Genomic DNA, 44816 nt, shown 5'->3' with positions numbered 1-44816 from the left:
GTGTGGGCTTGCAGGACCGTTGGCGCCATGGATGGCGCCATCGAGCCCCCATGGACGGGTTTACGGCGTGTCCTGCAAGCCCACACCGCCCCGCCCAATAAGCAGACAGCCCAGAGCCGGCTGTTGCCTTTGACGTTGCATTGGCTTGCAGCAGGTGCAGGGCACAGCCCTGCCGAACACCCCCCAACCCTTACTGCAGCAGGGAGCGCAGCATCCACGCATACTTCTCGTGGGTCTGCAGGCGCTGGGTCATCAGATCCTCGGTCGGGGCATCATCGCCCTTGGCCGCCACCTCCAGCACTTCACGTGCCGTACGGCAGACCGCTTCGTTGGCGACCACCAACTGGCGTACCATTTCCCGCCAGTCCGCACTGTCGGTCAGGCCCGGCTCCTCGGCGATCGAGGTCAGCGCAGCGAACTCCCGGTAGGAGCCCGGGGCATTGAAGCCCAGCGCGCGGATGCGCTCGGCCACATCGTCCAGGGCCGCCCATTGCTCGGTGTACTGTGTTTCAAACATGGTGTGCAGCGAGTTGAACATCGACCCGGTCACGTTCCAGTGGAAGTTGTGCGTCTTCAGGTAGAGCGTGAACGCGTCAGCCTGGAAGCGCGACAGACCGTCGGCGATCTTCTTGCGGTCGCCCTGGGTGATCCCGATATCGATATTGGGGGCCGACGGCGCCGCAGCGGCAAGCTTCTGCTTGCCGGTCTTGGCCTTGGTCGGGCTCTTGGTCTTCGCCATGGGGTTCCTCCTTTGTGGAATCGTTGGTCTTCACAATAAATCAGTCTTGACGACTGTTTGCTTTCAAAGTTTTAAACGAACCGATTGATGAACGCTATCGACAAAATGCCGCAGTCCCGCCTGCGCCAACAGCGCGCCGCCATCGACGGCGCAATGAGCCGCGACCGGGGCCGTTTGCTGGGGATGCTCTCGCGTTGCCAGGCCAAGCCACAGGATGCGGCACTGGCTGCTACCTTCGAGCAGGCCTTGCAGGCGTCGGTGCAGCGCCGGCAGAAACGGGCGCAGCAGCAACCAGCCATTACTCTGGACCCCCAGCTGCCGATTGCGCGTGAAGCCGATGCCATCATCGCGCTGATCCGGGATCACCAGGTGGTGGTGATCGCGGGCGAAACGGGCTCGGGCAAGACCACCCAGCTGCCCAAGCTCTGCCTGGCCGCCGGCCGTGGCCAGGCCGGCATGATCGGTTGCACCCAGCCGCGCCGGATCGCCGCACGCGCGGTGGCCAGCCGCGTGGCACAGGAGCTGCAGAGCGAGCTGGGCCAGCTGGTCGGCTACCAGGTGCGCTTCAACGACAAGGTCAGCGAGGACAGCCGCATCAAGTTCATGACCGACGGCATCCTGCTGGCGGAGATCGCCAGCGACCGCTGGCTGTCGAACTACGACACGATCATCGTCGATGAAGCGCATGAACGCAGCCTCAACATCGACTTCCTGCTCGGCTATCTGAAGCAGCTGCTGCGCAAGCGGCCGGACCTGAAACTGATCGTCACCTCGGCTACCATCGACACCGACCGTTTCGCCCAGCATTTCGACGACGCGCCGGTGATCAGCGTGGAGGGCCGTACCTATCCGGTCGAGGTGCGCTACCGCGCGCTGGAAGGCGAGGGCGAGCAGGAGGGCGAACGCACCGTCAACGATGCGATCGTGTCGGCGATCGACGAGATCACGCGCCTGGACGCGCGGGGCGATGTGCTGATCTTCCTGCCGGGTGAACGCGAGATCCGCGACGCCCACCAGTCGCTGGAGCGGCGCCGGTACCGCAATACCGAGGTGCTGCCGTTGTATGCGCGGCTGTCCAACCAGGACCAGGACCGGGTGTTCAACCCCGGGCCGAACCGGCGCATCGTGCTGGCCACCAATGTGGCCGAGACCTCGCTGACGGTGCCGCGTATCCGTTATGTGGTCGATCCGGGCTTCGCCCGCGTCAAGCGTTACAGCCCGCGCAACAAGCTTGACCGCTTGCACATCGAGCCGATCTCGCAGGCCAGCGCCAACCAGCGCAAGGGCCGCTGCGGCCGTATCGCCGAGGGCATCTGCTACCGCCTGTATGCGGAGGCCGATTTCCAGGCCCGGCCGGAGTTCACCGATCCGGAGATCCGCCGCTCCAGCCTGGCCGGGGTGATCCTGCGCATGCTGCAGTTGGGTCTGGGCCGCATCGAGGATTTTCCTTTCCTGGAAGCACCGGACGAACGTGCGGTGGCCGACGGTTGGCAGCAGCTGACCGAGCTGGGCGCGATCGACAGCGAGCGGCGCATGACCGCGATCGGCAAGCAGATGGCGCGCCTGCCGGTGGATGTGAAGCTGGCACGCATGCTGGTGGCGGCACAGGCGGCCGGCTGCCTGCGGCCGATGCTGGTGATCGCCTCGTTCCTGGGCATCCAGGACCCGCGCGAGCGACCGGCCGAGGCACGGGGGGCCGCCGACACCGCGCATGCCCAGTTCGCCGACGGCCGCTCCGAGTTCGTCGGCGTGCTGCGCCTGTGGGATGCCTACCGGCAGGCCCATGAAGACCTGACCCAGTCCAAGCTGCGCGACTGGTGCGGGCGGCATTTCCTTGGATTCCTGCGCATGCGCGAGTGGCGCGAGCTGCATCGCCAGCTGCGCCTGCTGTGCGAGGAACTGGGCTGGAAGGAAGAGCCCGTGGAAGCCTCGATGGCACCGTTGCTGGCGGGCAGCAGTGCGCCGGCGGCCGCACGTGATGACGCGGCAGCGGTGAAAGCCACGCGGGGCCAGCTGCACCGCGCTGCCCGCCTGGCCCGCGAGGGCAAGGCAGAGGCCGTGCCGGCGCCGGTGGCGGCGCGGGTGCAGAAAGAGCAGGCGCCTGCCGGCGGCGGCTTCAGTGAACGCGTGCGGGCTTCGGCCTATCAGACGCTGCATCGTGCACTGGTGGCGGGCCTGCCTACGCAGATCGGCCATCGCACCGAGAAGGGGGATTTCCTCGCGCCGCGCCAGCGCCGCTTCCTGCCGTTCCCCGGTTCCGTGCTGTCCAAGCGGCCACCCCCCTGGTTGCTGGTGGCCAACCTGCTCGACACGCAGAAGGTGTGGGGCATGACCCTGGCGGCGATCGAGCCGGACTGGGTGATTGCCGAGCTGCCGCACCTGCTCCTGCGCAAGCACTTCGACCCGCATTGGTCGCGTGCGCAGGGCCAGGTGCTGGCATCGGAACAGATCAGCCTGTTCGGTCTGGTGCTGGCGCCGAAGAAGCCGGTGCATTACGGACGCATCGCACCCGGCGAGGCGCACGACATCTTCGTGCGGCAGGCGTTGGTGACCGGCGAGATCAACACCCGCGCCAGTTTCGTGGCAGACAACCAGAAGGTGCTGGAGGTGGCGCGCGAGGAAGAAGCGAAGCTGCGCCGGGCCGGCATCGTTGCCGATGAAAACTGGCAGGCGCGCTGGTATCTGGACCGGGTTCCCCCCCACATCCATTCGGCATCCGGCCTGGACGCGTGGTGGAAGGAACTGCCGCCCGCACAGCGCAAGGGGCTGCACTGGACGCTGGCGGACCTGCTGCCGGGCGAAGGCAGCGAACAGGAGCGTTATCCGAAGTATCTGCCGCTGGGCCAGGCAAGGCTGCCGCTGCACTACCGTTTCGAGCCAGGTGCCGACGATGATGGTGTCACCCTGGAGGTGCCGCTGCACCTGCTCAACGCGCTCGATCCAGTGCAGCTGGGCTGGCTGGCGCCCGGCTTCGTCGCCGACAAGGCGGCAGCGCTGATCCGCAGCCTGCCCAAGGCGATGCGCCGCAATTATGTGCCGGCCCCGGATTTCGGCCGTGCGTTCTATGAGGCGTTCCCCAATGCCAGTGCCGATGCGATCACCGGCGAACTGGCACGCTTCCTGTCGCGCGCGACCGGCGCCCCGGTCGCGGCGACTGATTTCGAGCCGGATTCCATCGAGCCGCATCTGCACATGAATCTGCGACTGCGCGACGAGCAGGGCAAGGTGTTGGCCACCTCACGCGACCTCGACGCGTTGCGGGCGCGATTCGGCGGCCGAGCCGGTGATGCCTTTGCCGCGCGTGCCGGTCGCGAGATGGCGGCCGATGGGCTGCGCACCTTCCCGGCTGCGCCGATTCCACTGCAGGTACCCGGTGAGGCGGGCGTGCCCGCCTATCCAGCGCTGCTGGACGAGGGTGACAGTGTGGCCCTGCGCATCTTCGCCGACCGCCAGCAGGCCGAGGAGGCCCACCCACTGGGCGTGCGCCGCCTGCTGGAGATCGCGCTGGCCGACAAGGTCAAGCAGGCCCGCAAGCAGCTGCCGGTTGGTGCCAAGACGGGCCTGTTGTATGCGGCGATCGAATCGCAGGAGCGCCTGCGAGGCGATCTGGTGGATGCGGCGATGAACGCCGTGCTGGCCGAAGGACTGGAAGGCATTCGCGATGCGGCGGCCTTCGAACAGCGCCGCGAGCATGCAGCCAAGGCCCTGTTCGGCGAGGCGATGTCGCGGCTGAAGCTGGCCGAGACCATCCTGGCGCTGGTGGCGGAACTGAAGCCGATGCTGGAAGCGCCGTTGATGGGCTGGGCACGGGGCAACCTGGACGACATGGAAGCGCAGCTGGCGGGACTGATCCACCCCGGCTTCCTGCGCGACACACCGGCTGATGCGCTGGCCCAGTATCCCCGTTACCTGAAGGCGATGATCCTTCGCACCGAACGTGCCAAGCGTGACCCGCCACGTGACCAGGCGCGCATGCTGGAACTGCATCCGTTCCTGGAGGCGCTGGCTGCCGGTGAACAGCAGGGCCTGCGCGAGCGGCCACAGTGGCAGGCGCTGCGCTGGGATCTGGAGGAGCTGCGGGTTTCGCTGTTCGCCCAGGAACTGGGGGCGCGCACCGGCATCTCGGCCAAGAAGCTGGCGCAGCGGGTGGCGGCACTGCGCCAGGCATGAAGCGTGCAGCCGGGCAGTGCCCGGCTGCATTCGGACAGGTCGCGCGTTACTTGGTGCGACGGACCTTGGGCTGGGTATTGACGCCCTCGACCTTCAGGTACCACACACCCATCACGCCCGGGGTGATGCTGACCTTGGGCGATTGCCTGCGGACACCGGAAATTGACGTCGTGTCGGTCTGTTCCCATTGCTGGCCGTTGTCCAGCGAATAGACGCGGCCCTTGCCGAAGCCGCGGAACTCGCCCTGCAGCACACCGGTGATCGGCTCATTGCTGCCGAAGTCGAAGAAGCCACGGTTCTTGCGGATCACTTCCTGTCGCCCCTCCTCGCGCGCTTCCTCTCGCACGGCGGCGACCGCCTCGGTGGCAGCGGCTTCGACCTTGCCCTGCAGCCAGCGGTTGAGCGAGGCCAGTTCGGCGGCGCTGAGCTTGTCCAGGCCGGCGGCCTTGAACTCGGCCGGTGACATCTGCTGCTGCAGATCGCCCTCCACCACGCGCTGCGCCAGGGCGGGCGCGGACAGGGATAGCAGCACGGCGGCACAGGCCAGCAGCCGTGGACGGGCGCGCAGGACAATGGAAGGCATGACAGGTCTCTCCGGGGTTTGCCCGCGAGTGTAGCGGCATGTGCTCATGCCCGGCGATGCAGCGATGGCGATTGTCCCTGAACGGTGCCGGCGCTAGTGTAGGGGCCTCTGTCTTGCCTGCTCGATGCTGTGAACCGCGCTTCCGTCCCCGGCCTGGATGCCTTGTTGAACCGTCCCTCGGCAGCGGTGCTGCCCGCTCCGCTGCGCCAGGCCCTGCGCGAGTACTGGGAAGCTGCCGGGACTGACACGCAGATGCGCGCCAGCTGGTCGGTGCTGGGCGACACCCTCGATGCCCTGTCAATGCTCTCGGCGGACGAAGGCGCGGTGGTCGCGGCCCTGCTGTTCGACCTGCCCGGCCTGCGCGCCCACCTGGAGCAGTTGCCGCTTGGCAGCCACCGGGCGGCGGTGATCGGCCTGCTCGACGGCCAGGACGCGGCCGACCCGGTATGGGCGCTGCACGCCGGTCGCGAGGCCGGACGCAACAGTGAGGGCCTGCGCCGGCTGCTGCTGGCGATCATCCGCGACCTGCGGGTGGTGCCGATCCTGCTGGCGCGGCAACTGGCGCGCATGCGCGCGGCCGACAGGCTGGAGGAGGAGCAGCGCCGCGCGCTGGCCCAGCTGACCCGCGACATCCATGCCCCGCTGGCCAACCGCCTGGGCATCTGGCAGCTGAAGTGGGAGCTGGAAGACCTGGCGTTCCGCCATCTGGAGCCGGACACCTACCGGCGCATCGCCCGCGAGGTGGATGAAACGCGCATCGCCCGCGAGCGTTACGTCGAGAACGTCAAGAAGGTGCTCTCGCGCGAACTGTCGGCCCAGGGCATCAAGGCCGAGGTCAGCGGGCGGCCGAAGCACATCTACAGCATCTGGCGGAAGATGCAGAAGAAGCGGCTGGCGTTCGACCAGCTGTATGACATCCGTGCGGTGCGGGTGATGGTCGACGACGTCGCGGCCTGCTACGCCGTGCTGGGCGTGGTGCACGCGCTGTGGGCACCGGTGCCGAGCGAGTTCGATGATTACATCGCCCGACCCAAGGCCAACGACTACCGTTCGCTGCACACCGCCGTCGTCGGCCCGGAAGGGCGCACCATCGAAGTGCAGATCCGTACCCACGAGATGCATGCGCAGGCCGAACTGGGCGTGGCCGCGCACTGGAAGTACAAGGAGGGTGGCAAGGGCGCCGAAAAGTCCTTCGACCGCAAGATCACCTGGATGCGCCAGCTGCTGGAGCAGGCGCAGGACGGGCAGGGCAATGAACTGGCCGGGGCACTGGATGCGGAGCTCACCGAGGACCGCGTCTATGCGCTGAGCCCGAAGGACGAAGTGCTGGATCTGCCGCAGGGGGCCACACCGCTGGACTTCGCCTACCAGGTGCACACCATGGTGGGACACCGCTGCCGCGGCGCCAAGGTGAACGGCCGCATCGTGCCATTGACCTACCGCCTGCGCAGCGGCGACCGGGTGGAGATCCTTACCGGCAAGGAGGCCGATCCGCGCCGCGACTGGCTGATACCGGCCAACGGCTTCCTGGCCAGCAACCGCTCGCGCGAGAAGGTACGCAGCTGGTTCCACAAGCTCGACCGCGCGCGCAACGTGCAGGCCGGCCGCGAACTGCTGGAACGCGAGCTCAAGCGGCTCGGGCTGCAGCATTCGGATCTGGCGGCCGCGGCGAAGAAGTTCCATGCCGACAGCGTCGACGACCTGTACATCCAGGTCGCGCTGGGCGATACCGGCCCCAACCAGATCAGCCGCGCGCTGCTGGAGGCCGAACGTGCGGCCAGCCAGCCAGCGCCGCCGCCGACCCTGCCACGCCCGACCGCACGGCGCGAGAACCTGGGCAAGTCCAAGTTCACCGTACAGGGCGTGGGCAACCTGCTGGTGCAGCTGGCACGCTGCTGCCAGCCGGTGGCGGGCGAACCCATCGTCGGCTACCTGACCCGTAGCCGCGGTGTCACGGTGCATCGCGCAGACTGTGCAGCGCTGGCCCGCCTTGCCGCGGCCAGCCCGCAACGCATCCTGCCGGTGGAATGGGGGCAGGCGGGCGGCGGTTACGAAGTGGACGTGGTGGTCGATGCGGTCGATCGCCGCTGGCTGCTGAAGGACATCACCAACCTGATCGCCCAGGAAGACGCCTACGTGCTCGACATCCACAGCGACAACGTGCGCAACAGCGGTCGCGCCCACCTGCGTCTGCGGCTGAAGGTCAGCGATTACGGCCAGCTGTCGACGCTGCTGGGCAAGCTCGATGCCTTGCCCGGTGTCAGCGAGGCACGTCGCCTCGGCTGAGCTTCACGCCCCCCCGGCTAACCTGCACGCATGGAACGCGAGCCTCCGCATCGCCCTCACGGCGCCGAACATCCTGCGCTGGACCGTGTCCGTCGTGAAGGCCGTTGGTGGTGGCTGCAGGCGCGGCATGCGCGCCGGGTCTGGCGCTGGGCGCTGGTGGCGGCGATGGCGGTGTTCGTGCTGCTGGTGCTGCTGCGCAAGCCGCTGGCGGACTGGTTCTGGGACGAACCGCAGATCGAACAGCTGCTGGCCGAAGGTGATCGTGCGCTGGCGGCGGGACGGCTGACCGCCACCGATGGCAGTGGTGCGCGCGAGCGCTACCAGGCCGCGCTTGCGCTCGACGGCGATCGCCCTCAGGCCCGCGAGGGCCTGGCACGGACCGGTGCCGCTGCGTTGCAGCAGGCGCGGGACCGGCTGCAGGCCGGGGATCTGGACGCCAGTGCGCAGGCCTTGGCGCTGGCACGCGAGCTGCAGGTGCCGCAGAGCCAGACCGATGCGCTGGCGCGCCAGCTGCTGGCACGTCGGACGGCCGGGGCAGGGATTGGCGCGATGCTCGCGCAGGCGCGCAACGCACTCGCCGCCGGGCGCCTGGATGACGGCGACAGCAGTGCCCTGCCGATGTTCCAGCGCATCCTGGCCCTGCAGCCGGACAATCTATCGGCGCTGGAAGGTCGCGAGGATGCACTGAGTGACCTGCTGCAGCAGGCGCGTGCCCTGGCCGCGCGCGGCGATCTGGCCGATGCGGCGGCGGTGGTGCAGCGGGCGCGTCAGTTCGATGCCGGGCACGCCGACCTGCCGGCCAGCCAGGAAGCATTGGCGCAGGCGATGGATCAGCGATTGCGGCAGGCGCAGCGTGCGTTGAAACGACAGCAGCTGGAAGCGGCGGCGGCGGGCTTCCAGGCGGTCCTGGCGGTGGCGGCCGACGATCCCAGTGCCCAGCGCGGCCGGGAGCAGACACTGCAGGCGGTCCTCGCACGCAGCCAGAAGCGGGCCGATGACTTCCAGTTCGAGGCGGCACAGCGCGATGCCGCATTGGCAGCGTCGCTGGGTGCCTCGGCAGCGGCCAGGCAGCAGCTCGAGCAGCGCCTGCAGCGTGCACGGCAGGCGCAGCAGGCCCTGCAGCAGCCGTCGATCAGCAACAGCCAGCGCGAGCGACAGCTGCGTGATCACCTGCGTCGGGTCGAACGCGCCGAGCGTGCAGGGCAATGGATCAGCCCCCCCGGGCACAGCGCCTTCGATGCGCTGCGCGAAGCGCAGTCGCTGGCCCCACGGGACACCCGCGTGAAAGCGGCCGCCACGCGGCTGCTGCCGGCCAGCCGCCAGTGCTTCGACGACAATCTGCGGCAGAACCGGGTGCAGGCTGCCGGGGCCTGTCTGCAGGCGTGGCAGACGCTGGCGCCGACCGACGCCGGGTTGCCGCCCGCACGGCTGCGTCTGGCCCAGCGCTGGCTGGCGATCGGCAGCGAACGACTGGGCAGTGGCGATCTGGCATTTGCCGCGCACGCCGCCGAGCAGGCGCGGCAGCTGCAACCGGATCTGGCCGAACTGCCGCCGTTCGAGGAGCGGCTGCGGCGCGCCGGTGGCGAGCCGCAGCCGCGCTGATGCGACGACCATTCGTGCCGGTGGTGCCAGTCGGGTATAGTCCAGCCGCTCCGGCCGCTCCCCAGAACATGTCCAGCGTCGCACCCACCGTCTCCGTTGCCTTGTGTACCTGGCAGGGTGAGCGCCATGTCGCCGCCCAACTGCGCAGCATCGCCGCGCAGAGCGTACTGCCGACACAGGTGGTGGTGGTCGACGATGCTTCTGCCGATGGTACCTGGGCCGTGCTCCTGCACGAGGCTGAAGCGCTGCGTGCGGCCGGCATCGAGGTGGTACTGCGGCAGCAGGAGCAGAACGTCGGTTACGTGCGCAATTTCGAAACCGCGTTGTCGGCCTGCCGCGGCGACATCGTCTTCCTGTGCGACCAGGACGATGTGTGGCATGCGGACAAGGTCGCCATCTTCCTGCAGGCGTTCGCCGCGCGGCCCACGGTACAACTGCTGCACAGCGATGCACGGCTGGTCGATGCGCAGGGCCGGCCGCTGCCGGCGACCCTGTTCCAGGCGCTGTCGATCAGCCGCCGCGACCTGGACCGGGAACACCGCGGTGAAGGCTTCGAGCTGCTGATGGGCCGCAATCTGGTGACCGGCGCCGTGACCGCGCTGCGGCGTGGCCTGATCACGCAGGCGCTGCCGGTGGCCAAGGGCTGGATCCACGACGAATGGCTGGCGCTGGTGGCGGCGGCAAGTGGTGGCCTGGACAGCATCGAAGCGATCACCACCGACTACCGGCAGCATGGCGACAACCAGGTGGGCGCGCGCCAGCGCGGGCTGCTGGAGCGGGCCGTGGGCAGTGGTTCCGCGCGCCGCACCTATCTCGCAGCGGCGTTGGCCCGCCTGCGTTCGTTGCAGGAGCAGGCGCGGCTGGGCCGGCCGGCACTGGATGCCGCACAGTTGGCGACACTGGACCAGCGCCTGCGCCATGCCGAGGCACGGGCCTGCGCGCCGAGCCGGCTGCCGTCCCGCATGCTGCACATCGCCCGTGAGCTGGGCAGTGGCCGCTATCATCGTTTTTCCAACGGCCTGCGTTCGGCGGCCAGCGACCTCGTGCAGGGAATCCAATGACTTCGCAGATGCCGGCAGCGCGTGCTGCCTTCGACGCGCACCGCGTCTGCGCCGTGATCGTTACTTATGGCCCCGATCCGGAGTTGCTGCGGCGGGTGGTCGACAGCGTGCTGCAGCAGGTCGGGCATCTGGTGGTGTTCGACAACGGCAGCCGTGGCGTGGATGTGGAAGCGCTGCTGGGCGCGGCGCCCGGCATCAGCCTGCTGGCCTCGCCGCACAACGTCGGGCTCGGCAGTGCGCTGAACCGGTCGTATGAGCAGGCCCAGTCGTTGGGGTTCGATTACGTGCTGCTGATGGACCAGGACAGCGTGCTGGAGCCAGGCATGGTCGACGTGCTGGGCACCGCGCTGGTCGAGCTGGCGGTCAATGAGCGGATCGCTGCGGTGGGACCGCAGTTCCGCGACGCACGCAGCGGCATGCTGGCCCCGTTCGTCCGCTTCGGCTTCCCCTTCAACCACAAGCTGCGTGGCGGCCCGGGCCAGCGCATCTCCTGCGACTTCCTCATCACGTCCGGATCGCTGGTGCCGATGTCCGCGCTGCGTAACATCGGTGCGATGGACGAAAGCCTGTTCATCGACAACCTGGACATGGACTGGTGCTTCCGCGCCAAACGCAGTGGCCACGCGCTGTACGGAATCTGCGATGCGCAGATGAGCCACAGCATCGGCGAGGAACTGCTGCCGTCGCGGGCGAAGCCGGACGGCGTGATCGTGCACAAGCCGTTCCGCCTGTATTTCATCATGCGCAACCGCGTGCTGCTGTACGGGCGCGCCTATACGCCGCGGGTCTGGATCGCGCAGGACGTGCCACGCCTGCTGCTGAAGCTGGTAGGCAACGGGCTGTTCCTCGCGCCGCGCTGGATTCGGTTGCGGTTCATGTTGAAGGGGCTGTGGGACGGCATCCGCGGGCGGACCGGCCCGCTGCCGCCGGGCCATCGCTGAACGGACGACCGATCGAACCTGTCTTGGGGAAAGGGCTGGGGTAGACTCCGCTGACGCCCCTGCCATGCTTTTCCCGTGCCCCGACGCTACGATTCCGACGACCACGACGATTTCGACGACGACGACCAGGAGGGCGGCAGCTCGCCCTGGCGGCGCAGGCTGATCACCTGGAGCATGGCAGCGGTCGCACTGGGACTGGGTTTCCTGATCCCGTACACCCTGTACCTCAACCAGCAGGTGACCCAGCGTTTCGGAGAGCTGCGCTGGCAGATCCCGACCCGTGTCTACGCCCGCCCGCTGGTGCTGACGCCCGGCAAGGCGATGGATGCGGCGACCCTGAAGACCGAACTGGCCGCGTCCGCCTACCGCGATGACGGCGAAGGCAGGGAGCCGGCTACCTACGCCGTGAAGGGGGGCCGCTTCGTCATTGCCAGCCGTGGCTACGCCGACGTCGATGGCCGGGTGGCCGCACGTCGCGTCGAGCTGTCGCTCGCTGGCGGCACCGTCGCGTCGCTGCACGATGCCGACAGCCGCAAGGCGCTCAAGGCCGCCCGCCTGGATCCGGCACGCATCGCCACGCTGTACGGCCAGAAGCAGGAAGAGCGTCGCCTGATCCGCATGGACGAGGCGCCGGACCTGCTGGTGACCGGCCTGCAGGCGGTGGAGGACAAGGACTTCAACCGCCATCACGGCATCGACCTGTCGGGCATCGCCCGTGCGGTCTGGGTGACCGTCCGTTCCGGCGGGCAGAGCCGGCAGGGTGCGTCCACGCTCACCCAGCAGCTGGCCCGCAGCGGCCTGCTCGGCATCGGCAAGGAGCAGACCCTCACCCGCAAGTTCAATGAAGTGCTGTACGCGTTGATCATGGAAGCGCGTTACGACAAGCGCACCATTTTCGAGGCGTATCTGAACCAGGTGTACCTGGGCCAGCGCGGCAGCCAGGCGATCCACGGCATGTCCTCCGGCGCCGAGTTCTGGTTCGGCCGCGACCTGTCGTCGCTGGAAACCGAGCACATCGCGCTGTTGATCGGCCTGGTCAAGGGCCCGTCCTACTACGACCCGCGACGCAACCCGGAACGTGCGCTGGATCGTCGCAACTTCGTGCTGGGCAAGCTGCGCGAAGCGGCGCTGATCGACGATGCCGAATACCAGCGGGCGCTGAAGGCTCCGCTGGGGGTGCCGAAGACACCGGGCCTGGTCGCCGCCAACCGCTTCCCGGCCTATGTCGATCTGGTCCGTCGCCAGCTCGGCCACGATTATCCCGAGTCCGCACTGCAGGGCGCGGGCCTGAGCGTCATGACCGGCATGTCGCCGTCGGCGCAGGCCTACGCCGAAGGCGCTGTGACCCGTACCATCAAGTCGCTGGAGAGCAAGCGCCGTCCCGAGCTGCAGGCCGGCATGGTGCTGACCGACGTGCATAACGGCGACGTGCTGGCAGTGATCGGCAGCCGCGAGGTCTCCGAGGTCGGCTTCAACCGCGCCATCGAGGCGCAGCGCCCGGTCGGCTCGCTGCTCAAGCCGTTCGTGTACCTGCTGGCGCTGGCCCAGCCGGACCGCTACTCGCTGGCGAGCTGGGTTGACGATTCGCCGGTGACCGTCCAGTTGAGCCGTGGCCGCAACTGGAGCCCGGGCAATGCGGACAACCGCAGCCATGGCACCGTGCGGCTGATCGATGCGCTGGCCAATTCCTACAACCAGGCCACGGTGCGGGTCGGCATGCAGGTCGGTCCAGAGCGTGTGACCCAGCTGATCCACGTGCTGGCCGGCATCAAGGCCGAACCGAATCCGGCCGTGATTCTCGGCTCGACCGACCAGAGCCCGTATGCGATGGCGCAGCTGTACCAGTTCCTGGCCTCGGGCGGCGAGATCCAGCCGTTGCACGCGGTGCGTGGCGTGCTTGATCCGCAGGGCAAACTGCTCAAGCGCTATGACAAGTCGCCTGCGCCGGCACAGGAAGGCGATTCGATCGCGGCCAACCTGATCAGCATCGGCCTGCAGCAGGTGGTTGCCAGCGGCACCGCGCAGCGCCTCAACGCAGACGGCCTGGGACGCCTGCAGCCGGCCGGCAAGACCGGTACCACCAATGATGGCCGCGACAGCTGGTATGCCGGCTACACCGGCGACCACCTGGCGGTGATCTGGATGGGCAACGACCAGAACGAGCAGGCCGGGCTGTATGGCGCCACCGGTGCGATGCGCGTGTGGTCGGGCATCTTCCAGCGCCTGCCGAGCGCGCCGCTGCGGGTCAGCAACAAGGGGCTGGACTGGCAGCCGATCGCCGCCAGCGGCACCAACAGTACCGATGAGGGTTGTCCGGGCGCGCGGCGCTTCCCGTTCGTGGTCGGCTATGCGCCGGCATATGCGCCCTGCGCGCCGGCGGTTTCGCCCGAAGCCCAGGACGGTGCCGGCAGCGAAGGCGGTGGCTGGCGCAGCTGGTTCGGCCTGGATCGCAAGCCGGAACCGGCGGAAGAACCCGCAGCCACGCCGGCGGCGACCACTCCTCCTCCGAGTCGATGAATCCGATGACGCTTCGAACCTTCCTGCATCCGCTCACCCTGGCCGGCCTCACTGTGGTGCTGGCCGCCTGTGTCAGCAGCGCGCCGCCGGTGGTCAAGCCGGTCGCCGCTACCACCACGCCGGTGCAGCGCCTGGCTGCGGTCGAAGCGGCGGCGGGACCCGATGACAAGGAACTGTCGGTGCAGCCGCTGCGCGATCCACAGGTTGAGGATCTGCGCCAGACCGCGCTGACGCAGCGCCAGGCCAACGATCTGCCGGCCGCCGCCGCCAGCCTGGACCAGGCGCTGCAGATCGTCGCCGCAGACCCCGCAGTGCTGCAGGAGCGGGCCGAAATCGCCCTGCTGCAGGGCAAGTGGTCGGAGGCGGAGACGTTCGCGCGCAGGGCCATCGATCTGGGGTCGAAGACCGGGCCGCTGTGCCGGCGCCACTGGGCGACGATCGAGCAGTCACGGCTGGCGCGCGGGGAGAAGGAGAACGCTGTGTCGGCGCATGCACAGCTGGAAGGGTGCACGGTACCGGGGATCAAGCGGTACTGAGGTATTCCCCTCCATCGGGCGCGTCACACGCCGCGCGGGCCGCGGGCGAGAACAGAAAGATCAGAAGCCGGTCGCGCGCTCGCGATGGGGTCAGAGCCGTTTTCCGAAAGGAAACGGCTCTGACCCCTTCCAGTTCAGTCGAGCAAGCTCGACGCTACAAACGGGTGCCGGGCAGCGCCCGGCCCGGTATCCTTTCCGTCTGATGTCCGACCTTGTCCACGCCAGCCGCGAAGCACTCAGCGCAGGCGGCGCGCTTGCCTCGCACCTGGATGCCTTCGTCCCGCGTCCGGCACAGCTGCGCCTGACCGAGGCCATCGCCGATGCGCTGCAGCAGCGCGACCTGCTGCTGGCCGAGGCCGGCACCGGCACCGGCAAGACCTTCGCCTACCTGGTGCCGGTGCTGCTGTCCGGCCTGCGTACGATCATTTCCACCGGTACCCGTGCACTGCAGGACCAGCTCTACCATCGCGACCTGCCACGCGTGCGCCAGGCACTGGGGGTCGGCCTGCGCAGCGCGCTGCTGAAGGGGCGCAGCAATTACCTGTGCCGTTACCGCCTGCAGCAGGCGCGTGGCGAGCCACGCTTCTCCAGCCCGGAGCAGGCGGCGCAGTTCCAGCGCATCCTGGCCTGGTCCGGTCGTTCCGAACATGGCGACATCGCGGAACTGGAAGGCCTGGCCGATGACTCACCCTTGCTGCCGATGGTCACCTCCACCGTCGACAACTGCCTGGGCACCGAGTGTCCGTTCTGGGATGACTGCTTCGTGGTGCGCGCGCGGCAACGCGCACAGGCCGCGGACGTGGTGGTGGTCAACCATCATCTGCTGCTGGCCGATCTTGCGTTGAAGCAGGAGGGCTTCGGAGAGCTGCTGCCGGGCGCACAGGCCTTCGTCATCGACGAGGCGCACCAGCTGCCTGAACTGGCAGCGCAGTTCTTCGGTGAGGGCTTCGGCATGCGACCCTGGCAGGAGCTGGGCCGGGACTGCCTGGCCGAGGCGCGCGGTGTCGGTGGCGCACAGTCAGCGCTGCAGGCGCCGGTCGATCAGCTGCAGGAGGCACTGCGTGCGCTGCGCTCGGCCATGGATGGCCTGCCATCCCGTGGCACGCAGTGGCGCGCACTGGCGATGCCGCAGGTGCGCGATGGCTTTGATGCGGTGATGACCGGTCTGGTGAATCTGGAGCAGGCGCTGCAGCCGCTGCGCGAAGCCGCCGCAGGCCTCGACGCTTGCCACGCACGGGCGCGCGAGGCGGTATCGCGTCTGGGGCGCTGGCTGGGCGATGACGAACCGGCGCTTGATTTCGATGCCGACCCTGCGCAGGCGGCGAGCGCCGATGTGCTCTGGTACGAACTTACCCCGCGCGGATTCCGCTGCCAGCGTACGCCGATGGATGTGTCCGGTCCGCTGCGCGAGCATCGCGAGCGCAGTCGTGCCGCATGGATCTTCACGTCGGCGACGCTGACCGTCGGCGGTGGCTTCGATCACATCGCCCGCCGGCTCGGCCTGGATGATCCGCAGACACTGGTCCAGTCCAGTCCATTCAACTGGCCCGAGCAGGCACTGTGCTACCTGCCCGAAGGCCTGCCCGATCCCGCCGCGCGGGGGTTCGGCACCTCGCTCATCCAGGTCCTGCGGCCGGTGCTGCAGGCCTCGCAGGGCCGGGCATTCCTGCTGTTCGCCTCGCACCGGGCCCTGCGCGAAGCGGCCGAGGCGCTGCGCGATGGGCCGTGGCCGCTGTTCGTGCAGGGCGAGGCGCCACGCGCCACGCTGCTGCAGCAGTTCCGCGACTCCGGCAACGGCGTGCTGCTGGGCTCGGCCAGTTTCCGCGAAGGGGTGGACGTGGTCGGCGAAGCATTGAGCGTCGTGGTGATCGACAAGCTGCCCTTTGCCGCGCCGGACGATCCGGTCTACGAGGCGCGGCTGGAGGCGATCCGCAGCCAGGGGGGCAATCCGTTCCGCGACGAGCAGCTGCCGCAGGCCGTGATTGCGCTGAAGCAGGGCGTCGGCCGGCTGATCCGCAGTGAGAGCGATCGCGGCGTGCTGGTGCTGTGCGACCCGCGGCTGCTCAACCGTGGTTATGGCCGGGTCTTCCTCGACTCGCTGCCACCTTTCCGCCGTACCCGCAGTCTGGCCGATGTGCAGTCCTTCTTTGCGCCACAATGGCACCCCGCCACCGATGCTGGAGCGCCGGACGTCCCTGTGGCGGCCACGCACCCCGCCCCGGGTGGCACGTTTCCCCTGTTCTGATCCGACCCGATGAAACTGCTCGCCTTTGAAACCGCCACCGAAGCCTGTTCCGTTGCCCTGCACGTGGACGGGCGGGTCCTGGAACGCTTCGAGATCGCCCCGCGCCGGCATGCCGAGCTGAGCCTGCCGTGGGCCGACGCGCTGCTGGCCGAGGCCGGTATCAGCCGCCGCCAGCTCGATGGCATCGCACTCAGTCGTGGTCCGGGTGCCTTCACCGGGGTGCGCCTGGCGATCGCCCTTGCCCAGGGCATCGCACTGGCGTTGGACCGTCCGCTGCTGCCGGTATCGACCCTGCAGGTGCTGGCGCTGCGTGCGCCGGCAGAAGAAACGCAGATCCTGTCGGCGATCGACGCACGGATGGGCGAACTCTACGTCGCGCGTTTCGAGCGCGTGGACGGCCTGCCGATGCCGTGCGATGCAGAACGGGTGTGCGCACCGGCCGCAGTGGCGGTGCCGGATGATCTGTCGGTGTTCGGCGTCGGCACTGGATTCGGTGCGGCCGAGGGCGCGCTGGTCACGCAGCTGGGGGCGCGCCTTCACGGGTTCGACGCCACGGCGCTGCCGCGGGCATCGGACGTACTGGCGTTGGCGGTGCCGGCCTTGGCACGTGGCGAGGGCATCGCGCCGGAGAGGGTGGAACCGGCCTACCTGCGTGACAACGTGGCCTTGACCCTGGTCGAGCAGCAGGCCGCGCGCGAGGCCAAGGCGAAGGCCAACGGCTGAGCCTGCACAGACGAACCTGCGGCGTCCCCGCCGCCCGGCACCGCCCCGCCAGGCGTCACTACACTGACGCCGCTTTTGCTGTTGACGTTGCCGTTGCCGTTGCCTTCAGCGGGTCCCGGGCCGCAGGCCCGGGCAACACCCCCCTACCGGTCGTCGCGCAGTTCGCCGCCGGGCAGGAACACCCACGTGCGGGTGACCTGCAGGATGTCGATCCCGTCCTCGGTACGCGGCAGCGGCGGGAACGGCTGTGCCAGCGTCACCACCCGCAGCGCGGCCTCATCCAGCAGCGGTGTTCCGCTTGAACGCAGGATGCGGCTGCTTTCCACACTGCCATCGCGACGCACGCCAACACTGATGACCACCTGGCCGCCGAGACGGCGTTGCCGCGCCTCGTCCGGATAGTTCAGGTTGCCCACCTGCTCGGCGCGGTCGACCCAGGCGCGCAGGTAATTGGCATAGGCATACTCGCGCGTGCTGGCCGAGACGAATTTGCGGTTCGGTCGCTTGGCGTACTGCGCCGAGCGCAGGTGGACCTCGGCCGCCAGCCGCGCCATCTCCGCATCGCGCTGCTCGCGTGCGGTCATCGGTGCGTCCGGCACCGGTTCCAGTGGCGTTGGCTGGGCCTGCGCACGTGCCACCGTGTCCTGGCCATTGCGGCTGCTGACCACACGTGCCTGCGGCGGTGGCACGGGCGCTGCGGATTGCTGCTGCTGTGGCACCGGGCTGACCCCGGCCTGCGCCTGCGGCACGATCCCGGCCTGGTTGTCGCGCGGACGCTGCGCGCGGTCGTGGTCACCGCCGCCCTCCTGGCTGGCGGCGGCCAGGAAGTCCGCCTGCTTCGGCGTCAGCGCGGTGCGGGTCTGGCTGAAGATCACTTCCAGCGTGGGCACCAGGGGGGCCTCGCCCTTCACGGCGAAACCCACCCCCAGAATCAGCAGGACGTGGACCAGCACCGACAGGGTGAGGGTGGCACCCAGCCGCTGCGCTTCGCGCGGCGGCGGTGGCAGGACGGCGGGTGCGGCGGGCATCAGCGCAGGCCGGCCTCGAGCGCGTCGAACAGCGTGCCGGCGATGTTCAGGCCGTACTGCGCGTCCAGTTCGCGCACGCAGGTGGGGCTGGTGACGTTGACTTCGGTCAGGTAGTCGCCGATCACATCCAGGCCGACGAAGCGCATGCCGCGGCGCTTCATTTCCGGTCCCACCTGCGCGGCGATCCAGCGGTCGCGCTCGCTCAGCGGACGGCCTTCGCCGCGTCCGCCAGCGGCCAGGTTGCCGCGGAACTCGTCGCCCTGCGGAATGCGCGCCAGGCAGTAGTCGACCGGCTCGCCGTCAATCAGCAGGATGCGCTTGTCGCCGGCACTGATGTCCGGGATGAACTTCTGTGCCAGCGCCAGCCTGCGTCCGCCGTCGGTCAACGTTTCCAGGATCACATTCAGGTTCGGGTCGCCCTGGCCGCTGCGGAAGATCGAGCGGCCTCCCATGCCATCCAGGGGCTTCAGCACGGCTTGGCCATGTTCCAGCGCGAAGGCCTTCAATGCCTTGGCGTCGCGGCTGACCAGGGTCGGCGGACAGCACTGCGGGAACAGCAGCGCGGCCAGTTTCTCGTTGTAGTCGCGCAGGCCCTGCGGATTGTTGACCACGCAGGCGCCGGCCGCCGCGGCCACGTCCAGCACCTGGGTGTCGTAGACGTACTCGGCATCGACCGGCGGATCCTTGCGCATCAGCACGATCTGGCCGGGACCGAACTCGGTCCGGCTGAACCCGCCCAGCTCGTACCAGCCGGCGGGGTCGTCGCGGACCCGCAGCGGGGCGGTCTGGGCCACCGCCACGCCACCTTCCAGGGCCAGTCCGCCCGGCCGCACGTAGTGCAGGGCATGGCCGCGGCGCTGGGCTTCCAGCAGCATGGCGAAGGTGGTGTCCTTGGCGATCTTGATGTGGGCGATGGGGTCCATCACCACGATGACGTTCAACGGCATGGGCGCACCTGTCAGGCAAGGCGTTGATGGTAGCGGCAACGCCCGCCGTGCGCCTCCCTGCGGCGATGCAACGCTGCGTCCGTCCGCCGGGCCGCGCACCGTATGCGAACCCCGTCACGTTCAGCCCGGTAGCACGGCCCGCGTGATGGGCCGGCCTTGAAGCGGGCGCGGAAAGTGCGATATAGATACGCTTTCGTAGCGGCCCCCGCCTGAGACCGGGCCGTGCGCTTGGGGATAGGCAATGACTGAAAACACGACTGCGGGCGGGGAACTCGCAGGACTCCGGGTGATGGTCATCGATGATTCGAAGACCATCCGCAGGACTGCGGAAACGCTGCTCAAGCGCGAAGGCTGCGAGGTGGTCACCGCCACCGACGGCTTTGAAGCGCTGGCGAAGATCGCCGACCAGCAGCCGCAGATCATCTTCGTCGACATCATGATGCCGCGTCTGGATGGCTATCAGACCTGCGCGCTGATCAAGGGGAACCAGCTGTTCAAGGCGACCCCGGTGATCATGCTGTCGTCCAAGGATGGCCTGTTCGACAAGGCGCGGGGGCGCATCGTCGGGTCGGAGCAGTACCTGACCAAGCCTTTTACGCGCGAAGAACTGCTGGGTGCCATCCGCACATACGTCAACGCCTGACCAGGGGGGAAAGGCACAATGGCTCGTATCGTCCTGATCGAGGATTCACCGACCGACCGCGCGGTGTTCACCCAGTGGCTGCGCCGTGCCGGCCACGAGGTGCTGGAAGCGGACAACGCCGAGGATGGCCTGCAGCTTGTCCGCGACCAGGTGCCGCAGCTGGTGCTGATGGACGTGGTCCTGCCGGGCATGAGCGGTTTCCAGGCTACCCGGGCGATGGCCCGCGACGCCGCGACCCGGCACATCCCGGTGATCATCGTCAGTACCAAGGCGATGGAGACCGACAAGGCGTGGGGGCTGCGCCAGGGTGCGGCCGACTACATCGTCAAGCCGCCGCGCGAGGATGAACTGATCGCGCGTATCAACGAACTGGTGGCCTGATGCGCTCGCCTTTCGACATTCTCGAAGCCTACGAACGGCGCAGCCTGGCCCATGCGGTGCAGCTGCCGGGCCGGCAATTCGTCCAGGACCTGTGGCGAGGCGTCGGCTACCGCGTCGGCCAGCGCCGGCTGGTGTCCGATTTCCGTGAAGTGGTGGAGATCGTGCCGATGCCGCCGGTCACGCCCGTGCCCTGCGCGCAGCCCTGGCTGCTGGGCGTGGGCAACCTGCGCGGCAACCTGTTCCCGGTGGTCGACCTGAAGTACTTCCTGGAAGGCACACGCACCGTGCAGCAGGAAGGGCAGCGCGTGCTGATCATGCGCCAGGCCGGCGGTGACGTCGCACTGACCATCGACGAACTGTTCGGCCAGCGCAGCTTCGAAGCGGACCAGCAGATCGAGGCCGGCAGCCTGGCCGAGGGTCGTTACGGGCACTTCGTCGAGCGCGGTTTCCATGCTGACGGCCAGGACTGGGGCGTGTTCTCGCTCTCGCTGCTGTCGCGCACTCCTGAATTCCGGCAAGCCGCGGCCTGAGGCCGGGCATCGCCCCCTGCACTGAAGATCGAGGTTGAACGATGAGTACTGCTTCGGACGCCACCAAGACCGGCAAGCTTCGGCTGGGCGGCAGCAACCTCTGGCTGGCCCTGCTGCTGGCATCGATGATCCTGTTCGGCGTCAATACCGGCGTGGCGACCTGGCAGGGCAGCCGCCTGGCCGATGCCGGTTCCAAGGCCGCGGACCTGCAGGTGCTGTCGCAGCAGCTGGCCAACCAGGGCCGTGACGCGGTGGGCGGCAATGCCCAGGCGTTCACTGCCTTCAAGGCCACCCGCAACGCGATCGAACAGAATGTTTCGACGCTGCAGGGGCGCTACGGCAAGGAACCGGGCGTGTCGCGGGCGATCTCGACGCTGGGTGAAACCTGGGCGCCGCTGGGCAAGCAGGCCGGGCAGCTGGTCGCCAGCGAGCCGGCGGTGCTGGCCCTGGCCGGCAATGCCAACAACTTCACTGGCGCGGTGCCGGGGCTGCAGGCGCAGCTGAACGAGGTGGTGCGCGCGATGTCGGCTTCGGGTGCACCGGCCGCGCAGGTATACAGCGCGTTGCAGCAGGTCGTGGTGGCCGGCTCGATGGCCCGTCGGGTCACCGAAATGCGTGCGGGCGGCTCTTCGGCGGCCGCCGCGGGCGACGCACTGGCGCGTGACATCACCGTGTTCTCGCAGGTGCTCGACGGCCTGCGCAACGGCAACGAGGAACTGGGCATCACCGCCGTGCGTGGCCCGGCCGCCGTGGCCGCGCTGGAGCAGTCGCACACCCAGTGGCAGGCGATGAAGGCCGATGCCGATGCGATCCTGGCCAGCTCGCGCCAGCTGTTCGCCGCGCAGTCGGCGGCCACCGCGCTGGGCCAGGGCTCGGCGCACATGCTGGATGACAGCCGCAAGCTGTTCGAAGCCTTCTCTTCGTTCGGCTCGGTGTCCGATACCCGCCTGTTCCCGAATTTCTGGATCGGCGTAGCGTCCGGTGCGCTGTCGCTGATCGCGATCATCGGTTTCGTCTCCACCAACGTGCGCAGCCGCTCGCGTGAGCAGGAGCTGCGCTACCAGACCCAGGTGGAGTTCAACAGCCGCAACCAGCAGGCGATCATGCGCCTGCTGGACGAAATCTCCTCGCTGGGTGAGGGCGACCTGACCGTCAAGGCGTCGGTGACCGAGGACATGACCGGCGCCATCGCCGACGCGATCAACTACGCCGTCGACGAGCTGCGCCACCTGGTGACGACCATCAACGACACCTCGGCCAAGGTCGCGCTGTCCACCCAGGAAACCCAGGCGACGGCCATGCAGCTGGCAGAAGCAGCCGGCCACCAGGCCAACCAGATCACCTCGGCCTCGGACCGCATCGGCGAAATCGCAGCGAGCATCGAGCAGGTTTCGCGCAACTCGGCCGAATCGGCCGACGTGGCTCAGCGCTCGGTGGTGATTGCCGCCGAGGGTGCCGGCGTGGTCCGCGAGACCATCCAGGGCATGGACCAGATCCGCGACCAGATCCAGGAAACGTCCAAGCGCATCAAACGCCTGGGTGAGTCGTCGCAGGAGATCGGCTCGATCGTGGAACTGATCAACGACATTTCCGAACAGACCAACATCCTGGCATTGAACGCAGCGGTGCAGGCCGCGTCGGCAGGCGAAGCGGGCCGCGGTTTCGCGGTCGTGGCCGACGAAGTGCAGCGCCTGGCAGAGCGCACATCGGGCGCCACGCGCCGTATCGAGAACCTGGTGCAGGCCATCCAGGCCGATACCAACGAGGCCGTCACCTCGATGGAGCAGACCACCGCCGAAGTGGTGTCCGGTGCACGTCTGGCCGAAGACGCCGGTACGGCCCTGACCGAGATCGAGCGCGTGTCCAATGCACTGAACACCCTCATCAAGAACATCTCCATCGCGGCCCAGCAGCAGTCCGCAGCCGCGTCGGATATCACCCGCACGATGGGCGTGATCCGCCAGATCACCGGCCAGACCTCACAGGGTGCCGGACAGACCGCGGAGTCGATCGGCCACCTCGCGCAGCTGGCTGCCGACCTGCGTCGTTCGGTCGCCGACTTCAAGCTGCCGGCGTGACGCGGGCAGGGCGAAGAGCAAGGAACCCGTCGATGAAGCATTTCCATTCCCCACGCCAGATCCAGCGCGGCCTTCGCGCGGCGGCGACCGGAGCCTGTCAATGAGCACTCTGCGCGATGCGATGAGCCACGCAGCGCTGGGTTGGGTCAAGCCCGAGCTGGACGAGACCCTGCGCCAGGTGCGCAACGAGGTCGAGTACTACGCCGAGGATCCGTCCGATGCCAGCCGCATGCGTATCTGTGCCGGCCACCTGCACCAGGTGCAGGGCACCCTGCGCATGGTCGAACTGTACGCCCCGGCAATGGTGGCCGAGGAACTGGAGCAGCTGGCCAATGCGATCGGCAGCGGCCAGGCGTCTGATCGCGACGAGGCCTGCGCCACGCTGATGCGCGGCAGCGTGCTGCTGCCCGACTATCTGGAGCGCCTGCAGAACGGCCACCGCGACATTCCGATCGTGCTGCTGCCGCTGCTCAATGACATCCGCGCCGCGCGCGGTGCGGCCGGCATCAACGAGAGTGTCCTGTTCGCGTTCGCTCCCGACAGCGTCACCGCCACCGAAGCCGAGCTCGACCATGCGCGCGGCAGCCTGAGCGGGCGCAACCGCGAACTGCTCGATACGGTCGGCAGCGCGGTGAAGGAAGAGCTGCTGCGCATCAAGGATGCGCTGGACCTGCATCTGCGCACCGGCGGTGCAGCGGAACAGCTGCAGACGCAGGCCGACGAACTGGGGGCCGTGGCCGATACGCTGGGCATGATGGGCCTGGGCGTGGCCCGCGGCGTGGTCGTGCAGCAGCGCGACGCGCTGCGCGGCGTGGTCGAGGGCCGCCAGCAGATCGACGAGAACCTGTTGCTGGACATCGCCGGCGCGCTGCTCTACGTCGATGCGTCGCTGGATGACCAGGTTGCCCATCTGGGTGCGGATGGCAGCGGCGAGGATGACCCTGCCGCCGTGGAGAACCGTCGTACCGTCGAGGTGCTGGCACACGAGGCCATCGCCAATTTCGCTGCGGCCCGCGAGCACTTTGTCGCGTTCATCGAAACCAGCTGGAACCACGCGGAACTGCAGGACGTACCGCGCCTGCTCGGCGACGTCGCCGGTGCACTGCGGATGCTCGACCTGGGGACCGCCGCCGACTACCTGCGCGGCGTCCAGCAGTACATCGACGCCGAGCTGATCGGTCGCCAGCGTGTGCCCAGCGGGCGCCAGCTGGATACGCTCGCCGACGCCATGGCCAGCCTGGAGTACTACCTCGAAGCCCTGCGTGATCGTCGTCCGGGCCGTGAGGACATTCTGGAGATCACCCGCAGCAGCCTGGAAGCGCTGCGCTACTGGCCGCTGCCGGAGCGCGCCGCGATCGATGAGGCGCCGCAGGGCGTGCAGGCGGTCGAGCGCGAGGCGGTTGACCTGCAGGTGATGCCATTGCAGCCCGGCCACGTCGACATCGATGTGAGCACGGCCGCGCCCGCCGTCGGCAGTGTGGCTGCCGCCTTGCCGGACTTCGTCTTCGATCCGCCGCCGGCACCGCCAGTGACCGACAACGGGCTGATGTTCGGTGGGTTGTCGGCACCGGTCGCGGTACCCGGGACGACGCCCGATGCCGGTGGCTCGCTGGTGTTCGCTGCGTCCAGCGCACCGGCCCCGGCCGTGCCGCAATGGGACCTGGCCGCTGTGGAATTCGGTGCCGGGCGCGCGGACGATGCCCATGCGCCTGCCTTGGCCAGCGACGAAACGATCGATCCGGTACCGGCCGAGGTGCCGCAGTGGACGCTGTCCCAGGCGGACGACATGGCGGATGCAGCGTCGGTCTCCGGCGACGACACGGTGGCGTTCGCATCCGGATCCGGTACCCCGGACATCACGTCGGCGCCGGTATTCGATCCGGTGGCCGCCGAGCATGGCGCCGCGGACGTGGCGGCTGATGAGGTCGTATTCCGTTTCGACGCCGATGCACTGGACAACGCCGACGACGTGCTGTCCCTGCATGCGATGGAAACGCTGGTGCTGGAAGACGACGCAGACCTGCATCCGGTGCTGGACATCGTTGATGCGGAGCCAGCGGATCCGATCCCCCTCGCCGCGGACGCGTCGCCTGCCGCAGACGCAGCACCGGCAGTGGCCCTGATCGAGATCGATACCATCGCACCGATCGATTTCAGCGAGGCCGATGCCCGGTTCTTCGCTGAGCTGAGCGCCGCTGCGGAGGACTTCAACCCGCGGCCGATGCCATCGGCCGCCGACGCGCCGGTCGCGATCACGGCCGCGTCCGAAGCGGGCTTCGATGCCGGCTTCGACGATGATGCGGAGAACATCGACGAGGACATCCGCGAGGTGTTCCTGGAAGAGTTCGACGACGAGCGTGCCAACCTCGGAACGCTGCTGCCGGCATGGCACGCGCAGCCGGACAATCTGGACCGGCTGCGGCCGATCCGCCGCATCTTCCACACCCTCAAGGGCAGCGGCCGCCTGGTCGGTGCGCGGACGCTGGGCGAGTTCGCGTGGAAGATCGAAGGCATGCTCAACCGTGTGCTTGACGGCAGCCGTCCGGCCACGCCGGCCGTGCTGGCGATGGTTGATCACGCGCACGCCGCCTTGCCGCAGCTGAGCGACGCACTGCGTCATGGCCAGCGCATCAGTGTCGATCTGCAGGCGATGCAGGCCGTTGCCGATCGCGTGGGTGCCGGCGAAGAGACGTTCTACGTGCCACTGCCGGCTGCGGCGCCCGCACCAGTGGCGCCGGCAACGGAAGTGGGCGAGGACGAGATCAGTCGCATTCTCGAAGCGGAAGCGGCGATGACAGCCGACGCGGGGAACGCGACCGCGGTCGAGGGCACTCCGGCCAATATCGACAGCGTGCTGCGCGAGATCCTTGAAGCCGAGGTGGAGGTCCACCAGGCGACCCTGCAGGCGTGGCTGCGCTCGGCGCAGCAGGCACCACAACCGGTGAGCGATGCGCTGCTGCGCGCTGTGCACACCATGAATGGCGCCTTCGCGATGACCGAGGTGCCGGAGATCACGGCGGTCACGGGCGGCGCCGAATCCTATATCAAGCGGGCCCTGGCCGCCGATGTGGTGCCGGGCGACGAGGGTGTTGCTGCGCTCGACGCGACCGCGCAGGCCATTACCGCGACCATGGAAGCACTGCAGGCGGAGCAGCCGCGCATTGCGCCTCAGCCTGCGCTGGTGCAGCGCCTGCAGACCCTGGCCGGCGAGCTGCCGGAAGCGCGCTGGCCGCTGGTGGGGCTGGATGACGAAGAGGCGCTCGCGACCGGTGGCACGCCTGCGCACGAGGTGGACGCGCCGGTTCCTGCCGAGGCGCAGAGCGACATCGACGCCGACATCAACGCCGGGATCGACAGTGCACCTGCTGACACCCATGACGTGCCCGCAGCCGATCCGGCGAAGGACGGACTGGACGTGGCCGAGCTCACGGCCAGCGATGACCTTTCGCGCTACTTCGACGCCGGTTGGCCGTCTCTGGGGGGTACCGGGCAGGAGGCGGCGGCCACGCTGCCACCGGTCGCGGCTGCTGCCGATGAATCCGCTGCGGTCGTGTCGCCGGCGGTCGCCGATGCGCCCCCCGCGCTGGCCGAAGACGCCGCGCTGACAGGCGCGGATGACCTGTCGCCGTACCTGGACGCCAGTGCGCTGCCGGTCGATGACCGTGATGCGGATGAGGCGGCGGACGCCGCCGCATTCATCGAAACGATCGACCTGAATACGTCGTGGGATGACGTGGAAGGGTTCGATGCGAGTGATGACGCTGCTGCACTGCCACTCGACAGCACGCTGTCGAGCCTGCAGGATGACGTGGCTGCGCCGGGTTTTGCGGAACCGGTCACATTGGAAGCTGCGCTCGAGGCCGGCCTGCATGTGATCGACGAAGAGCAGACGCCGGCCGACGACGGGCAGTGGCCCGTGATCGGCCTGCAGGCCAGCGAACTCGCGCCGGGCGAGGTGGATGCCTTTGCCGAGGATGCGGACGTCGGCGGGGAGACGGCGGTCGGTGAAGGAGAGAGCGCCGACCCGCCGTCCCCGGCGACGGTGAATGCCGGGGAGTCCCTTGCAGAGCCTGCGGTCGATCCGCAGCCGGCAGCCGCGCCGCCGTCGCCGTTCTTCGAGATGGAAGACGCGCCGGGCCAGGGCAGCGGCGCTGCCGGACCGGGCGGTTCCACGCCGGTCGAGGGTCCGGTTGCCGAAGATGACGTGCCGGCACACGAGCCGATCGAGCCGATGCCGGAACCGGAACCGGAACCGGAAGGCAGGGTGGGCGAGGAGCCTGCCGATCTGCTTGACTTCACCGTGTATGACCGCGAGCTGGTCGACATCTTCGTCGAAGAAGGCAAGGACCTGCTTGATCACTGCGATGGCCTGATCAGCGAGCTGCGCGATGCGCCGCAGGACCGCGAAGTGCTTGCCGGCCTGCAGCGTGACCTGCATACGCTGAAGGGCGGCGCACGCATGGCCGGCATCAACGCCATCGGCGACCTCGGCCACAGCATCGAATCGCTGCTGGAGGTGGTCGCGGCGGGGCGCACCGAGATCGAGCGCCGCGACGTGCAGTTGCTCGAGCGCGGTTTCGATCGCCTGCACCAGCTGCTGACCCGTACCGGCGAGCATCGCGTGGTGGAGCCGGCGCAGGACCTGGTCGATGCTTTCGAAGCACGTACCGCCACCGATCCGGCAGCGGCTGCCGCCGTCGGCACGGCTGGCCCGGTGGAGACTGAGGCCACTGTCGCACCCGCGACCGTTGCCCTGGTCGATGCGCCGCTGTCCGCGCCGTTGCCGGTCGAAAGCACGGTCGAGGACGATCCGCTGGCACGTCCCCAGCAGGAGCAGGTGCGCGTGCGCGCGGATCTGCTCGACCGGCTGGTCAATCACGCAGGTGAGGTGGCGATCTACCGGTCGCGCCTGGAGCAGCAGCTCGGCGCCTTCCGCGGCGCGATGGGCGAGCTTGAACGCACCAACGCGCGTCTGCGCGACCAGCTGCGTCGCCTCGACCTGGAGACCGAAGCGCAGATTGTTGCCCGCTACCAGCGTGAGCAGGACCAGGCCGACCAGAAGTTCGATCCGCTGGAACTGGACCGCTTCTCCACCCTGCAGCAGCTCAGCCGTGCGCTGAACGAGTCCGCCGCCGATCTGGGCGGCCTGCAGGGCGTGCTGGACGATCTCTCGCGGCAGTACGATGCCTTGCTGCAGCAGCAGTCGCGCGTCAGTTCGGAACTGCAGGATGGCCTGATGCGTGCGCGGATGGTGCCGTTCGACGGCCTGGTGCCGCGTCTGCGCCGCGTGGTACGCCAGGCCGGCATCGACACCGGCAAGCAGGTCCATCTGACCCTGGAAGGCACCCATGGCGAACTGGACCGCAACGTCCTCGACCGCATGGTCGCGCCGCTGGAGCACATGCTGCGCAATTCGGTGGCCCATGGCCTGGAGGCGCCGGAGCAGCGCCGTGCCGCCGGCAAGCCGGAAGAGGGCGAGATTGCCATCCGCCTGCATCGCGAAGGCTCGGAAATCGTGCTGGACGTGGCCGATGACGGCGCCGGCCTGGATCGGGAGGCGATCCGTCGCCGCGCGGTCGACCGTGGCCTGCTGGCCGCCGACGCGCAGCCTGCCGATCACGAACTGGACAATCTGATCTTCGCATCGGGCTTCTCCACCGCCGACCAGGTCAGCCAGCTGGCAGGCCGCGGCGTGGGCATGGACGTGGTGCGCAATGAAGTGCGCCAGCTGGGTGGTTCGGTCGATATCCAATCGGTGCGTGGCCAGGGCGTGCGTTTCACCCTGCGCCTGCCGCAGACGCTGGCCGTTACCCAGGCCGTGTTCGTGCAGATCGGCGAAACCACCTTTGCCGTGCCGGTGGCTTCGGTCAGCGGTATCGGCCGCCTCTCGCGCGAGCGCTTCGAGGCCGCCGACAGCAGCTATCGCTACAGCGGCGAAGACTATCCGCTGTACGACCTGGGCAGCCTGGTCGGCCAGGCACCGGCACGTGCCGAGGGCCAGGCGCAGGTACCGCTGCTGCTGGTCCGCGCCGGCGACCTGCGAGCTGCCGTGGCGATCGACCAGGTGCTGGGCAACCGCGAAATCGTGGTCAAGCCGGTCGGCCTGCAGATCGCATCGGTGCCGGGCATCTACGGTGCCACCATCACCGGCGATGGCCGTGTGGTGGTGATCCTGGACGTGGCGCCGCTGGTGCGTCGTTACCTGGCCAACCCGACGCCGCCGGTGCTGGTCAACGCACCGCGTCAGGAACGGCAGGTGCCGCTGGTGATGGTGGTCGACGACTCGCTGACCATGCGCAAGGTCACCGGCCGCATCCTGGAGCGCCACAACTTCGAGGTCAGCGTCGCCCGCGATGGCGTGGAAGCGCTGGAGCGGCTGGAGGAGCGTGTTCCCGACCTGATGCTGCTGGATATCGAGATGCCGCGCATGGACGGCTACGAGCTGGCCACCGCGATGCGCGCCGACCCGCGTTACAGGGACGTTCCGATCGTGATGATCACCTCGCGCAGCGGCGACAAGCACCGGCAGCGTGCTTTCGAGATCGGCGTCCAGCGCTACCTGGGCAAGCCTTATCAGGAGCTGGACCTGATGCGTAACGTGTACGACCTGCTGGGGATCGCCCGTGTCCGAGAGTGAAGCCAACCCGGCCGTCGCCCTGCTGGCCCGGCCTGGCGCGGCGCGTGAGCGCCTGCGCGAAGCACTGGCGCACGCCGACGTGCAGATCGTGCTGGAAGACGATCCGAATGGCCTTGAACCGCAGGCGCTGCATGATGCGCGGCCGCAGTTCGTGGTGATCGCACTGGAAGCGGCGGTCGAGGACGCCCTGGAACGCCTGGAACCGGTGCTGTCCGCACCCGGCCTGACCCTGGTGTTCGACGAAGCCGAGCTGGCCGCGCGCCGGAACGGCTGGGAGGCGCAGCGCTGGGGGCGTCACCTGGCCGCCAAGCTGCATGGACACCAGCAGGTACTGCCGCCGGGCGCCGAGGACGAACCGGCCCTGCAGCTGGAGCCCGGCCGTCCTGCGCCGCCACCTGCGCCGCAGGAGGCAGCGCTGCAGACGCACCTGCAACAGGCACACCGCTGGGCCGACGACGTGCCAGCCGACGGCCTGTACGCCCCGCCGGCGCAGCTGCATGAACCGGTCGCGTTCGAACACGCTCTGGCCGCGCTGCAGCCGGTCGTGCCCGAACCGCCGGAAGCGCCGGTCGCACCGACGGAACCCCCCGCGGTACCGCCGGTGCCGTTCGATCACACCGCGTGGTCGCTGGTGGACGAGTCGGCCGATGCCGCCACCCCGGCGTACGCCGCAGCGGAGGTCGAGGCGGGCTCATCGTCGTTCGATACCGACCACCTGAGCCTGGTCGACCTGGATGCGGCCGCCCCGCCCGGCGCACGCGCCGGTGCGCTGCTGGTGCTGGCCGGGATCGGTGGCCCTGATGCGTTGCGTCGCCTGCTGGGCGCGCTGCCTTCGGCATTGGCGGTGCCGGTGCTGGTGCACATGCGCCTGGATGGGGGCCGCTACGGCAATCTCGTCAAGCAGATGGCGCGTGTCTCGCCGCTGCCGGTGCAGCTGGCCGAAGCCGGCCAGCGCGCCACGCCCGGGCAGGTGCATGTACTGGCCGATGACATCGGCGTCCGCGCGGCCAGCGACGGCCTGCATTTCCTGAACGACGCGCAGGGCATCTCGATTGCCGCGTTGCCGGCCCAGTACACGGCGCTGGTACTGCTCAGCGGTGCCGATCTGGGCCATGTCGGGCCGGCGCTGGACCTGGCTGCCGCCGGCGCGTGGGTGGCCGGGCAGGTGGGGGAGGGATGCTACGACCCGGCCGCGGCCACCGCCGTGGTCGCCGCCGGCATGGCCGCTGGCGAACCGCAGGAACTGGCGCAGATCATCGCCGCGCGCTGGGGCGAGGGCGACCACAACGGAGAGGCTCCATGAGTTACGCCAGCAACGATGAAATCCGTGGTGTCCTGATCCAGGCCGGCAACGAACGCGTGCTGCTGCCCAATGCCACGGTGGCCGAAATGATGTCGCGGGTGCCGGTGCAGCCGGTGGCCGACGCCCCCCGCTGGCTGGTCGGCGAGATCGCCTGGCATGGCTGGCAGGTGCCGCTGGTGTCGTTCGCACGGCTTTCGGGGCTGGGTGACGAGGCAGCCGGTGTCCACAACAAGGTGGTGGTACTGAAGGCGCTCAGCGGCGATCAGCAGCGGCCGTATTATGCGTTGCTGACCCAGAACTTCCCGCAGTTGATCTCGGTGCCGCGCGACGGCCTGCTGGCCGATGCGTCGGAGGAGACCCTGCCGCAGATCGTGCACATGCGCGTACTGCTGGGTGAGCAGAGCGCGCTGCTGCCGAATCTGGACGCACTGGAAAGCGCGCTGGCTTCACTGGCGGCCTGAGGCCGCCCCCCGGACACAGGCCGCCGGGCATGGCCCGGCGCTGCCGTTGGCGTGCAGGTTGCCGGTGGACCTAACCGAGATCACCCAGCCGCGCCTGCAACGCGGCGATCGCGGCCAGCCCGGCGGTTTCCGTGCGCAGGATGCGCGGGCCCAACTGCAGGCCCTGGAAGCCGGCGGCGGCCAGCTGCTCGCGGTCGCGTGGCGACCAGCCGCCCTCCGGACCAATCGCGATCACGATGCCGCCCGCGGGCGCCGCTGCCAATGTCGACAGCCGGTGCGAACCCATCGGGTCCAGGGTCAACCGCAGCGTATCGGCGGGCAGCGCAGCGGTCGCCTGCGCCAGCGACAGCGGGGCCCCCACCCGTGGAATGCGCGCGCGCCCGGACTGGCCACAGGCCGACTGCACGACGTTGTTCCAGTGCGCCACGCGCTTTTCCGCGCGGGCCGCGTCCAGCTTCACCTCGGTGCGTTCCGCGTTCACCGGCAGGATGCTGCTGACGCCGAGTTCGGTGGCCTTCTGCAGGATCAGGTCCATCTTTTCGCCGCGCGCGATGCCCTGCATCAGGGTGATGGCCAGCGGCGATTCGATGTCGATGGCCTGCACGCTGTCGATGCGTGCCTGCACTTCGCGCTTGCCGACCACGGTCAGCGTCGCAGCGTAGTCATGGCCATCACCGTTGAACAGGACGCAGCCATCGCCTTCGCGCAGGCGCATCACCCGCACCAGGTGGTTGGCGGTCTCCTCGGGCAGGGTCACGGTCTGGCCGCTGTGCAGCGGCAGGTCGATGGGACAGCGGGTCACGCGCATGCAATCGCCTCGTCGATGGCGGCCAGCGTGGTACGCGCCAGCAGTTCCAGTTGTTCGTCGTCCACGCAGTACGGTGGCATCCAGTACAGCACATCGCCCAGCGGGCGAAGGACCACGCCGCGCTTCAGTGCAGCCTTGTACGCGTGCAGGCCGAGCCGCAGTCCGGGGTCGAAGGGCGTGCGCCTGTCGCCGCCGCGCGACAGTTCGAATGCCACCACCATGCCGGCCTGGCGCACATCGGCCACATGCGGGTGGTCGGCAAACGGTGCCGCGAGGGTGCCCATCACCGATGCGGTGCCGCGGTTGCGCGCGATCACATCGTCGCTGCCGAAGATGTCCAGCGTCGCCAGCGCCGCAGCGCACGCCAGCGGATTGCCGGTATAGCTGTGCGAGTGCAGGAAAGCACGCTCGCGGGAGTCGTCGAGAAAGGCGTCGTACAGGGCCTGCGTGGCCAGGACCGCGGCCAGCGGCAGGAACCCGCCGGTCAGGCCCTTGGACAGGCACATCAGGTCCGGCATCACCCCGGCCTGTTCGCAGGCGAACATCGTGCCGGTGCGACCGAAGCCGGTGGCGATCTCGTCGGCGATCATGAACGCACCGTGCGCGTCGCACAGCTCACGCACGCGCTGCAGATACACCGGATCATGCATGCGCATGCCACCGGCGCACTGCAGGCGGGGTTCCAGGATCACCGCGCATACTTCACCGGGGTGCTGGTCGAACAGCGTCGCCAGGCCATCGGCGGCCTGGCGCGCACGCTCGGCGGCGCTCTGCCCTGGCTCGGCCAGGTAGGCGTCGGGCGAGGGGGCGAACAGTCCTTCGGCCAGCAACGGCGCGTACACCCGCCGGTACAGTGGGATGTCGCCCAGCGCCAGCGCACCCAGCGTTTCACCGTGGTAGCCGTTTTCCAGCGCGATGAAACGCGTACGTCGGGTCTCGCCGCGGTTATGGAAGTAATGGAAGGCCATTTTCAATGCCACTTCCACCCCGGCCGAGCCGTTGTCGGCGTAGAACACCTTGGCCAGCGGATCGCGCCCGGCCTGCCGCGGGGCCAGTGCCAGCAGGCGTTCGGCCAGGGTGATCGCCGGCTCATGGCTGAAGCCGGCCAGCATCACCTGTTCCAGCTGGCCGGCCTGGGCCGCGATGGCGCCGCCGATGCGGGGCTCGGCGTGGCCGAACAGATTCGTCCACCAGCTGCTGACGGCATCCAGATAGCGGTTGCCGTCATGGTCGATCAGCCACGCACCCTCGCCGCGCGCGATCGGCACCAGCGGCAGGGTGTCGGGATGCTCGCGCATCTGTGTGCACGGATGCCACAGCACCTGCAGGTCGCGTTGCCGCCAGTGCAGGGCCAGCGGGGAGGGGGTTGGGTCTGCTAGCATTTCGGGCTCATGAACATGTTGCTGCCTGCACATTCTATCGGCCCCGGCGCCCGCGTCGGCCGCCGCGGAGATTCCGCATGAACGATGACCGTGCCAGCCGTCGCCTGCCGATCATCCATCGGATCACCGATGAAGAGAACGGTCCCTTCCAGCGCCAGCATCTGGATCTGGAATTCTCCAATGGTGAACGCCGCCGCTTCGAGCGCCTGGTCAGTCGTGGCCACGGTGCGGTGGTGGTGGTGCCCATGCTCGACGACGAAACGGTGCTGCTGGTGCGTGAATACGCTGCCGGGGTACATCGCTACGAGCTTGGCCTGGTCAAGGGCCGGATCGATGCCGGCGAGACCCCCGAGCAGGCCGCCGATCGCGAACTGAAGGAAGAGGCCGGCTATGGCGCGCATCGGGTCGATGTGCTGCGCGCCATGACGCTGGCGCCGACGTACATGAGCCACCAGTCGTGGCTGGTGGTGGCGCGCGACCTGTATCCGGAAAAGCTGATCGGTGACGAGCCCGAGGAGCTGGAGGTGGTGCCCTGGAAGCTGTCCGAGCTGGACCGGTTGATGCTGCGCGAGGACTTTTCCGAGGGCCGCTCGCTGGCGGCGTTGTTCATCGCCCGCCAGTGGCTGCAGGGAGCCCGATGATCAAGCTGACCACGGATCTGCGCGAGACCGCGATCGCCATCGCGCAGGAAGCCGGCCAGGCCATCATGCAGGTCTACGCCGACGGATTCGACGTGCGGATCAAGGACGACAACAGTCCGGTGACCGCCGCTGACCTGGCCGCCAACCAGGTCATCGAGCAGGGTCTGCGGCAACTGACCCCGGATCTGCCCATCCTGTCCGAAGAGTCGGCCCAGGTGCCCTGGGAACTGCGCCGCCATTGGGGCGCCTACTGGCTGGTCGATCCGCTTGACGGTACCCGCGAGTTCGTCAAGCGCAACGGCGAATTCAGCGTCAACATCGCCCTGATCTACCAGGGTGCCCCGGCGTTTGGCGTCGTGCTGGCGCCGGTCACCGGCATTCTGTGGCACGCCATGCGCGGCGAACTGGCGTACCGCCGGCAGGGACTGCACGACACCGTGCTGCGCACGCGCAGCCCGGCGACCGCTCCGCTGCGGGTGGCGGCAAGCCGCTCCCACCGCTCGCCGGAAACCGAAGCGCTGCTGGCGCGCATGGGCCGCATCGAGACCATCGCCCAGGGCTCGTCGCTGAAGTTCTGCCGCATTGCCGAGGCGGGCCTGGATGTGTACCCGCGGCTCGGCCCGACCTCCGAATGGGATACCGCCGCCGGCCAGTGCGTGCTGCACGCGGCGGGCGGCGCGGTCCTCTCGGCGGCGACCGGCAAGCCCTTCCGCTACAACCGCCGCGAAACGCTGTTGAACGGCGATTTCATCGCCCTTGGCGATACCAGCCTGCCGTGGCGCGACTGGTTGTCCGACTGACCTGGAGGCCGCATGAGCGCGCACGACACCCCCACCGCCGGCAGTGCCGCCAGCACGGAACTGGAACGCCTGCTGGCGATCATGGCCCGCCTGCGTGATCCGCAGGGCGGCTGCCCGTGGGACCTGGAGCAGGACTTTGCGACCATTGCCCCGTACACCATCGAGGAAGCCTACGAAGTCGCCGATGCGATCGATCGCGGCGACCTGGATGATCTCTGCGACGAGCTCGGCGACCTGCTGCTGCAGGTGGTATTCCATGCTCGCATGGCCGAAGAGCAGGGGGCGTTCGCTTTCGCAGAGGTTGCCCGCGCGATCAGCGACAAGATGCAGCGCCGCCATCCGCATGTCTTCGCCGATGTCAGCGTCGATGATGCCGATGGGGTCATGCGCAACTGGGATGCGATCAAGCGCGCGGAGCGGGCAGCCAAGGGCGAACAGGACCATTCCGCCCTGGCTGGAATCTCGCGGGGCCTGCCGGAGTGGCAACGTGCGGTGAAGCTGCAGTCGCGCGCGGCCAAGGTGGGCTTCGACTGGCCGGGCCCGCTGCCGGTCCTGGACAAGGCAGCCGAGGAACTGCAGGAACTGCGCGAGGAGTTCGAGCGCGGCGACATCGCCGGCAACAAGGCACGGCTGCAGGAGGAACTGGGCGACCTGTTGTTCGTCTGCGCCAACCTGGCCCGCCACGCCGACATCGACCTGGGCGCAGCGCTGCGCGGTGCGAACCACAAGTTCGAGCGTCGCTTCCGGGCCATGGAGGCACAGGCCGAGGCACAGGGCACATCCCTCGCCTCGCTGGACCTGAACGCGCAGGAAGCGCTCTGGCAGCACGCCAAGGCCGCCGAGAAGGAATGAAGACACTCGGGCTGTTCCTGCTGACCGCGCTGGCCGAGATCGTCGGCTGCTACCTGCCGTGGCTGTGGCTGCGCAAAGGAGGCAGCGTCTGGCTGCTGCTGCCGGCGGCGGCCAGTCTGGCCCTGTTCGCCTGGCTGCTGACCCTGCATCCGACCGCCAGTGGCCGCGTCTATGCCGCCTACGGTGGCGTGTACATCGGCACCGCGCTGTTCTGGCTGTGGCTGGTCGATGGCATCCGGCCCAGCCGCTGGGATCTGCTGGGCGCTGCACTGTGCCTGGCGGGCATGGCGGTGATCATGTTCGGGCCGCGCCAGCCGGGCTGACCGCCGGCAGTGCCAGGCCCGCCGGAAAGGGGCATGATGGGGCGGATCGTGGCGTTGGGAGTGCGCACATGTCCCGTTTCTCCAGCTTCCGTGACTTCTATCCGTTCTATCTCAGCGAGCACCGCCATCCGGTGTCGCGGCGCCTGCACTTCATCGGCAGCTGCGGCGTACTGCTGCTGGTCGCTGCGGCGATCCTGCGCGGCCAGCCGCTGCTGCTGTTGACGGCATTGGCTTGTGGGTACGGATTCGCGTGGGTGGGGCACTTCTTCTTCGAGAAGAACCGCCCGGCCACGTTCCGCCACCCGCTGTACTCGTTCCTGGGCGACTGGGTGATGTTCATCGACATCCTGCGCGGGCGGGTGCGGTGGTGAGAACGTGTGCACGCCGCATTCACACGCTATGCTCGGGGTTGGACGTCTACCGATAAGGAAAGCCTGATGTTCCCGACCATGTTCTTTACCGTGGTACTGGCCTTCGTGGCCGTGGTCATCCTGTTCAAGGCCGTGCGCATGGTGCCGCAGGGATATGAATGGACTGTCGAGCGGTTCGGCCGCTACACCCACACCATGACCCCCGGCCTGCACTTCCTCATCCCCATCGTGTACGGCGTGGGGCGCAAGGTGAACATGATGGAGCAGGTGCTGGATGTACCCAGCCAGGAAGTGATCACCAAGGACAACGCCGCCGTGCGCGTCGACGGGGTGGTGTTCTTCCAGGTGCTGGACGCCGCCAAGGCCGCCTATGAGGTGGCCAACCTGGAAGTGGCCATGATCGCTCTGGTCCAGACCAACATCCGTACCGTGATCGGCTCGATGGACCTGGACGAATCGCTGAGCCAGCGCGAGGTGATCAATGCCCAGCTGCTCAGCGTGGTCGACCATGCCACCAACCCGTGGGGCGTGAAGGTGAACCGCATCGAGATCCGCGACATCCAGCCGCCCCGCGATCTGCTCGACGCGATGGCGCGGCAGATGAAGGCCGAGCGTGAGAAGCGTGCGCAGATCCTGGAGGCGGAAGGCTCGCGGCAGTCGGAGATCCTGCGCGCCGATGGCGAGAAGCAGGCCACCGTGCTGGAGGCGGAAGGGCGGCGCGAGGCAGCGTTCCGCGATGCGGAGGCACGCGAGCGCCTGGCGGAAGCCGAAGCGATGGCGACCAAGGTGGTGTCGGCGGCGATCGCCGAGGGCGACGTGCAGGCGATCAACTACTTCGTCGCCCAGAAGTACGTGGAAGCGTTCAAGGAACTGGCCAGCTCGCCGAACCAGAAGCTGGTGCTGATGCCGATGGAGGCCAGTGGGGTGATCGGCTCCATCGCCGGCGTGGCCGAGCTGGCCAAGCAGGCACTGGCGAGCCAGGACAACAAGGCGGGCGGCAAGCGACCGCCGCCGATCGGAGGCTGACATGCGCTGGGACGTCGTCGCCTGGGGGGCGCTGGCCCTGCTCCTGTTCGCTGCGGAGGCTCTGCTGCCCGGCGCGTTCATGCTGTGGATCGGCATCGGCGCTGCAGCGGTGTTCGTGCTGGTGGCGATCTTTGCCGGCATCCCGCTGCTGTGGCAGGTGGTCGCCTTCGTCGTGCTGAGCGTGCTTTCGATCCAGTGCTACCGGCGCTGGGGCAGGTCGCGGGCACGCGCCAGCGACAAGCCGTTGCTGAACCGCCGCGCCGAGCAGCTGATCGGTCGGGTGGTGCCATTGCAGCAGGGCATCACGGACGGGCAGGGTCGGGTCAGCATCGACGATGCGTACTGGCAGGTCAGCGGTCCGGAACTACCGGCCGGGGCACGGGTGCGGGTGGTCGCGGTGCAGGGCAGCACGCTGGTGGTTGAAGCCGCCAGCTGAGCCAGCCGACGGGCAGTCGGTGCGCGAACCGCTGCGGTGCGGCACGCCCGTGGGCGATCGATCTGGGATAATGGGGCTTCTTGTTTCCTCTGCTGCCGGAACGGTCATGACCCAGAAGACGCTGCTCAACGATACCCACCGCGCCCTCGGCGCCAAGATGGTCGATTTCGGGGGTTGGGACATGCCCATCCACTACGGCTCGCAGCTGGACGAGCACCATCTGGTGCGTCGCGAGGCCGGCGTGTTCGACGTCAGCCACATGACCGTGGTGGACCTGCGCGGCGAGCAGGTCAAGCCGTTCCTGCGCCGCCTGCTGGCCAATTCCATCGACAAGCTGAAGGTGCCGGGCAAGGCGCTGTACTCGTGCATGCTCAATGCCGAAGGCGGCGTCATCGATGACCTCATCGTCTATTACCTGGGCGAGGACTTCTTCCGCATGGTGGTCAACGCCTCCACCCGCGAGAAGGATCTGGCCTGGCTGCGTACGCAGGCCGCTCCGTTCAACGTATCCGTTGAACAGCGCCCTGACCTGGCCATCCTGGCCGTGCAGGGGCCGCAGGCACGCGAGCTCGTCATCGGCCTGGTCGGCGCCGCCGACCGCGAGGCACTGGGCAAGCTCGGCCGTTTCGCCGCGCTGCAGGTGCGGTCCGATGAGGGCGTCGAACTGTTCGTCGCCCGCACCGGTTACACCGGCGAGGACGGTTTCGAGATCCTGCTGCCGCAGGAGGCGGTGGTCGGGTTCTGGAACCGCCTGCTGTCTGCAGGCGTGAAGCCGGCGGGCCTCGGTGCCCGCGACACCCTGCGCCTGGAGGCCGGCATGAATCTGTACGGCCAGGACATGGACGAAGCCATCAGCCCGTACGAAGCCGCACTGGCCTGGACGGTGTCGCTGGACGAAGGCCGTGACTTCATCGGTCGTGACGTGCTGGAAGCGCAGAAGGCCGCCGGCAATGCGCGGCAGATGATCGGCCTGGTGATGGACGAGAAGGGTGTCCTGCGCCACGGCCAGGTGGTCACCACGGCCGGCGGCCAGGGCGAAATCCTGTCCGGCACCTTCTCGCCGACGCTGGCCAAGGGCATCGCCTTTGCCCGCGTGCCGGCAGGTGACCTCGGCCAGGTCACGGTCGATATCCGTGGCCGGCAGGTGCCGGTGCGCGTGGTCAAGTTCCCCTTCGTGCGCGAAGGCCAGGCCCAGCCCGGCGTGCTCGCCGACGCCTGATCCGAACGTGCCGGACGTCACTGACAGCAGTGGCGGCCGGTTGGTTACACTAGCCCCGTTTTTTCCACCCCCTGCAAATCCTGGAGCAGTCCCATGAGCGAGATCCCCGGCGACCTCAAGTTCCTCAAGTCCCACGAGTGGGCCCGTGTCGAAGGCAATGGCCGCGTTACCGTCGGTATTTCCGACCACGCCCAGGGCCTGCTGGGTGACCTGGTCTACGTCGAACTGCCGGAGGTCGGCGCCGACGCCAAGGCCGGCGAGCAGATCGCTGTCGTCGAGTCGGTGAAGGCGGCCTCGGACGTCTACAGCCCGATCAGCGGCAAGGTCGTCGAGGTCAACTCGGCGCTGTCGGACAAGCCGGAAACCATCAACGAGGATGCCTACGGCGAGGGCTGGATGTTCGTGGTCGAACTGTCCAACGCGGAAGAGATCAACGAGCTGCTGGACCCGGACGCTTACGCCGAAGTCCTGGAGAACGACGACCACTGAGTCGTTGTTTCCTGGTTTGAAAACGGCCACCTTCGGGTGGCCGTTTTCGTTTCGGCGACCGCGCCGGACTCATGACGCCCGGTTCGCTGCACACCCACGACGCGGCATCAGGCGCTTCGGAAGGGTGTCTTAGGACGCGCGCAGTTTTGCGCAAATCCGCGTTTCCACCCCGCGCCGGCGCGTTCGAATGTGAAAACTTTTCCTGCCTCGTTGCGGCCCCGTTGTGGTGGCGCGGCAGGCCGCTGCGATACGTAGCCCGGGTGCGCGCGCGAGGTGGCGCAGGAATGGCACGCATCTACGCAGAGTGCTTATTTCAAGTGTTTTTTCTTGAGCGCGCGCGCACGCAGTGGCGCGCGTGGCGGTCGTGTTGCGCACGCCAGCGGTGTCTGCGGAAGCGAAACGAGGACGCTGGAGGCGGTGTCCGGGACGGCGCCAATGTGAAAATTTTTCGCGGGGGTTGTTGACAGTAAAAAAAAGCGTGATTAGGTTTCGCCTCAGCAGACCTTGCCTGCCCAACCGAGTGCGCAGAATCAATCGTCCGATGCGAAGCAGCCCCTCGAAAGCCACCGCGATCCCCAAGACGGTGGACATGGCCCCGCTTCCCCCGGAGAAATGCAAGGCAACTCCCGTTCCGATGCCTGCTCCGCCGATCGAGGCAGGCATTGCCGCATCCGTAACGGCGCGCCTGACGCGCCGGCGGTCCCCGCACGCAGCATCCGCGGGTTTGATCCACCTGGGCGTTTCAACTCCCTATCACTGACGAGGAGCCATCCCATGGCAACCAAGAAAGCTGCGAAGAAAAAGCCCGCCGCCAAGAAGGCGGTGAAGAAGGTCGCTAAGAAGGCCGCTGCCAAGAAGGCAGTGAAGAAGGTCGCGAAGAAGGCGACCGCCAAGAAGGCGGTGAAGAAGGCTGCGAAGAAGGTCGCCAAGAAGACCACTGCGAAGAAGGCAGTGAAGAAGGCGGCAAAGAAGGTAGCCAAGAAGCCGGCGAAGAAGACCGCGAAGAAGGCAGTGAAGAAGGTCGCCAAGAAGGCAGTGAAGAAGACTGCAAAGAAGGCTGCCAAGAAGACCACTGCCCGCAAGCCGGCCAAGAAGGTCGCCAAGAAGGCGACCAAGAAGGCCGTAAAGAAGGTCGCGAAGAAGGCGGCCAAAAAGGCGACCAAGAAGGCTGCCCCGAAGAAGGCAGCGAAGAAGGTCGCCAAGCGCAAGCCGGCTGCCCGCAAGAAGAAGGCCGCTCCGGTCGCTCTGCCGGCAACCCCGGCGCCGCTGATCTAAGTACTTCCCGATAGCCGTACCCTGAAACCCCTTCCTCGGCTGCCCAGCGAGGAGGGGGTTTTTTTATCCCCCGCCTGCAGCCCGCACGAAAAAGGGCGACCGATGGGCCGCCCTTCCGGTGATGCCGGGGAGTGCCGGTTCAGCGCGGCGAGGCGACCGCGCGGTTGCTGGATGCACCCTTGCCCTTGCGCTTGTCCTGCTGCGCCGGGCTTGCGCCCTCGGCCATCAGGTTGTCGCTGCCGAAGTCGGTATCCACGTCCAGCCAGCGTTGCGAGGGAAGGCCAAGCGCGGAGTCGAGCACGGTCGGCAGCAGGCCGCTGGGCAGGCCACTTTCGCCGTTCCACATGATCGCGATGCCGAGATCACGCTCCGGGACCAGAGCGACAAGGCCACGGTAGCCCTGCACGGCGCCGGCGTGGAACACCACGTCATGACCGGCGTAATCGAAGGTGCGCCAGCCGAGCGCGTAGCCGGCCGAATGCAGACGCTCGCGGCGCCAGCCCGACCGCATTTCGCCCGGCGTGTTGATCAGGCTGGAATGCAGGGTGGCCAGCAGCGGTGCCGGCAGCACGTCGGGGCGATGACCGGTGTGGGCCAGCAGCCACTGTGCCATGTCGCTGGCACTGGCGTTGACGCCGGCCGCCGGCGCGACCCGGTAGTAGGTCGGTTTCGGCGTCAGCGACACCCAGCCATTGCGGCTGCGCACATGCGGACGTGCCCACCGCGAACTGGCCTGGATGCCGGCCAGGCCGAGGCTGGCATCGTTCATGCCCAGCGGCTTGAAGATGCGGCGCTCGACCGCCTGCTCGTAGAAGCTGCCGGAGGCGGCGTAGACGACGTCGCCGATCAGGCTGAAGGCCACGTTCTGGTAGGCGTAGCAGTCGCCTGGCAGGCACTTGAGGCTGGTGTTGGCCAGCTTCTGGGTCAGTGCGTAGTACTCGGCGTTGCCTTCGATGTCACGGTCGTAGGCGTTGTAGGGCAGGCCGACGCGGTGGCTGAGCACGTCGGCGACGGTCAGACGCTCGGTGGCTTCCGGCGAGTTGAGGCGGAATCCGGGCACATAGTCGGTGACCTTGCTGTCCCAGCGCAGCGTGCCGTCATTGACCAGCAGGCCGGCCATGGTGCCCGCGAAGGCCTTGGACAGCGAGGCCAGCCGGAACACGGTATGGGCATCGACCGGCAGCGGATTGTTGACGTCGGTGACGCCGTAACCGCGCGCACTCAGCACGCGTCCACCCTGCACGATCGCCACCGCCATGCCCGGCACGCGCTCGCCATAGGTGAGCTGCTGCGCCATCGATTCGATGTTGGCAACGTTGAAGCCAGGGGCGGGCGCCTGCACCTGCGGCGTCAGGCCGGTACGGTAAGCGGCCGGCTGGGTATGCGCGACGGCCGGCGCGGCCGCGGTCTCGATGTTGGCCGGCATCGGCGGCAAGGCCGGCGGGGTCTGCGCGGTGGTGGACAAGGCAACGGGCATCAGCATGCCCAGCAAACCGGTGGCCGCCGAACGGATCGGACGACGCAGGCTGTTCTTTTTCATCGGTTGGACCCGTGCGCGACTGCTGATGGCGATTCTAGCGCCGCTTTTCGCCTATGCACAAACAAAGCGAAGATGAATGCGCATCTCGTTGAAAAAGTTGGAATTTTGACGCTGCCGGATTGTGTATCCGAACGTGTCGGCGGTCGCCCGTGCGAGTCCCCTGCGGTGCCACCGGCGTGCCGCGCTGGCGATGTTGCAGTGCATTGGCTAACGTACGCGCTTTGCCGCCCCCGGAGCCTGCCATGCCGCTGTCCAACCGCTGCCTGCTGGCGTGGGGCGCCGCGTGAGTTCGCCGCAGGACGGGAGGCCGTTGCGCGGGCTGCTGGCAGCGCTGCGCGAGTCCCCGGCACTGTGGTGGTCGTTCCTCTACTTCTTCTGCCTGCTGAGCGGCTACTACGTGCTGCGACCGGTACGCGAGGCGATGGCGGCCTCGGCCGACCTGGAGACGGTGTTCCCGCCGGTGCTGATCGCCTGGTTCGCCAGCCACGGCATCGCACTGAAGGATTTCGTCCTGCAGTTCCTGTTTTCCTGCGTGTTCGTGATCATGCTGGTGCTGCAGCCGGTCTATGGCTGGCTGGTCAGCCGCTTTCCGCGGCGGGTATTCCTGCCGGCCGTGTATGGCTTCTTCATCGCGACCCTGCTGGGCTTCTACGCACTGTTCGATAGCGGCGTGCCGGGGCGGGGCATGGCCTTCTTCTTCTGGGTCATGGTGTTCAACCTGTTCGCCGTCGCCGTGTTCTGGAGCTTCATGGCGGATGTGTTCTCCAACGTGCAGGCCCGTGCGTACTACGGCTACATCGGCGCGGCCGGCACGCTCGGCGCGTTCCTCGGCCCGATCATCACCAGTGCGCTGGTGCAGCGGGTGGGTATCGCCAACCTGATGCTGGTCTCGGCCGGCTTCCTGATCGTGTGCCTGCTGTGCATCTGGCGCCTGCGGCACTGGGCGGTGCTGCGTGAACGCGAGCAGCAACTGGTCTCCGGCGAGCAGCCGATGGGCGGCAGCGTGCTCGATGGCCTGAAGCTGATCGCGCGCGAGCCCCTGCTGCGCTGGCTGGCCATCATGGTGGTGTTCGGCGTCGGCGTGGGAACGCTGCTGTACAACCAGCAGGCCAGCATCGTGCGCGCGTCGTTCACCGACCCTGCGGCGAGCACCGCATTTTTCTCGCGCATCGATCTGGCGGTGAACGCGCTGGCCCTGCTGATGCAGCTGGGCCTGACCCGCTGGCTGCTGTCGCGCCACGGCATCGCTCCGGCGCTGTTGATTCCCGGCTTCGCTATCCTGATCGGCTTCTCGGTGCTGGCGGCGTCGCCGATGCCGCTGATGGTGGCGGTGGTGCAGGTGATGACCCGGGCCAGCGAGTTCGCCCTGGCCAAGCCGGCACGGGAGACGATCTATACCCGTGTCGACCGGCAATGGCGCTACAAGGCCGGTGCGGCCATCGACACGGTGGTCTATCGTGGGGCCGACCTGAGCTTCACCTGGGTACACAAGGGACTGGCATTGTTCGGTTCGCACGTGGTGTTCATCGGAGGCGTTGCGGTGGCCGCGTTCATGACGCTGGCCGCGTTCGGCGTGCTGCGCGAAGAGAAGAAGCTGCCCCGCGACCGTTGAGGTCGCCCCCCAATTCGAGGAGAACCCACGATGTCATGGATCGCGTTGCTGCTGACGCTGCTGGTTGCCGCACTGCATGTGTACTTCCTGGTGCTGGAGATGTTCCTGTGGACGCGGCCACTGGGGCTGAAAACGTTCCGCAACACGCCGGAGAAGGCGCAGACCACACAGGTGCTGGCGGCCAACCAGGGGCTGTACAACGGCTTCCTGGCGGCCGGCATCGTGGCGGGGCTGGTGATGGCACAGCCGGTGCTGGTGACGTTCTCGCTGGCCTGCGTGGTCGTGGCGGGGTGCTATGGCGCGTACAGCGTGAGCCGCCGGATCTTCATGATCCAGGCGCTGCCGGCGATCCTGGCGCTGGTGCTGCGCGCGCTGGTGTGAGTTCCGGCCAACGGCGCAGCCCCTCGTGGGTTGGCCGCGTAGAGCGTGTCATGGGTTTGGCCGGGCGGGTTGGGTTCGCGGGGGACGCCGCAAGTACGTCCCTGTAGGCTTGGCCGCGGCATCCATGCCGCGGACACCCCCGCGAACCCCACCCCCCCCGCCCCCGGCACGTTGAGCCGGCGGGCCCCCCCCCGCGAAAAAAAAAAAAAACAAAAACCAAACCCCACCCCAAAAAAGGCCCCCCGGGGGG

General features: G+C 68.2%; 35 protein-coding genes. 28 read left to right on the top strand and 7 right to left on the bottom strand.

What is annotated here, in order from left to right; genetic code table 11:
- Window positions 1-190: 190 nt before the first annotated feature.
- A complete protein-coding gene (locus tag ACVOKU_RS17465) occupies window positions 191-739 on the bottom strand; it encodes a Dps family protein (RefSeq protein ID WP_053518946.1) in 549 nt (182 codons plus the stop codon).
- Window positions 740-826: 87 nt separating this feature from the next.
- On the opposite strand from ACVOKU_RS17465, the gene hrpA reads away from it, so the two are divergent.
- On the top strand, window positions 827-4909 hold the full coding sequence (gene hrpA, locus ACVOKU_RS17460) for an ATP-dependent RNA helicase HrpA (protein ID WP_481560504.1): 4083 nt from the start codon (window positions 827-829) through the stop codon (window positions 4907-4909).
- 46 nt (window positions 4910-4955) lie between these two features.
- Here the strand turns inward: hrpA and ACVOKU_RS17455 are convergent, their stop codons facing one another.
- On the bottom strand, window positions 4956-5492 hold the full coding sequence (locus tag ACVOKU_RS17455) for a hypothetical protein (protein WP_065174777.1): 537 nt from the start codon (window positions 5490-5492) through the stop codon (window positions 4956-4958).
- A gap of 129 nt (window positions 5493-5621) precedes the next feature.
- On the opposite strand from ACVOKU_RS17455, the gene ACVOKU_RS17450 reads away from it, so the two are divergent.
- The 8 genes from ACVOKU_RS17450 to tsaB all read left to right on the top strand — a co-directional run bounded on the left by ACVOKU_RS17450 (window position 5622) and on the right by tsaB (window position 17403).
- Window positions 5622-7778 carry a bifunctional (p)ppGpp synthetase/guanosine-3',5'-bis(diphosphate) 3'-pyrophosphohydrolase gene (locus tag ACVOKU_RS17450; RefSeq protein WP_053518941.1) on the top strand — a complete coding sequence of 719 codons (2157 nt, stop codon included), beginning with the start codon at window positions 5622-5624 and terminating at the stop codon, window positions 7776-7778.
- 30 nt (window positions 7779-7808) lie between these two features.
- Entirely contained in the window at window positions 7809-9380 is a 1572-nt protein-coding gene (locus tag ACVOKU_RS17445; protein WP_481560503.1) for a hypothetical protein, read from the top strand.
- A gap of 68 nt (window positions 9381-9448) precedes the next feature.
- Window positions 9449-10441, top strand: a complete 993-nt coding sequence (locus tag ACVOKU_RS17440) for a glycosyltransferase family 2 protein (RefSeq protein ID WP_481560502.1) — start codon at window positions 9449-9451, stop codon at window positions 10439-10441.
- The gene (locus tag ACVOKU_RS17435) at window positions 10438-11382 is read left to right on the top strand and encodes a glycosyltransferase family 2 protein (protein ID WP_481560501.1); all 945 of its coding nucleotides are present in this window, start codon (window positions 10438-10440) and stop codon (window positions 11380-11382) included. The genes ACVOKU_RS17440 and ACVOKU_RS17435 overlap by 4 nt, the downstream gene beginning before the upstream one ends.
- A 75-nt stretch (window positions 11383-11457) precedes the next feature.
- Window positions 11458-13899: a penicillin-binding protein 1B gene (gene mrcB, locus ACVOKU_RS17430; RefSeq protein WP_481560500.1), complete on the top strand. Its 2442-nt coding sequence runs from the start codon at window positions 11458-11460 to the stop codon at window positions 13897-13899.
- The gene (locus tag ACVOKU_RS17425) at window positions 13896-14435 is read left to right on the top strand and encodes a hypothetical protein (RefSeq protein ID WP_481560499.1); all 540 of its coding nucleotides are present in this window, start codon (window positions 13896-13898) and stop codon (window positions 14433-14435) included. Before mrcB ends, ACVOKU_RS17425 begins: the two co-directional genes overlap by 4 nt.
- Before the next feature lie 202 nt (window positions 14436-14637).
- The gene (gene yoaA, locus ACVOKU_RS17420) at window positions 14638-16680 is read left to right on the top strand and encodes a DNA repair helicase YoaA (RefSeq protein ID WP_253118623.1); all 2043 of its coding nucleotides are present in this window, start codon (window positions 14638-14640) and stop codon (window positions 16678-16680) included.
- Window positions 16681-16689: 9 nt separating this feature from the next.
- A complete protein-coding gene (gene tsaB / locus ACVOKU_RS17415) occupies window positions 16690-17403 on the top strand; it encodes a tRNA (adenosine(37)-N6)-threonylcarbamoyltransferase complex dimerization subunit type 1 TsaB (RefSeq protein ID WP_481560498.1) in 714 nt (237 codons plus the stop codon).
- Between the two features lie 143 nt (window positions 17404-17546).
- Here tsaB and ACVOKU_RS17410 read toward each other — a convergent pair whose 3' ends face one another.
- Entirely contained in the window at window positions 17547-18431 is an 885-nt protein-coding gene (locus tag ACVOKU_RS17410) for an energy transducer TonB (protein WP_053518928.1), read from the bottom strand.
- Window positions 18431-19378 carry a glutathione synthase gene (gshB, locus tag ACVOKU_RS17405; protein WP_053518927.1) on the bottom strand — a complete coding sequence of 316 codons (948 nt, stop codon included), beginning with the start codon at window positions 19376-19378 and terminating at the stop codon, window positions 18431-18433. Before gshB ends, ACVOKU_RS17410 begins: the two co-directional genes overlap by 1 nt.
- 241 nt (window positions 19379-19619) lie before the next feature.
- On the opposite strand from gshB, the gene pilG reads away from it, so the two are divergent.
- The 7 genes from pilG (at window position 19620) to ACVOKU_RS17370 (ending at window position 31411) form a co-directional block, all read left to right on the top strand.
- The gene (pilG, locus tag ACVOKU_RS17400; protein ID WP_005418455.1) at window positions 19620-20021 is read left to right on the top strand and encodes a twitching motility response regulator PilG; all 402 of its coding nucleotides are present in this window, start codon (window positions 19620-19622) and stop codon (window positions 20019-20021) included.
- Window positions 20022-20039: 18 nt separating this feature from the next.
- Complete coding sequence (locus tag ACVOKU_RS17395; protein WP_053518925.1) at window positions 20040-20402, top strand: response regulator; 363 nt, start codon at window positions 20040-20042, stop codon at window positions 20400-20402.
- A complete protein-coding gene (locus ACVOKU_RS17390) occupies window positions 20402-20932 on the top strand; it encodes a chemotaxis protein CheW (protein ID WP_053518924.1) in 531 nt (176 codons plus the stop codon). Before ACVOKU_RS17395 ends, ACVOKU_RS17390 begins: the two co-directional genes overlap by 1 nt.
- A 41-nt stretch (window positions 20933-20973) precedes the next feature.
- Window positions 20974-23010 (top strand): methyl-accepting chemotaxis protein, encoded by a 2037-nt coding sequence (locus ACVOKU_RS17385; RefSeq protein ID WP_053518921.1) that lies wholly within the window; start codon window positions 20974-20976, stop codon window positions 23008-23010.
- Between the two features lie 100 nt (window positions 23011-23110).
- Complete coding sequence (locus ACVOKU_RS17380) at window positions 23111-29647, top strand: Hpt domain-containing protein (RefSeq protein ID WP_481560497.1); 6537 nt, start codon at window positions 23111-23113, stop codon at window positions 29645-29647.
- Complete coding sequence (locus ACVOKU_RS17375) at window positions 29634-30950, top strand: chemotaxis protein CheB (protein WP_481560496.1); 1317 nt, start codon at window positions 29634-29636, stop codon at window positions 30948-30950. The genes ACVOKU_RS17380 and ACVOKU_RS17375 overlap by 14 nt, the downstream gene beginning before the upstream one ends.
- Window positions 30947-31411, top strand: a complete 465-nt coding sequence (locus tag ACVOKU_RS17370) for a chemotaxis protein CheW (RefSeq protein ID WP_053518915.1) — start codon at window positions 30947-30949, stop codon at window positions 31409-31411. The genes ACVOKU_RS17375 and ACVOKU_RS17370 overlap by 4 nt, the downstream gene beginning before the upstream one ends.
- A 70-nt stretch (window positions 31412-31481) precedes the next feature.
- Here ACVOKU_RS17370 and ACVOKU_RS17365 read toward each other — a convergent pair whose 3' ends face one another.
- Both ACVOKU_RS17365 and bioA read right to left on the bottom strand, forming a co-directional pair.
- Window positions 31482-32219, bottom strand: a complete 738-nt coding sequence (locus ACVOKU_RS17365) for a 16S rRNA (uracil(1498)-N(3))-methyltransferase (protein ID WP_111186719.1) — start codon at window positions 32217-32219, stop codon at window positions 31482-31484.
- Entirely contained in the window at window positions 32210-33601 is a 1392-nt protein-coding gene (gene bioA / locus ACVOKU_RS17360) for an adenosylmethionine--8-amino-7-oxononanoate transaminase (protein ID WP_262100878.1), read from the bottom strand. The genes ACVOKU_RS17365 and bioA overlap by 10 nt, the downstream gene beginning before the upstream one ends.
- Window positions 33602-33678: 77 nt before the next feature.
- On the opposite strand from bioA, the gene nudE reads away from it, so the two are divergent.
- The 10 genes from nudE (at window position 33679) to ACVOKU_RS17310 (ending at window position 41033) form a co-directional block, all read left to right on the top strand.
- Window positions 33679-34242 carry an ADP compounds hydrolase NudE gene (gene nudE, locus ACVOKU_RS17355; protein WP_053520252.1) on the top strand — a complete coding sequence of 188 codons (564 nt, stop codon included), beginning with the start codon at window positions 33679-33681 and terminating at the stop codon, window positions 34240-34242.
- Window positions 34239-35042, top strand: coding sequence for a 3'(2'),5'-bisphosphate nucleotidase CysQ (cysQ, locus tag ACVOKU_RS17350; RefSeq protein ID WP_279942215.1), 804 nt, complete (start codon window positions 34239-34241; stop codon window positions 35040-35042). The genes nudE and cysQ overlap by 4 nt, the downstream gene beginning before the upstream one ends.
- 12 nt (window positions 35043-35054) lie before the next feature.
- Window positions 35055-35894, top strand: a complete 840-nt coding sequence (gene mazG, locus ACVOKU_RS17345; protein WP_481560495.1) for a nucleoside triphosphate pyrophosphohydrolase — start codon at window positions 35055-35057, stop codon at window positions 35892-35894.
- Window positions 35891-36217 carry a YnfA family protein gene (locus tag ACVOKU_RS17340; RefSeq protein ID WP_053520255.1) on the top strand — a complete coding sequence of 109 codons (327 nt, stop codon included), beginning with the start codon at window positions 35891-35893 and terminating at the stop codon, window positions 36215-36217. Before mazG ends, ACVOKU_RS17340 begins: the two co-directional genes overlap by 4 nt.
- A gap of 68 nt (window positions 36218-36285) precedes the next feature.
- The gene (locus ACVOKU_RS17335; RefSeq protein WP_065182616.1) at window positions 36286-36588 is read left to right on the top strand and encodes an Mpo1-like protein; all 303 of its coding nucleotides are present in this window, start codon (window positions 36286-36288) and stop codon (window positions 36586-36588) included.
- Window positions 36589-36654: 66 nt separating this feature from the next.
- On the top strand, window positions 36655-37614 hold the full coding sequence (locus ACVOKU_RS17330) for an SPFH domain-containing protein (protein WP_128989747.1): 960 nt from the start codon (window positions 36655-36657) through the stop codon (window positions 37612-37614).
- 1 nt (window position 37615) lies between these two features.
- Window positions 37616-38050, top strand: coding sequence for an NfeD family protein (locus tag ACVOKU_RS17325; protein WP_053520258.1), 435 nt, complete (start codon window positions 37616-37618; stop codon window positions 38048-38050).
- A 106-nt stretch (window positions 38051-38156) separates the two neighbouring features.
- Window positions 38157-39269 carry a glycine cleavage system aminomethyltransferase GcvT gene (gcvT, locus tag ACVOKU_RS17320; protein ID WP_053520259.1) on the top strand — a complete coding sequence of 371 codons (1113 nt, stop codon included), beginning with the start codon at window positions 38157-38159 and terminating at the stop codon, window positions 39267-39269.
- A 93-nt stretch (window positions 39270-39362) separates the two neighbouring features.
- Entirely contained in the window at window positions 39363-39758 is a 396-nt protein-coding gene (gene gcvH, locus ACVOKU_RS17315) for a glycine cleavage system protein GcvH (protein ID WP_053520260.1), read from the top strand.
- Between the two features lie 774 nt (window positions 39759-40532).
- A complete protein-coding gene (locus tag ACVOKU_RS17310; RefSeq protein WP_312552237.1) occupies window positions 40533-41033 on the top strand; it encodes a hypothetical protein in 501 nt (166 codons plus the stop codon).
- Between the two features lie 139 nt (window positions 41034-41172).
- Here the strand turns inward: ACVOKU_RS17310 and ACVOKU_RS17305 are convergent, their stop codons facing one another.
- Complete coding sequence (locus tag ACVOKU_RS17305) at window positions 41173-42573, bottom strand: serine hydrolase domain-containing protein (RefSeq protein WP_279942212.1); 1401 nt, start codon at window positions 42571-42573, stop codon at window positions 41173-41175.
- A 283-nt stretch (window positions 42574-42856) separates the two neighbouring features.
- Here ACVOKU_RS17305 and ACVOKU_RS17300 point away from each other — a divergent pair, with 283 nt between their 5' ends.
- Together ACVOKU_RS17300 and ACVOKU_RS17295 are read left to right on the top strand one after the other, a co-directional pair.
- The gene (locus ACVOKU_RS17300) at window positions 42857-44185 is read left to right on the top strand and encodes an NTP/NDP exchange transporter (protein WP_279942211.1); all 1329 of its coding nucleotides are present in this window, start codon (window positions 42857-42859) and stop codon (window positions 44183-44185) included.
- A gap of 30 nt (window positions 44186-44215) precedes the next feature.
- Window positions 44216-44566 (top strand): DUF1304 domain-containing protein, encoded by a 351-nt coding sequence (locus ACVOKU_RS17295; protein ID WP_111186717.1) that lies wholly within the window; start codon window positions 44216-44218, stop codon window positions 44564-44566.
- The last annotated feature ends 250 nt before the right edge of the window (window positions 44567-44816 follow it).

Source organism: Stenotrophomonas sp. STEN147, assembly GCF_056757995.1.
The sequence above is the reverse complement of the archived record's forward strand: the minus strand, read 5'-3'. Positions and strand labels throughout refer to the sequence as shown.

Coding starts and splice junctions, on each gene's coding strand:
- pilG (WP_005418455.1), top strand. CDS start 19,620: ATGACTGAAAACACGACTGCGGGCGGGGAACTCGCAGGACTCCGGGTG.
- ACVOKU_RS17380 (WP_481560497.1), top strand. CDS start 23,111: ATGAGCACTCTGCGCGATGCGATGAGCCACGCAGCGCTGGGTTGGGTC.
- ACVOKU_RS17335 (WP_065182616.1), top strand. CDS start 36,286: ATGTCCCGTTTCTCCAGCTTCCGTGACTTCTATCCGTTCTATCTCAGC.
- ACVOKU_RS17390 (WP_053518924.1), top strand. CDS start 20,402: ATGCGCTCGCCTTTCGACATTCTCGAAGCCTACGAACGGCGCAGCCTG.
- yoaA (WP_253118623.1), top strand. CDS start 14,638: ATGTCCGACCTTGTCCACGCCAGCCGCGAAGCACTCAGCGCAGGCGGC.
- gshB (WP_053518927.1), bottom strand. CDS start 19,378: ATGCCGTTGAACGTCATCGTGGTGATGGACCCCATCGCCCACATCAAG.
- ACVOKU_RS17465 (WP_053518946.1), bottom strand. CDS start 739: ATGGCGAAGACCAAGAGCCCGACCAAGGCCAAGACCGGCAAGCAGAAG.
- ACVOKU_RS17435 (WP_481560501.1), top strand. CDS start 10,438: ATGACTTCGCAGATGCCGGCAGCGCGTGCTGCCTTCGACGCGCACCGC.
- ACVOKU_RS17440 (WP_481560502.1), top strand. CDS start 9,449: ATGTCCAGCGTCGCACCCACCGTCTCCGTTGCCTTGTGTACCTGGCAG.
- ACVOKU_RS17330 (WP_128989747.1), top strand. CDS start 36,655: ATGTTCCCGACCATGTTCTTTACCGTGGTACTGGCCTTCGTGGCCGTG.
- ACVOKU_RS17370 (WP_053518915.1), top strand. CDS start 30,947: ATGAGTTACGCCAGCAACGATGAAATCCGTGGTGTCCTGATCCAGGCC.
- ACVOKU_RS17385 (WP_053518921.1), top strand. CDS start 20,974: ATGAGTACTGCTTCGGACGCCACCAAGACCGGCAAGCTTCGGCTGGGC.
- cysQ (WP_279942215.1), top strand. CDS start 34,239: ATGATCAAGCTGACCACGGATCTGCGCGAGACCGCGATCGCCATCGCG.
- ACVOKU_RS17365 (WP_111186719.1), bottom strand. CDS start 32,219: ATGCGCGTGACCCGCTGTCCCATCGACCTGCCGCTGCACAGCGGCCAG.
- hrpA (WP_481560504.1), top strand. CDS start 827: ATGAACGCTATCGACAAAATGCCGCAGTCCCGCCTGCGCCAACAGCGC.
- ACVOKU_RS17340 (WP_053520255.1), top strand. CDS start 35,891: ATGAAGACACTCGGGCTGTTCCTGCTGACCGCGCTGGCCGAGATCGTC.
- ACVOKU_RS17445 (WP_481560503.1), top strand. CDS start 7,809: ATGGAACGCGAGCCTCCGCATCGCCCTCACGGCGCCGAACATCCTGCG.
- ACVOKU_RS17425 (WP_481560499.1), top strand. CDS start 13,896: ATGAATCCGATGACGCTTCGAACCTTCCTGCATCCGCTCACCCTGGCC.
- gcvT (WP_053520259.1), top strand. CDS start 38,157: ATGACCCAGAAGACGCTGCTCAACGATACCCACCGCGCCCTCGGCGCC.
- ACVOKU_RS17455 (WP_065174777.1), bottom strand. CDS start 5,492: ATGCCTTCCATTGTCCTGCGCGCCCGTCCACGGCTGCTGGCCTGTGCC.
- mazG (WP_481560495.1), top strand. CDS start 35,055: ATGAGCGCGCACGACACCCCCACCGCCGGCAGTGCCGCCAGCACGGAA.
- gcvH (WP_053520260.1), top strand. CDS start 39,363: ATGAGCGAGATCCCCGGCGACCTCAAGTTCCTCAAGTCCCACGAGTGG.
- bioA (WP_262100878.1), bottom strand. CDS start 33,601: ATGCTAGCAGACCCAACCCCCTCCCCGCTGGCCCTGCACTGGCGGCAA.
- ACVOKU_RS17410 (WP_053518928.1), bottom strand. CDS start 18,431: ATGCCCGCCGCACCCGCCGTCCTGCCACCGCCGCCGCGCGAAGCGCAG.
- ACVOKU_RS17310 (WP_312552237.1), top strand. CDS start 40,533: ATGGCAACCAAGAAAGCTGCGAAGAAAAAGCCCGCCGCCAAGAAGGCG.
- ACVOKU_RS17325 (WP_053520258.1), top strand. CDS start 37,616: ATGCGCTGGGACGTCGTCGCCTGGGGGGCGCTGGCCCTGCTCCTGTTC.
- nudE (WP_053520252.1), top strand. CDS start 33,679: ATGAACGATGACCGTGCCAGCCGTCGCCTGCCGATCATCCATCGGATC.
- ACVOKU_RS17295 (WP_111186717.1), top strand. CDS start 44,216: ATGTCATGGATCGCGTTGCTGCTGACGCTGCTGGTTGCCGCACTGCAT.
- ACVOKU_RS17395 (WP_053518925.1), top strand. CDS start 20,040: ATGGCTCGTATCGTCCTGATCGAGGATTCACCGACCGACCGCGCGGTG.
- ACVOKU_RS17305 (WP_279942212.1), bottom strand. CDS start 42,573: ATGAAAAAGAACAGCCTGCGTCGTCCGATCCGTTCGGCGGCCACCGGT.
- tsaB (WP_481560498.1), top strand. CDS start 16,690: ATGAAACTGCTCGCCTTTGAAACCGCCACCGAAGCCTGTTCCGTTGCC.